Here is a 57,671-nt window from a genome sequence, read left to right as displayed (position 1 = left end):
TTAAGGCAAGGGGGAGCTTTACCGATGCTAGCAATTTATCATCTTTGAGTGATAAGGGCTTGGCGTGTGTTAATCTAAGTGTAGGCTATTATAATGAACATACTCTAAAGGAAACTATTAATATAACGGCGATGAATAGAACCTTAGCAGTTTTAAAATCTATGGTTGATGAGCTATCATCTAAGCCATTTTTGATAGAGAATTCTATGATTTATGGTGGGCTATATCAGAGTGAATTGTATTATTATGGTGATGATATATATAACTATGGTGTTGATGATATTTATAACTATGATGATGATGATACCGAAGAACTGGAGCAATGGTATATCGAAGGATATAATAAAGCTATGGAGCAAGGTTATGAAATATCCAAAGCTGAACTATCTAAAGAGAACCTAAAGGGAGCTGAACCGTGGTATATAGCTTATATCAATGGTTTTAAAGATGCTATATATGATATGAAGCATTGTATTGATTTTTAAGATAGCAAAAGGAATATAATGAGAGCAGCAGAAGTATTAAAAGTAATAAAAACTAGGCAAAAAATTAAGTTGGCTTTTAGCCCCTTTTGGGCACTTTGTGGAATAGTAGTTATGTTTATAGCATTTTTATTTGAAGCCTTTAAGATAGCTACAGATTTTTATAATGAAGTAGGTGGGGTTAAAGGCTTTTTGGGGGCGGTTACTAAATATAAGTATAAACGCATTTGTAAAGAATGTGGAGCAAGACTATATCCACTTAGTGAAGCAGAAGTTAAGGAAGTGTTAGAAAAACAAGGCAATATAGAGCTATGCTTATGCTCTAAATGTAACAAAAAATAATACTAAAGGATAAGCAAGATGGCAATTATAAAAGCTCAAGGTGGGATAATAGAAGCCCATCACGCTGACCCTATATGGGTTAGGAAACATTTTAAGCACGATATAGAGTTGCTTAGAACAGGCGAACTACCAAAGAAATCTGATGAAGAAATAGCAAAAGCTAACGAATTGCTATTAAGAATATGGGCTGTGTGGGGCATAGCCTTGCTTGCTTGTATAGCCTATGGATATAACCCTTGGTTTATAGCAGTTATTGTAATTGGGTTTATATTCTGTATAGGGGCTACTGGGGTATTATCAGGGCACAACTCAGGGCGGTCATTATGGCTAACGGCTAGGAATAATGGCTTTAGATATGATAGTGATAGTGATGTTACCTACATAGCTCAATTGCAGTTAATGGGTTTGAGCTTAATACCAAAGGAACTAAAGGAAAAGGCTGAAGCTGATTGTAGAATACTAAAGGGGCATACTATGTATAGATATCCTATAACCTATGAGAAAATACATTTAAGTAGGCGTTGCCATAATTGGCTAAATGCTAAGATATCTTTTAAACTTGTTGATAGAGTTAGAACTATAGAAGTAACTACGAAAGATAGAAAAGTAGTTATAGAGATAGCAAAGCTAAAGAAATATGAAAAATATATACAAGGTATGGGGGGCTTTACGAATAATTTTGAGATAGACGGCAGGTCTTTTAATAAGCTATTTAGCTCTAAGGCTGTGTATAATGATGTAGGGGTTGTTTTAGATAGTGGTTATAGAAGCTCTAAAGCGGTTGGGATAAAACCACAGGCTTTTAGGGTGCTAGCTGTAATAATTTACCCTAAAATTAGTGATAATGATTATGGTGATTTTACAGTATATAAAGAGATAGAAGACTGGGAAATAGTAGAGTTAGTTGATGAAAGGTTTAATCCTGATGCATATAGAGCATTAGAAGACGATAAAGCATTAGATAAAGCAATTAAAGCAAAGTTAATATAAAGGAGAACAGAATGCAAAACATATATTTAGATAGGGTCAGTGAAGCTCTAACGCTTTTAAATAGATTAGATGAGTTTAGACCACCTACTAATGGTAATGGTAATGCTGTAAAAAGCTACTCTATAAAGCTTTTTATACTGTTATTTACAATAGCAAAACACGAAGGAGAAACACAGGCTTTCTATGCTGAGTTACTAGGCTGGAATAAGGCTAATACTAGCATTCACGCTAGATATCTCTATGATAATGGTTTTATAGGTAAAGCCTATGATGATAGAGATACGAGAAACTTAGCTAGAAAGTTATTTATAACACCAAAAGGAAGGGAGTTTATAGAAAGCTTATTAAGAAAAGAGAGAAGTTAAAGATGAAAATAAATAGTGAAGAATATAGAGAAATGTTTAAAAAGTCAATAAATGATGATTTAGAGAAGTTGAAACAAGAGAGCAAAGAATATTTCAGCTGTGATGATATATTGATATTACTTAAGATGTTATCAAGATATAGTCGTGGCGAAGAAGGCTCAAATATAATAAACATAGCTAATAAGCTAGATTTATTAATGCGAGATTTAAAACTGCTTGGTGAGAAAAATGCCTTGAATTATATAGAAAAGTTTATAAAAAATAATTGGAAGTGAGGTGAAAAATGAAAATAGTTAAAGTTAATAGATATGGTATATATTTTGACAATGGCTCAGAAATTACTTTTGAATATGACTTATGTTGCTGTGAGGATAATTATGCTGAATTTGAGTATTTAAAAGATGATAAAATATGTCTTAATACCAATTTTAAAGAACCTTTAGTTTTTGAAAAAACTAGAAATTATGGCTTTAGGTTTGGGAACAAGCCAAACAAAATGTTTTATGTACCTTGCTATTCTGAGCAAAATGGGGAATATGATAATTCATTACGAATTCTATATAATGACAAAATCGTGCTTGATGAAGTAGAAGCAGAAATTATAGAATAAACTTATTAAGAAAGGAGAGAAGTTAAGCAAAATTATAAGAGGGTCTTATAATATAAGCAAAGGCGATAAGGTATGTTTAAATTAAAAGATGGTCGCTACAAAAGCGACTTTTATATAAATGGTAAAAGATACCAAAGAACTTGGAACACCACTGATATAGAAGTGGCACAAAAATGCGAAAAGGATTTAAGGGTTAGCCTACAAGCAGCCCTATTAACACCTAAGCAATTAGGCTTTAATAATCTAGAGTGGTTATTAGAACCACCTAAAGAAACCAAACCCTTCTTACTAAGTGAAGCTAGGGATTATATGGTAGAGAGTGTGTGGCAATACTTGGAGGACAATAAAAATCCACCATCAAGGATTAACACTCTAATAAAAATGGTTGGTGATTTAGACCTATCTCTTATTACCACAGAGCTACTGATGAACTTAAAAAGAACTATGTTAATCAGCGGTGTAAATGGTAAGCGGTACAAAGAGAGAACCTTTAATCACCTATTAAGCACTCTTAGGACAACCTTTGAGACACTAGAGCGAACTGGGGTTTATGAGTTTAAGAATAAACCTAATTTTAAAAAGTTAGCAGCTAGTATAAGAGAGACTAAGATAGTATGCTATAGCGATGCTGAGATAAATGAAATAGCTGAGTACTTTAAGAGTATCAGCAATAAGACAGGCAGCCTAGTAGATAGAGAGATGTATGAGTATTTTGTAATTAACTCTAATCTAGGACTAAGACCAGCTGAATACTATGAACTTAGGGTAGGTGATATAGACTTAGAAAACAAGACTATTACCATCAGTAGAGCTTTAAAAACACACTCTACTACATTAAAAGTAGGGACTACTAAGAACGCTAATAGTAGAACCTTACCCTTAGGTGGCATAACCTTAAAACTTTTAAGTGATATATGCGATAGGGTTAATTTAGCTTTATCTTTAGATAGGTCAGAAGCTATGGAGTTATACCTGAAGGAACCTGAAGGATATCTGAAGGGAGTTTATTACTCAATAGCTAGGGGTCGTTACAAAGGATTAGATAGAGAAAATTATAAGAATTGTAAGATAAATAATTTGACACACAGCATATGTGTATCAAGGTGGAAAGATATGAATAAGGCTTTAGGTTTTGATAAGCGAATAAACGCTAAAGAGTATAACCAATATGCCTTAAGGCATACTGTAGCAAGTCGTTTGGTTAGCCTAAAGAAGTTCTCAGCTTATAGGTTAATGCAGTATTTGGGACATAAAAATATACAGAGTAGTTTGAAGTATGTCCATCTAAATATCGATGATATAAGAGATGGAATTGGTGTAGGTGTGTGCTAAAGATTATTGGTTGCGAGAGAGGGACTTGAACCCCCGACCCTCGGGTTATGAGCCCGATGAGCTACCACTGCTCCATCTCGCGTCATAAGAGGTGGATGGGGTAAGAGGATTCGAACCTCTGAATGACAGGACCAAAACCTGTTGCCTTACCGCTTGGCGATACCCCAATCTAAAAATGAGTTGGAATTATACTATATCTTTTGCCTTTTGTCAAGCATTTTGGCAAAAATTACTCAAAATTATCAAATTTATAATAAATAAATTTGCTTAATATTATAAAAATTTTTGATAAATGTAATTTTCATTTATTATATTATAAAGTTAGTTTAAGCTAGATCATAGTTTTATGATCCAGTTGACTATTAGAATTTATAGTTATATCCTAAATATAAGCCGTAGTTTGTCTCTTTTACATCTTTTAATTCAAATTTCGATACTTTTTTGTAATCTGTTCTGTCTGTTTTGAAGCCAAACTCTAGCTCGTTATTTTTATCGATTGAGTAAATTCCACCTAGTTTTGCACCTATTATCCAGCCATTTGTGTTAGCTTTGCCTTCGCCTTCAGGTTTTAATGTCAATCTAGAATAGCCAGTATATGGACCAACTGCTAGTTTAAAATTATCTGTTATAGATGGAGTATAGTCAGCTCCAACGATAAATTTATGAGTTAGCCATTTTAGTTTAAAATTGTCTCCATCTTCATCGACTTTTGTTTTGCTAGTTTGAAAATCATAAACATAAGAGCCATAAACTCTATACATATCAAAATCATAACCGCCTTTTATGCCAATTCCAGTTTGAGCTTTTTTGAAAGTTTCTTTTTCACCATCATTTAATTTCATTTTTAAATTTGATTTAAAAGAGTAATCACTCTCAACACCGATAAATGCACCCTCAGCAAGTGCAAACGAGCAGGCCATAGAGGCAACAAGACAAATTTTTAAAGTAGAATTTATCATTCTATCTCCTTATTTTAAAGTATTGAAGTGTAATTATACCACCCATTAATTTAAACTTAAATTACCATCAGTTGTTTTAAATTTTTTACGAAAATATTAATTTTTGTATTTAAAAATGAAAATTGAAATAATCATAAATTGATTTATCTCTTTTAAATTTTAGTATCAATTATAGATTTAATTTTCTTAAGATTACAAAGATGAATTTATAAAAATTGTTTATAGGTAAGATTTAGAGCGAATTTGCCCTAAATCTTTAGCGGTATTAATGTAATTTAGACCAAATTTTGCGTTTCCAAGCCCAAGCAAATACGCTAAGAATAGCAAAATAGATCATAATATAAATACCAGTTGTCTCTCGCTCATCTTTTTTACTATCACCAGACTCTCTCATATACTCAATAACTTGCTTTTGTGCTTTCTCATTTAAGCCAACACGAGGCATAGATGTGCCTGGAAGCATTTTTTGAGTATCGTTGATAAAATTATTTAAATATAATTCATCTCTTGATCTAATATACATAGATAGATCTGGTGGGGTCATTCCTAGATAGTTTGATATGCTTTGTTTATTACCATTTGCAAATACATTTACATATTTCATATCATGGCATCTAGCACAAGACTCAACAAACACATCTCTATCGCTCATCTCTTTTGGTGCTATGCTTTTAAAGTATGCTACTAAATCGGCAACTTCTTGATTTAGATCGCCACCAGCACCATAGAATGCTGTCATAGGAAATGGATTTGTATCATTAAATTTATGCGTAACCTTTAATGCCATAGCTGGATCTTTGATAAGAGCAGCTAAGAATTTACCATCATAAAGATAACCAATATTGCTTAAATCTGGTGGAGCAATGCCATAAGCTTCACTAGCACTCTTATCATCCATAGCTGGTTCAAATCCTGCTGATTTTATACTATGGCACGCTGTACAGCCAGCTGCTACTACTAGATTTTGACCTGAAGTAGCATCGCCCTTAGCAAGATCAATGCTATTTATATCAGCCCAAAAAGAGCTATATTTTTCTAATTGAGCTTTAGCACTCTCTAAAGTCTTAGAAGCACCATCGATCGCAGTGGCATCACCGCTAGCTTGAGCAGCTTTTAAGGCGGTTTCAGCTTTTTCTACATTAGTCTTTGCTAGATTTATATCCTCTTTAGCAAAATCAAAATTTGCCGGTTCAACATGAGGGTGTAAAACTGAGTGCGCATAAGGCTCAACACCCCAATAAATAGCACCCGTAACAATGACTACAATTAAAAACGCTTTTAATTCTTTCATCTATTTGCCTTTCTTTCCTTGATTGTGATGATAGGAAGCACTACAAGTAGCAACACAAGGAAGCCAACTGATGAGAAGAATCCTATCCAAGCATTAAATCCTGTTGGAGGAAGTTTGCCATATACTGTTAGGATAATTAAATCAATTATAAGTAGCCAAAACCATACAAAAAAGCCTTTTCTTTTATGTGCTGGAGCCACGACATCACTTCTATCATATAAAGGCATAAAAAATAGCGAAATACCCGCAAAAGCCATAGCTAAAGCACCTATATCAGCTGCCTTTATAGGTCCAATATCAAAGAAGAAACCACGCAAAATCTCATATTGCCACAAGAAATACCACTCAGGATAGATATGAGTTGGAGTCTTAGCGGCATTAGCTGGGTCAAAGTTGATTGGATCCATAGCAAAATTAAAATGGAAGCTTACTAAATAGAAGAAGAATATCATAAATAAAGATACATAAAAGAAGTCTTTACTTAAAAATCCAGGCCAAAATGGGATAACTTTTGAATTTACAGTATCGCCTTTTAGATATTTTTCAGCTTCAAGCTCAAAATCTATCTCTTCACCTTCAAGGTTATTTACATGTGGAACTCTTAGAGTATAAAAATGCACCCCTATAACCATAATAATAACGATTGGTAGCAAGCATACATGAAGCATAAAAAATCTTGTAAGTGTAGGATCGCTAACTGCATAATCCCCTCTAATCCACTCAACCAACGCATCACCAATAAATGGAATTCCACCAAACAATTGAGTGATAACTTGTGCTGCCCAGTAGCTCATCTGCCCCCATGGTAGCATATATCCGCTAAAAGCTTCAGCTGAGAATATCAAGAAAAGCAACATACCGCTAATCCAGATCATCTCACGACCCTTTTTATACGAACCATAGTAAATTCCAACAAATGCGTGGATATAGATAATTAAGAAAATTACAGACGCTGCAACTGCGTGAATATGGCGCCATAGCCAACCATACTCGACCTCTTTCATAATAGTGTAATTCACACTATCAAATGCCAAATTCGCATCTGGTTTATAATACATTAAAAGCAATAAACCGCTAATAAAAAGCAGAGTAAATAAAACGGTTAAAACCACGCCCATTGCCCAAAGAAAGTTAATATTTTTTGGTATCCAATACTGCCCTGCTAATACATTCCATAATTTTGTAAGAGCTATACGCTGATCAAACCAATCTCTTACGCTTGTAGCTTTTGTAATGTGTGCCATAAATCCTCCCTTATGCTGTTGCGACTAATTTTTTGTACTCAGGCCCCTCTTCGCCTAGCACAAGCTTAGTCCCATCAATTTTAAATGGTGGAATATCCAGCGGACGAGGTGGCGGCCCAAACACATTCATGCCATCAGAATTAAACTCACCACCATGACAGGCGCATTTAAACATCTTATCACTAGCACTCCAGCTAGGTATGCACCCAAGGTGAGTACAAAGACCTATTGTAACTATATAGTTTTCATTTCCTACAACTACATCTCTTGAAGGATTAGCCTTCATACTCTCATCTTTTTTGATGATAAAAATAGGCTTTTTACGCCACTCTACTTGGCGAAATTCGCCAGGCTGCATAGGGCTTAGATCTACTGTGGTAAAACCAGCTGCCTTAACGCTAGGAAGTGGATCCCAAGACTTTTTCATCCCAACCAAAGCAAAAGCACCGCCCACAGCTGCGACAGCACCAAATGCCATTCCGATGAAATCGCGTCTTTCTTGCTTTTGAATAGACATTTTTTTCCTTTCTATTATTTTGATTATTGCCACTAAATTTAAGCTAACTTTTATATTATAAAAGCGAAACTAAACCCATAATTCTACCATTTTAAAGTTAAAATTTTATTTAATTAGAATTAATTTTAGTAAAGAAATTAGCTAGGCTCAAAGCTTAGCTAAATTTATGATGTTTAATAGCAATATGCAAAATATCTATGGCTGCTGGGGTGATTCCGCTGATATTTGAAGCTGCCGCAAGAGTTGGTGGAGTAAATTTAATAAGCTTTTCAACCACCTCATTACTCAACCCGCTAATTGATTTAAAATCCAAATCGCTTGGGATTTTAATATCCAAAAGCCCTTTCATCTTCTCAACTTCTATGTGTTGCTGGGCGATGTAATGGTAGTATTTTGCCTCTGTTAGAATTTGGTTTATAGACTCTTTGCTTAAATTTTCAAAGAATAAATCAAGCTTTCTAAGCTTATCTTCATCAAAGCTCTTTCTAGCTACCAATTTTTGTAGCGTTATCTTCTCATTTATTGGCTCTTCGCCCATATCTGCTAAAAACTCAAGAGTATCTTTATTTGGCGTAATCTCATTAGTAAGCAAAAGCTCCATCGCTTTTTGCAATTCATCTTTTAAAGCCACAACCTCATCATAAGCCTCTTTTGGTAATAATCCTATATCAAATCCATATTTGCTAAGTCTTAAATTTGCGTTATCTTCCCTTAAAAGTAGCCTAAATTCCGCCCTACTAGTAAACATTCTATATGGCTCTTTTGTCCCTTTTGTGACTAGATCATCTATTAAAACACCTATATAGCTCTCATCTCTGCGAAGTATCAATGGCTCTTTATTTTGTAAATTTAAAGTAGCATTAATCCCAGCCATAAGCCCTTGAGCCGCAGCCTCTTCATATCCTGTAGTTCCATTTATCTGCCCGGCTAAATATAACCCACTAATCTTTTTTGTCTCTAGTGTGTGCTTAAGCTCGGTTGGATTGACATAATCATATTCTATAGCATATCCATGACGGACAATAATCGCATTTTCAAAGCCCTTAATCGACCTTAGCATTGCTACTTGCGCATCATATGGAAGTGAGGTTGAAAAGCCGTTTATATAGTATTCAGTAGCCTCTAGAGTTTGAGGCTCTATAAATAGATGATGGCGCTCCCTATCTCCAAAGCGATTTATCTTATCTTCGATGCTTGGGCAATACCTTGGCCCTACCCCTTCTATCTGCCCTGTAAATAGTGGAGCTCTATTGAAATTTGATCTTATAATATCATGCGTGGTTTCATTGGTATAAGCTATATAGCATGGGAGCTGCTTTTTGCTCCAATTTTTACTTCTAAAGCTAAATGGCTTTGGATTGGTATCGCCATCTTGAATTTCCAAAACGCTAAAATCAATCGAATTTGCTAATACCCTTGGGCAAGTCCCAGTCTTTAATCTACCCATTTCAAGCCCAAGAGATGATAGTGAGCTTGATAGCTCTTTTGAGCTTAATTCCCCTACACGACCAGCTTCAAGCTTATTTGTGCCCACATGGATTAAGCCATTTAGGAATGTTCCTGTTGTTATGATGAGTTTATCACAGCTATACTCATTATCTAAGTGGGTTTTAACTCCTATAATTTTTGAATTTAATGTTAAAATCTCAGTAGCGATCTCTTGAGTGATCTGTAAATTTGGAGTATTTAAAAGCAAATTTCGCATATAAATTCTATATCTATCCATATCGATTTGAGCTCTACTACCACGCACGGCTGGACCTTTGCTCTCATTTAATAGTCGAAACTGAATCCCACACTCATCAGTAGTAAGACCCATTTGACCGCCTAAAGCATCTATCTCTTTAACCAAATGCCCCTTAGCTAATCCTCCAATAGCTGGATTACAACTAGCTGCGCCTATTTGCTCTGCTAAGATGGTTATAAGTAGGGTTTTAGCTCCCATTTTAGCCGCAGCTAAGGATGCCTCAATCCCAGCGTGTCCTCCACCAACTACGATAATATCATACTTCATAATTTGCCTTGTAATTTTTAGGGGCGATTTTACCTAATTTATAGTAAAAGATTTATAAATTGAATCTTGTATTTTTGGTTGAATTTAGAAAAAATAGCTATAATTTGGCTATTTAAATTTGGGGTGATTATGTTTAATGGTCTAATTCGTGAGATTGGCATTGTGCGTAGCTTTGATGGTAAAAATCTAAGCATAAAGGCTACTTATAAGCCAAATTTAGGTGATAGTATAGCTGTAAATGGCGCTTGCTTGAGTGTGACAAACATTGATAAAGATGGATTTGTAGTAGAATTAAGTAGCGAAAGTGCTAATATATTAGCCTTAGAAAATTATAAAGATAGGGTTCATATCGAGCCAGCTATGAGGATTGGCGATAGGATTGATGGGCATTTAATGCAAGGCCACATAGATGCAATTGGTGTGATAAAAAGCATTAAGAGATTACAAACTGGGGTGGATTTTATCATAGAATTGCCAAATGAAATTTTACATTTAGTTGCTAATAAAGGGGCTATCGGAGTTGAGGGTGTGAGCTTAACCATTAATGATATTAGCTCAAATTTAATGCGTCTAACCCTAATCCCTATAAGTATGAAAGATACGCTATTTGGAGAGTTTAAAGTAGGTAGGAGAGTTCATATAGAAAGTGATATTTTAGCTCGTTATATTGATAGAATTTTAAACTCAAAAAGCCAAGCTCTTACTTGGCAAAAGGCTGATTTTTATGCTAGTATCTATTGATGATGATAAAATAATTGCTGGATTTACAACTAAATTTGGCGGAGTTAGCAATGGAGTTTATGAGAGTTTGAATTTAGCTTATCATGTCGGCGATAGTAGCCAAAATGTAAGGCAAAATAGAGATATTCTAGCTAGTAAAATTGGGGCTAAAAATTTAATTTTTATGGAGCAGATACACTCTGATTTTGTGATGGAGTATAGTGGATTAAATTTGCCACCTTGTGATGCGATTTTTACCCATTTAAAGGGCGTTGGGATTTGTGCTATGGTGGCTGATTGTGCTGCGGTTTTGCTCTATGATAAAAAGCTAGGTGTAGTTGCTGCTATCCACGCTGGTAGGGCTGGAGTAGTATCAAAAATAGTTAGCAAAACTATCGATAAAATGGGCTCAAACCCTAAAAATATAAAAGCCATAGTCGGACCAAATATCAAAAAAAATTGCTATGAGATAGGGGATTTGGATCTTGGGGAATTTAATAAATTTAAAGATAATGCTAAATTTGATATAAATGGGGCTTTGAGAGCTGAGCTTAATACTCTTGGGGTGGTAGATTATGAATTTAGCGATATTTGCAACCATTGCGATGAGAGATTTTACTCATATAGAAGGGATAAAATCACAGGTAGATTTGCTGGATTTATAATGTTAAAGGGGTGAAAATGTATGAGAGATATACAGATATAGAGCTTTTAAAAATTTCGCAAAATGCTAGAAATTATGGATTAGAATTTGGAGAAAATATCGCACTTTTAGAGCTATTTTTCAAGGCTAAAAATTTCGAAATTCAAGGCGATGATTTAGAAAAAATCGCCCAAATATTTAACTCATTAGAAAATATAAAAGAGAAATTCCAACTCAGCAAATAATAAGTTAAATTTAGATAGAATGCCACCTTCATTTCACATACGCTAATCCTTGTTTAGTTGCAGCAAATGCCGCTGTTAAGGAGCGTAGAGGGAATAAACTAAATTTAATTTTTAAGGAGAAACTCATGGTAACTATGAGAGATTTACTAGAGTGCGGTGTGCATTTTGGTCACCAAACAAGACGCTGGAATCCAAAGATGAAAAAATTCATTTTTGGCGAGAGAAAAGGCATTTATATAATAGATTTACAAAAAACTATTAGATATTTTAGATACACATATAATATAGTAAGAGACGCCGCAGCTGAAGGCAAAACTATACTATTTGTCGGCACTAAAAAACAAGCTGGTATCGCAGTAAAAGAGTATGCTGAAAAATGCGGTATGCCATATGTAAATCACAGATGGCTTGGTGGTATGATGACGAATTTTGGGACAATTAGACAATCTATAAGAAAGCTTGAAGTTATAGAAGCTATGGAAGAAGATGGCTCTATAAATTTATTAACTAAAAAAGAAGCCCTAATGCTTCGCCGTAAAAAAGAGAAATTAATCGCAACTCTAGGCGGTATTAGAAATATAAAAACACTTCCTGATATGATATTTGTAATCGATACAGTAAAAGAGAAGATCGCCATTGCAGAAGCTAACAAATTGAAAATACCAGTTGTAGCACCAATCGATACAAACTGCGACCCAGATATTATCGACTACCCAATTCCAGGCAATGATGATGCGATAAGGAGCGTTCAACTATTCTGCCAAGAGATGGCTGAAGCGATAAATGAAGGTAAGGCTCTAAGAGATCAAGATGAGACCATAGAAGAGATAGAAGCTCCAACTCAAGAAGAGAAAGATGAAGTATTAGCAGAAGCTATGTTTGAAAGCGAGGAAGAGTAATGGAAATTAGCGCAGGTATGGTAAAAGAGCTCCGTGAAAGCACCGGAGCTGGTATGATGGACTGCAAAAAGGCTCTTCAAGAAGCTAATGGAGATATGGAAAAAGCAGTTGATATACTAAGAGAAAAAGGTCTTGGTAAGGCTGCTAAAAAGGCTGATCGCCTAGCTAGTGAAGGTCTTGTAAGTGTGGTTGTAAGTGATGATAATAAAACAGCAACTATCACAGAGATTAACTCTGAAACTGACTTTGTGGCTAAAAATGCAACCTTTGTCGATCTAGTTAAAAATACAACTCTTCATGTACAGACAAACTCAATCACTACAGTTGATGAGCTAAAAGAGTCTAGCATAGGCGGAGTTAAATTTGAAGAGTATTTCCAAAGCCAAATCGCAACTATCGGCGAAAATTTAGTTGTAAGAAGATTTGAAACTATCAAAGTTAGTAAAAATGGGATTGTAGCTGGATATATCCACTCAAATAGCCGTGTGGGCGTTCTTATTGGTGCGGCTTGTGATTCTGAAGAGACAGCTAGTAAAATCCACGATTTCTTAAGAAATCTTTGTATGCACGCAGCTGCTATGAAGCCTCAAGTCATCAGCTATAAAGAGTTTGACCCTGAATTTATAGAAAAAGAGTATCTAGCTCTTAAAGGTGAGCTTGAAAAAGAAAACGAAGAGCTAGTTCGCCTTAAAAAGCCACTTCACAAAATACCAGAATTTGCTAGCCGTGCTCAATTAAGCGATGAAGTAATAGCTAGAGCAACTGAGAATTTAAAAGAAGAGCTAAGAAAACAAGGCAAACCTGAAGCCATCTGGGATAAAATCCTTCCAGGTCAAATCGATAGATATATAGCAGATAATACTCAATTAGACCAACGACTTACTCTTTTAGGGCAATTCTATGTAATGGATGATAAAAAAACTATTGAGCAAGTTATCACTGAAGAGGCTAAAAAACTTGGCGGTCAAATAGAAATCGTAAGCTATGTAAGATTTGAAGTAGGTGAAGGTCTAGAGAAAAAGAGCGAAGACTTTGCAGCTGAAGTAGCCGCTCAAATGGCTTAATAATGCTAAAAGCGTTGAATTTATCTCATAAATTTGACTATCAGCTTTTTAATAATATAAACTTAGATATAAAACCAGCTACCACCACCGCTATTATGGGGGTAAGTGGTAGCGGTAAATCTACAATTTTACACATTCTATCCACCCTTTTAAAACCAGTTAGCGGTGAAGTTATATACAATGATAAATCGCTTTATAATCTAACTAGCGATGAGCTTTTAAAAATTCGCAGATATGACTTTGGCATTATCTTTCAAGCACACTATCTATTTAAGGGGTTTAATGGGTTTGAAAATATCGAGCTTGCTACAATACTAAGCGGTCAAAAAATAGAAGCAAAACTATTAAAAGCTCTAAATATAGATAAGGTAATAAATCAAAAAATAGGCGAACTTAGCGGCGGACAGCAACAAAGAGTTAGTATCGCTAGAGTTTTAGCTAAAAAACCTAAAATAATATTTGCAGATGAGCCAACTGGAAATTTAGATCAAATAACCGCTAAAGAGGTAATGAGCGTAATATTTGACTATGTAAAGAGCAATGAAGCTGCTTTGGTATTAGTAACTCACGATGAATATATGGCTAAATTATGCGATGATAGCTATCAATTAGCTAACTACACTCTAACTAAAATTTGATAATTATTAGGTTTATTTATAATTTTTAATAGAAATATAATGTATCCTTTATTAATTCTTAAATATATTTTTAAAATCTATATATTTTAAGTATAATTTAATATATAAATAGATAATATTGTAAAAACTATTTTTAAGGATATAAAATGGTAAGAATGACAATGCTTCAACATGCTTGTGTGCCAAAGGAGCTTCATCAAACATATGATCTATTAAAAATACTAGAAAAACAAGAGGAAGGGAAAAAAGATAATAAAGATGATAAAATCAAAGTTGAACTTAGTAGTAGTACGATAAATCAAACTACTATTAATAGCGATAATAAGCTAGATATTTTGGCTTAATATATAAATTTATAATTTATAGCGATTATCTATCTATAAATTATAAGATTTAAATTAGCAATATTATAAATTTTATTTATAAAGCTTTGTAAAAAAATAGAGCTAAAAGCTTGGATTACCAAACCCAATAATCCAGCCTAAGCTACCAAATAGATTAAATCACGCATAAATTTATCTTTTTACTACCCTGCATGGATTTCCATAGGCTAAGCTACCTTCTAAAATATCTTTAACTACGACACTTCCAGCACCTATGACTATATCTTGCTTTATTTTAATCCCTTGAATTACGCTACTTCCTATCCCTATCCACGATCGTTTGCCAACGCTTACAGCACCGGCTATAGCTACCCCTGGGCAGATATGAGCAAAATCATCTATTAGACAATCATGCTCTATTATAGCACCGCTATTTACGATAACTCCACTTCCAATTACGCTATTAGCATTTATTATCGCTCCTGGCATAACCACGCTTCCAACGCCGATTTTAACACTATTAGATATGATGGCTGTAGGGTGGATTAGCGTAATTAACTCAAATCCGCTTGATAAAACCAAATTTTGTACTCTCGCTCTAGCCTCAGCATTGCCAATAGCGATTATAACTGGATATTTTGGTAGATTTGGGCTAAATTTCAATCCATCATTATCATCTAAAAATATCAAATTCTCATATCCATTTGCCCTAGCAATATCAGCTACGACCTTAGCATGACCGCCATTGCCATAGATATAAAGGCTAGTTGCAGCCATTGAATTTCTCCGTAGTTGCCATACCATCTTTATTTACTCCATCTTTTTTTATCACCTTTTTGATGGTTTGTATGGCGATTTTTATATCTAAAAATAAGCTTAAATTATCAGCATAAAATGTATCAAATTTAAATTTCTCCCCCCAGCTTATAGCGTTTCGCCCATTTACTTGAGCTAGACCTGTGATACCTGGACGGACATTATGGCGGCGTTTTTGCTCCTTTGAGTATAGCGGTAGATACTCGACTAAAAGCGGTCTAGGTCCTATAAAGCTCATATCGCCTTTTAATACATTAAAAAGTTGTGGTAGCTCATCTATGCTAAGCGCTCTAATCTTTTTGCCAAATTTGCCAAGGCGAATCTCATCGCTTAGCAAATTCCCATCACTATCTCTCTCATCACTCATTGAGCGAAATTTGTAAATTTTAAATATCTTTTCATCCTTGCCAGGACGAGACTGGGTAAATATCACAGGAGAGCCAAGCTCTCTTTTGATAGCAAAACAGGCCCATATCATCACAGGCAAGGTCAAAATAATCAAAATCAAAGCACCCAAAATATCAAATACTCTTTTAAAAAAATATCTATACACCTGCTAATGCCTTATAAAATTTAATATATTTTGTTGTTATAAGAGGTTGATTATAATTAGCCAATACTATATCTCTAGCATTTTTACCCATCTTAGTAGCTAATAAGCTATCATCTAAAAGAGTTGCTATCTTATTTGCTAAATCGACTGGATCTCTTATCTTGCAAATTAAGCCACTAACGCCATCATCTATAGCCTCCACGCATCCATCGCAGTTGCTTACAACTGATGGTTTAGCCATACTCATAGCCTCTAAAATAGTGCGAGCAAACCCCTCTTTATAACTTGGCAAAACAAACATATAGCAAGATACTAGCATATTTGCTATCTCATCACTCCAGCTTATGTGGGTTACATTGGTGCTAGATAAAAAGCTCTCATCAATGCTTGATGGATTATTAGGGTCGCTTGAGCCTACAAATACAAATTGACAATCATCTCTATCTTTTAATATCCTAGCTGCTTGGTAAAACTCCATAACACCTTTATCTTTTAATGCTCTAGCTACCATTAATATAATTTTTTTATCGCTATTAAAGTTATATGGATTGAGAATTTGTGGGTTAAATTTATTTGCATCCACGCCTACGCTTTTTATGCGAATGACCTTACTCTTTGGGATTAGATGATGATTTAGCATATAGTTTGGATCTGAATCATTAACAAAAATTGTAGCATTTGAGAGTCTAAAAGTGATAAAATATAGGATTTCAATAATATATCTAACAGCTATATTTTTAAATGAATTTGATGTGTAAAAGCTACCTAGCCCTTCAACTAAATTTACTATATATTTTATACCAGCTCTTTTAGCGGCTAGTGTGCCAAATATATTTGATTTGTGAGCTGAAGTTTGGATTAAATCCAAATTTAATGATTTTAATAATTTTGTTAAATTTTTTGTATCTTTAAACACCCTAAATGGATTTAAACTAGCCTTATCAATATCATAATTTATAAGCCTAAATTCCGCTTTAATCAGCTCATTATAACTACCCTTTGGCACAATAGCGATCACCTCATGCCCTAAATCCTTTAAAGCTTGCATAATAGGCAATCTAAAGTGATATATACTCATATCTGAATGGGATAAAAATCCTATTTTCATAGTGCTACCTTTTTAATTTATATACCTTAGCAGTTGGGTCTAATATCACAGGCTCAAATGGCGTTTTTTCATAATTCTCAAGCACATAAAGCTGGATAAAAGTGCTATTAAACATCTCCTTATCAAGCAAGATAAATCGCCCATAATCAACCATATAAATCAGATAAATATCAGCTAGATTATCTATATTGTGTATGCTCTTACTAAGTTTCATATTCTCATCATATTTGGTTTCTATGTAGCTATTTACTCTAAATTTTTGACCATTTAAATCGATATAGGTGGCGTCATTTGAGATTATTATCCCATTATTTAGAGCAATTCCATCTTTTATTTGAGTGAAATTTGTAGCCACTACAAAGAACGGATCGGCCCACTCCTTGCCATTTAATAGATCCAAACGAGAAAATTTGCTAACTATAGGGAATATTCCTAGCATTCTATCTGGCAAAAAGTAGTATATATCGCGACTTTTTTGCGGTAGATTAAATTTATCAATTTTAATATCGCTTAAAAATTTAGTTAAATCACTATAGTTATAATCTTTTAAGATTTGCTCTAAATTTTTGCCACCATAATCCTTCTCATAGCCCATTTGTGTATATTCTACCTCAAGTCTAGCCATATTGGCTGAGCTACTTGGTGGCATAGTTAGAGCATAACTAACTGCGTAATTCTCCCTGCCTAAATGCTTTCCACCATCAATTAGCGTCTTTGTATCGCTATAATATCTAATCACATATCCATAATCCCACCAAGCTAAGGTATAATCCTCCCTATCAGCTACCTTGCCTAATCTATCTAAAACGCTTACTTCTGTATTAAATAGCACACTTGATGGCTTATAATAATATATGTGTACAAGCGATGGGATTAGGGCTAAAACGCTTATAATCCCAGCTATTAAATTTAATCTTTTAACTTTTAATCTCTCAAGCATATAAAAAAGCAAAAATCCAAATCCCATAGCTATAATCGGAACCGCATAAATAGTAAATCTCAACCCACCCTTAAGAGCTAAAAAGCCAAGTCCAACCATAGGAATAGCTACTAAAAAAATCTTAAATTTCCTACAAAGAAGTATATACCCTATCACCCCAGCGATAAATATAATCCAATGTCCGCTAATCCTTTGAGTAAATAGCCCTAAATCTATTCTACCTGATTCCATAATAGTCTGATTGACATTATAAAAATAAAATTCAACCGAACTACTATCTCCAAGACTTCTAAATAGATAAAATTTAGCTTGAAACCATATAGGATTTAATCCACCAAAGATCACAAAAAGCGATAAAACCAGCACAAAAAGCAAGCTCATCACCCTAAAATTTAGCAAATTTGACCTAAAATATATAAGCCCAAATAGCCCCAAAATCAAAGCCAATCTAAGCATATACCAAGCCGCACTAATAGCTAAAATCATAAATAAAATAGCCTGGTAATTACGCAAATTTTTACGCTCAAAAATCAGAGTATAAATAGCATAAAATATACTCATACCAACGCATAAAGTATAGCTAGATGGATACCACCAATTATACACTAGCATTGAAAAAGCGATGATTAAAAAAGATATTAAATCCCCTTTAAAGTGTAGCCTAATTAACCCCCAAATAGTAAAAAGCGGTAAAACGATAACAAGCATATCCGTATCATAATACCCAGCCATTGTGCGATTATAGTAGCTATTTGCGATAGAGCCAAGCAAACTAGCGACAAAAAACGCCTTAGCATAGCCAAATTCCCTACCTATTAATATCATCGGAATTACAATAAGTGAAGATAAAAATATACTTAAATACAATATAATTGTCTCTAGGCTAAATGGCAAAATTTTAGCTAATAAAAAAGTCAAGGTAGAAAGCGGTGCTCCATAGTAGCTAAGGTCATTTGGCTGATGAAAACCAGCTATCATATCCCTAGCACCCTCAGCATAAGCGTAGCCATCATTTGTACTTATCATTAATTGGTTATTCCATATAAAATCGCTATAGCTACTTGCCCATATCACCCACTCCATTCTGCATAATAAAGCAAAGAAATAGGCTATTAAAATAAATATTGTAATTTGGTATCTATTTAAAATTTGCATATATTGCCTCTAACTCATCTATAAGATTTTTTGCTACTATCTTTTTATCAAATTCTCTAGCCCTTATAATAGCGTTTTTTTCATAATATTTGACAAAATCTGGCTCATCGATCGCCCTTTGCATAGCCTCTTGCGTTGCTTTTTGATCGCCAGTAGGCACAAGATAGCCCCATTGATTATCCCCAATTAGCTCTCTAGCACCGCTTTTATGATCGCTTGAAATTACTAATTTTTCACACGCTAAGGCTTCTATTAAAGCATTTGAAAATCCTTCAAATAAGCTTACAAAGACAAAAGCATAGCATTTTGCCATATATTTATATGGATTGTTATCAAATCCTAGCAAAAATACTCTATTTTCTAAATTCAACTCCCTTATCAACGCTTCTAATTTACCCCGTAAAACTCCATCGCCTAAGATAATTAGCGATTTATCGCAGTTTTTTAATCCCGCATAAGCTTTGATTAAAAGCTCATGATTTTTCCCACTATCTAATCTTCCCACACTTAGGAAAAACTCCTCCTTAAACTCAACTAACTCACTAGCTTTTTTTTGAATATCTTCAATGTCAATTGCGTTATAAAGCACTTTCATCTTATCCTTGCTAATGCCAAAATTATCGCTTAAATCACTTAAATTCCCAAGGCTATTTGGATAGATGAAATCCGCCTTTGGATATAGCCATCTAAGTAAAAATTTGCTTATTTTAGACTTTAGAGTATTACTCGCATACAACACAGATGGGGTGGAGCACTCATTTAATACCAAGGGCTTTTTATCCCCAAAAATCCTAGCCAAAGCCGCTACATAGCAGGGGCGATTCATCCATACAAAGTGCAAGTTAGTCCCAAGCTCATCGCATAATTTTTTATATTTTAAAGCCAAAAATGGAAGTTTAGCAAATTTCAAAAATCCATTTTCAAATGGCTTTGAATTCTCCAAATAACAGATTTTAACAGAGTGAGGAATTTTATATGATATTGTATTATTCATCAAAACCAGATATACCTCATATCGCTTTATAAGCTCATTAAGTAGATTTGAGACCACTCTTTCAGCCCCACCGCCAGCCATTGAGTAGATAAATAGAGAGATTTTTTTCATTATTTTCCTTTTAACTCTTTGATTAGCTCCTCCCATTTAAGGACTATGCTTTGTGAGGAAAACCTATCTAAATTTATATTTTTTACTAAATTTTCTCTTAAATTTTCATCTTTAATCGCCCTTATGATAGAGTTGCTTAGTGCCTTTGGGCTAAAATCTTTAGCTATTAAAGCATCTATGTTATCACGCAATATCTCTAAAGCCCCAGCCGTTGGAGTGCTAATCCTAACTACTCCATAAGCTCCAGCCTCATTTAATACATTACCAAATGCCTCGCTAAGGCTAGGCAAAACCAAAATCTCTGCTCTTTGATATAGCTCTTCTATCTTGCTAATATGCCCTAAAAATTCAATATCTAGCCCCAAATTTTTAGCCTTTAGCTCAAGCTTTTTACGCTCACTACCATCTCCAGCGATTATAATCTTATACCCATTTAAAAGATTTTTATCTATTAAAGCAAGTGCTTCTAAATATAAATCATACCCCTTTACAGGCTCAAGCCTTCCCACGCTTAGGATTAGTTTCTCCTTTTTAATGCTATTTTGAGCTTTGAGATATAGCGGATTATATATAATTTTGCAATTTTTAACAAAATTATAATACTCCTTATCTACCTTGCTAAGCACTACTAAAGCATCGCAAAATCTATAGCTAATATCTCGTATTTTACGCCAAATTCGTGATTTTAGCAGATTATAACTAACATGCTCAGTAGCTATAATTTTAGGCTTTAAAAAGATAGTTGAGATAATCAAATTTATATTTGTTTGATCCATAAATGAGATGATTATATCAGGATTGCTCTTTTTTACATAGGCTCGGATTTTTAAAAATTTGCTAAATTTGCTTAGATAACTTCTATTTTCATAGATATTTAAATGCGTTAATTTACCGCTAATTTTATATAAATTTAAGTTCTCTTCAAAATAAATAGTCTCTATTTGATGATTTTTGCCAAGCTCACAGCTTAAAAGCTCCACCACCCTCTCAGCACCGCCATTTCTAAGAGCTGATATTACTAGCATTATTTTCACTTTATCGCCTTATTTATGAGATTTAGCCAATCTTGATAGATATTTTCTAAGCCAAATTTCGCCCTACTATTAAAGCCATTTTTTGCTAATTTATCTCTTAAATTCTCATCATTTATAACCAAATTTAACTTCTTAGCTAAGCTTTTAGGGCTAAAATCATCACTTATCAATCCATCTTCGCCATCGCAAATTAGCTCACAAGCCCCGATTGTAGGCGTAGCAACTCTAGCAACTTTATAAAAACAAGCCTCTATCAAAGCATTGCCAAGTCCTTCATTTCGTGAGCTAGATACTATGATTTTAGCTCGTTTATAGTGGCTTTGAATATCGCTAATTCTACCTAAAAATTTAATTTTATCACTACTAAACTCATCTTTTAATCTCTTAAACTCACCGCCATCGCCACAAATCTCAACTGCGTAATTGCCCAAATTACAATATTTAAGCGAATTTAAAAATATATCGCACCCCTTTATATTTTCCAATCTCCCTACAAATAGTATTAAATTCTCCTTTCTATCTTGACTTTTCCCATCAATATCGCCAAAAAATGGATTATATATCACAGATCTATTTTTCACATAGCTATAATATTGATAATCACTCCTACTAAGCACAGATAGCCCATCGCAAAGCGGATATAAGAGTCTTTTAGCTATTTTCCACTTCCAAGACAAAAGGCTATGATGGCTATGCTCGGTGATTATTAATCTTTGCTTTGAGCCTAAATTTGCCATCAAACAAAGCAAATTTGTGCTATCCATAAAGCTTATTATAATATCATACTTACTACTTTTAAAAATCTTTCTAAGAGCAAAAATCTTGCTAAATCGCTTTTTTAAATTTACCAAAAATCCGCCATTTAAAGCGGGTAAATTTATAATTTTAATACTTTTTTCAATCTCATAAAATGGCTTTTGATTATCAAATTTAATAATATCCACGCTATACTCATAGCTTAAGCGATTTGCTATTAGGCTAAGCACCCTCTCAGCACCGCCAAATCCAAGCGTAGTTATAACAAATCCAACTCTCAAAATCTCCCCCTAATCTTGCTTATCAAACTCGCCCTTTCCTTGCTACTAAGTATCATCACAAAAGCGATTAAATATCCAAAAATCAAAATAAAACCAAAATATAGTAAAAAATCAAACCAATTAGCGATATTTATCATATTTGAAACCGGATAGATAATAGCTACAATCAAAGCAAATACCATAAGATTTTTAAAATAAATAGGATAAAATGAGCCTAGCTTAAGACCTAAATTTGCCCCAGCATTAGCAATGTCAAATAGCGTAATCTTAAGCACAATTCCAACACTAATAGATATAGCTATCTCCTTTAACCCAAACTCAAAAAATATTAATCCAATAATTTGAATGCAAAATACACAAATAGCCATAAATAGCGTTACTAAAGCTGGTCGCTTAAGCTTATCTGTGATTAAATTTATACTAATTAGTGGTCTAGAACTAGCAAAAACAATAGATGGTAAAAGCGATATTAATACCAGCTCATAGATATACTCTATCTGGCTTAAACTCTTAAAAGGTAGCCAAAGCCTATAAAACTCATCAGCCAAAACCATAAAAACCGCAATCGGTGGCAACGCTATAAAACTTATGCTTTTAAGGGCTAAAATCACCTCATCTCTAAGCGGTTTATTATCTGAGTGTAGCTTAATAAATCGTGGATTCCAAGCCACTGCTGTTGTGATGACAAAGCTCTCAATAATCATAGTTACAGACCTTGATAGAGCCAAAATCCCCATACTAATAGCACTAATAAAGATATTAACTAAAAGCAAACTAACCCCGCTTAATAGCACCTGACTAAGCATATTTAAGCTATTAAATAGCCCACTTCTAGCTAGAACTTTGATGAATTTAATCCTAAAATATTTAGGGGCAAATTTCAGATTTAATCCAAATTTGCGGTTTAAAAATAGAGCGCTAAAAAATACAAAAATCGATGATATTAAAGCCGCCACCGCAGTATAATATATCATCGCATCAAAAAGATAAAATAACAAAAGAACGCTCATAGCATATATAGCAGTAGATATAGCATTTCTAATCGAGATTAGATACATCTGATTTTTGATAAAGGCATGAACGCTAAAAATAGCATTAAATAACCCAATACTAAAATTGACAAAATATATCGCCATAGTCATTCTAACATCGCTTAAAAGAGCATTTGAGATATTTATTATGGATTGAATTTCAATCAAAAATATAATTGATATAAAAGCTATAATAAGACTAAATCCAAAATTAGCCATCAAAACAGAGCTATAAAATTTAGAAGCTTTGATGAAGTTGCCCTTATGATATTCACAAGCGATAAATCTACTAGCTACGGAGTTGATTACAAGAGTAAGGATAAATCCGTAATTTACAAGCGAATTTGCCAAAGCTAAAAATCCATACGCCTCATCGCCTAAAACCTTTAAAATATACGGGGTTAAAAAGAAATTAATAGCCGTTTGCAAAGCAAAAACGACTATGGTAGTTAGCAAATTTAAATACATCTATTTAAGCGATATTTGCGAAATAAAATAAAATTTAACTGCCATAATTTTCCTTAAAAATTTATCTTTTGCATTTTAGCTAAATTTAGATAATTGATTGCTTATAATATTAATTTTAAAATCTTAATTTCATTTAAAGAGATGGTAAATTTAAGCCAAAATCCACATTTGATTTAAAAAGATTAATTTTTTACAATTATATATTAGATTTGGTCTTAAATTTAAGCCAAGATTAGATAATATTGTAAATTCTAAAATTTCCAAGGGATTAGATATGGATTATTTGGCACTAGCTAAAAAGTATAAAACTCCACTTTATATATATGATTTTGATCATATTACCGCTCAATATAATAAGCTAAAAAGGGAATTTAACGCTAGAAAGTCGCTCATTTGCTACGCTGTAAAGGCTAATTCAAATTTAAGTATTTTAAAGCATATTGCCACCCTTGGGGGCGGATTTGACTGCGTAAGTATCGGAGAAGTAAAAAGAGCCTTATTAGCAGGTGCTAGTAACTATAAGATAATCTATAGTGGCGTTGGCAAGAGCGATGAAGAGATCAAAGAGGCTTTAAATTTAGATATTTTAATGATAAATTTAGAGAGTTACGCAGAGATGCAAAGGGTGGAGATAATAGCTAAAGAGTTAAATAAAAAGGCTAGAATTTCAGTGCGAGTAAATCCAAATGTAGATCCAAAAACCCACCCATATATCTCCACAGGATTAAATAAAAATAAATTTGGCGTTAGCATAGATGAAGCTAGAAAAATCTACTTACACTCCCATAAAAGCGATCATTTAGACCCAGTTGGTATCCACTGCCATATAGGAAGTCAGTTAAGTGATATAAGCCCTGTTATAGAAGCGGCAAATATCGTTAGCAGCTTGCTTAGCGAGTTAAGAGTAGCTCAAATAGATATTAAATTTTTTGATATTGGTGGAGGGATAGGAATAAGATATAAAGATGAAAATGAGCCAAATTTATATGAATACGCTCAAGGGATTTTAGCCGCTTTAAAAAGACAAGATACCACAATAATCTGCGAACCAGGTAGATTTATAGTAGGAAATAGCGGCGAATTACTCACTAGCGTATTATATGAAAAAAGCAATGTAGATAAAAATTTTCTCATCGTAGATGCTGCGATGAATGATCTACTCCGCCCAAGTCTATATGATGCTTATCACGAGATAGTAGCCTTAAAAGATGGAGAAAAGAGAGTTTATGATGTGGTAGGCCCAATTTGTGAAAGCGGGGATTTTCTAGCTAAGGATATAGAACTTCCAAAGTTACAGCACGGCGATTTATTAGTTATCAAATCAGCTGGAGCATATGGATACTCAATGTCTAGCAACTACAACACAAGAGGTCGTGCCGCACAAATTGCTATAGAAAATGGCATAGATCGCTTAATAGGCAAAAGAGAGAGCTTTGAAGATATGATAAGAAGTGAGAAGGAATTTATATAATGTATTTTATAGATGTGCAAGGTACATTAATTAGCGATAGCGATAAAAGCCCTATTAATGGTGCTTGTAAGTTGATTGAGAGTTTGAATTTAAATCAAATTCCATATGTCGTTATCACAAATAATACTAAAATTAAAAGCGATGAGTTTTTAGGCTCATTAAGAGCCAAAGGCTTAGCTATCAAAGATGGTGCCTATCTAGATCCATTTTGCGTGCTAAATGAGAGTATTAGTCCGTGTAATGTCGCTTTATTTGGCGCTATGGAATTTATAGATACTATGCAAAATCTAGGCTACACTCAAGATAAAAATAGCCCAAAAGCGATTTTGATTGCTAGTTGGGATAAATTTAGCTTTGATGATTTTGCTACTATTAATGAATTTGCCTTAAAAGGCATTAGAATTATCGCAATGCATGAAACTAGCATTTATAAGAAAAATGGGAGATTATATCCTGGTGTTGGAGCCATTGCTGCTATGGTCTCTTATGCTACTGGGGCTAATTTTGATAGTATTGGTAAGCCAAGCTTGGGATTTTATACAGCTGCACTTAAGCTACTAAAAGCACAAAATAGCAAAGCAGAATTTAAAAATATCACTATAATAAGCGATGACGCAACTGGGGATTTATATGGGGCTAAAGAGCTTAATATGAAAACTAGCCTAGTATTAAGTGGTAAGATAAGCAAAGATAATATATCAAATTTAAATCGTGATAAAATCGATAATATCTATGATGATGTAAGCCAAATTTTGGAGATTGTGCGATGAGTATCGATGATTTAAGAGTTAGTATTGATAAGATAGATGATGAAATTTTAAGCTTATTAAATCAAAGAATGGAATTTGTAAAAAAAATAGGTGAATTAAAAATCAACTCAAACACACCAATCTACCGCCCAGAGCGTGAAAAAGCCATACTAACAAGGCTAAAATCTAACCCCCAAAACAACCTAAGCCACAAGGCAATTGATGCTATATATCTAGAGATTTTCTCTGTTAGTAGAAATCTTGAGCTACCTCAAAAGGTAGCCTTCCTAGGCCCAGTTGGAACCTACACTCATCAAGCAGCTCAAAGCAGATTTGGGGCAACTAGTAGCTATGTGGCTATCAGCTCCATTGAAGGGGTTTTTAGAGAGCTTAGCAATAAAGAGGCAAAATATGGAGTTGTGCCGATAGAAAATAACACCGAAGGCGCAGTAGGAGCTACCCTTGATTGCCTTAGAAAGTATGAAAATGTCAAGATTGTAGCTGAAATTTATATGGATATTCACCATAGTTTTGCTAGTTTAAGCCAAAATTTAAGCAGTATAAATAAAATCTACTCCCATCCGCAAGGCTACAATCAATGCCACAATTTTTTAGATGATCATACTCTAACTTCAGTTGAGTTTATACCGACTAAATCAACGGCTCAAGCGGCACTTTTAGCCTCGCAAGATCCAAATTCAGCCGCCATTTGCTCCAAAATAGCTGCTTATATAAACAAAATACCAATAATGTTTGAAAAAATTGAAGATAATCTAGCAAATAAAACAAGATTTTTTGTATTAAGTGATTTTAAAAACATTAAAAGTAGGTGCGATAAAACCAGCATTTTAGCACTCACGGCTCATCGCCCAGGCGGACTTGTAGAGCTTTTAAATATGTTTAAAGATGGCGGAATAAATCTAACTAAGCTTGAGAGCAGACCGATAAAGCAAAAGGATTTTAAAACCATATTTTATATCGATTTTGAAGGTCATATAGATGATGATAATGTAAATTCTGTTTTAAAAAATGCTAGTAAAAACGGCCATGAGATCACCTGGCTAGGTAGCTACTTAAATCAAGAAGGACAAGAATGAATTTCAACCCACAAATATCAAATTTACCAATATATGAAGCTGGAAAGCCAATTGAGTTAGTCATTAGAGAATTTGGTATAAATCCAAAGGATATAATCAAATTAGCAAGTAATGAAAATCCACTAGGCTGCTCGCCACTTGCCTTAGAAGCTATGGAAAAATCGATACAAAAAGCAAATTTATATCCAGATGATAGCTACTATGAGTTAAAGGACTCTTTAGCAAATTTATATAATATAAATAGCAAAAATATCGTCATAGGAAGCGGAAGCGATCAAGTAATAGAGTTTATAATGCATGCTAAATTAAACCCTAGCCTCGCTATGCTGTGCGCTGGAATTACCTTTGCAATGTATGAAATTTATGCTAAACATATAGGAGCTAAAATCTATAAAACTCAAAGCCACAAACACGATATAAATGAGCTAAAAGAGCTATATAATCAGCATAAAGATGAGATTAAAGTTATATTTTTATGCTTACCAAATAATCCACTTGGAGAGTGCTTAGATGCTAGTGATGTCTATGAGTTTATCTCTAGCGTGGATAAGGATACGCTAGTAGTAATCGATGGGGCTTATATGGAATTTGCTAAATTCAAAGATAGCAAAAAAGCCATAAATCCAAAAGATATAGTATCCTTGCCAAATGCGATCTACCTAGGCACATTCTCTAAAGCTTATGGACTTGGTGGAATGAGAGTTGGATATGGGATTGCAAATGAGATTATAATCACCGCAATTAGTAAGCTTAGAGCACCATTTAATATCACAACCCCAAGCCTAGCTGCGGCTATAGCTGCTATAAAAGATCAAGACTTCATAGCTCAAACTCTAAAAAACAATCTAAAAGAGATGAGCATATATGAGAAATTTGCCAAAGATAATGATATAGAGTTTATCCCAAGCTATACAAATTTCATAACATTTATATTTGATAATAGCAAAAATTCAACCCAAATTTGCGATAATCTCCTAAAAAAGGGGGTAATCTTGCGTAACTTGCAAAGCTATGGCTTAAACGCTATTCGCATCACAATTGGCACAAGTATGCAAAATACAAAAGTCTTAGAAGCACTTAAAAAGGAAATTTGATAGATTATGGATTTTAAAGCTCTATTTCAGCAAATCAGTCAAGTAGTCCAAAATCTAAGCCTAAAGCAAAAAATAGTAGTTGCTAGTTCTATTGTTTTAGTGATTGGATTTTTGGTATTTTTGACACTATATAGCAGCAACAAAGACCCAGAGGCACAATTTGAAGGCTATAGCGTATTATTTCGTAATATAGACCCAGCCACATCAGCTCAAATCATAAATGAGCTTGAGACGCAAGGAATTGCGTATAAATTAGCAAATGAAGGCACAATATTAGTGCCAACTAATGATGTTTATCGCCAAAGAATCGCAATAGCAAGCCTTGGCATAATGGATAATAAAAAGGGCTTTGAAATTTACGATACTCAAGACTTTGGTGCTACTGAAAATGAGCAAAGAGTCAAATTTCAAAGAGCTATTCAAGGTGAATTATCAAAAACCATAGAGAGTCTAGAGCCGATAGAAAGGGCTAGTGTATATATCGCATTCCCAAAAGATAGCGTATTTACCGAGCGTCAAGTCCCTCCTACTGCTTCAGTCGTTGTAAAAATAAAAGATGGCTCAAAGCTAAATCGCAGACAAATTGAAGGGATAAAACGAATAGTATCTGGATCTGTGCCAAATTTAAAATTAGAAGATGTCAAGATAGTTACTCAAGATGGAGTATCTTTAGGCGATGATGATATAGCATTAGAAAATGAGCTTGTAGCAGCACAGATTAAATATAGAAGTGAATTTGAAGACTCATACGAGCAAAAAATTATCGATATGATCGGCAAATTTATCGGCGGTAAAGATAAGGTTACGGCTAAAGTTAGTATTGAGTTTGACTTTTCAACTAAAGATAGTATAAATGAAATTTATGATCCAAACTCAGTTATTAGAAGTGAGCAAAATATCGAAGAAAAACGAGAAGGAAAAGAGCCAAAAGATGTAGGTGGAGTGCCTGGGGCTGTTAGCAATATTGGTCCAGTTCAAGGTATAGAAGATAATAAACCAACTGAGCTATACTCCAAAAATGTAGCCAATACTAACTATGAAATTTCAAAACAGACTATAAAAGTCAAAGACCAATACGCCACGATAAAAAGAGTAACCGCAGCTGTAGTCGTAGATGGAAAATATGAGTTTCAAACACTTGAAGATGGCTCAAAATCTGATATTCTAACCTACATTCCACTAAATGAAAATGAAATAAACTCCATCAAAAGCCTAGTCCAACAAGCCATTGGCTATAATGCAAATAGAGGAGATGAGGTTACAGTAAGTAATTTTGAATTTAGAAATACTGGCACAATCATACAATTAAGCCCATTCCAAAGAGTGGTAGATACATACTTTAAGCCAATTATGCCAATTTTAAAATATCTAATAGTTCTACTTATCTTATACCTATTTTATAAAAAAGTTATTACTCCATTTCTTAATAAAATGCTCGAAGATGCCAAAGATGATGATCTTGAGCCTATAGCAGATGAGCCAAATATTCAAGAAGAAGCAGAGGATACACTAGAGAAATTTAAAGCTGCTAGAAAAAGGGTTGAAGATGAGCTTGGCATTGGAGATAACTTCGATGAGAGTGAGCTTAAATATGAAGTTATGCTAGAAAAACTCAAATTAATCGCAAGCGAAAAGAGCGAAGAGATCGCTACTTTATTACAAACTATGCTTAAAAATGATAGCGGATATAACTCCGGTAAGGATTTTTAATGAAATTAAATGAACAACAAAAGATGATTTTTGATGATCTTAGTATGGCTGAAAAGGTAGCTATATTGCTTATTCAATTAGGCGAAGATATTACCACTTTGCTATTTTCTCATATGGAGATTGATGTCATCACTGAAATTTCAAAATACATAGCCACGGCCAAAACAATCGATAAGAGCGTAGCGGCTGCTGTTTTGGAGGAATTTTACGCAGTTAGCCAATCCAATCAATATCTACGAAGTGGCGGTATTGAGTATGCTAAAGAGATTTTATTTAGAACTTTTGGCCCAGAGATAGCGCAAAAGATTATGGATAAGCTACAAAAATCTATGGAGACTACCAAGTCATTTGGCTATCTAGGTCAGGTTAGACCTCAACAACTTGCTGATTTTATCGTAAAAGAGCACCCTCAAACCATCGCCTTAATAGTAGCTCATATGGACGCAACTAGCGCAGCTGAAACTTTGGTTTATTTCCCAGATGATATAAGAAGCGAAGTTATAATCCGTATGGCAAATTTAGGCGATATAAGCCCTTCGGTGGTTAAACGGGTATCAACCGTGCTTGAATCCAAGCTAGAGAGCCTTACAAGCTATAAAGTCGAAGTCGGCGGTCCAAGGGCTGTTGCAGAGGTGCTAAACCGCCTTGGTCAAAAAGCTAGTAAATCCACAATTGATATTATTGAGAAAAATGACCCAAGCCTTGCTACAATGATTAAAGAGCTTATGTTTACCTTTGAAGATATAAATTCACTTGATAATAACGCTATTAGAGAGATTATCAAAGTTGTTGATAAAAAGGTTTTGATGGTTGGTTTAAAGGGCAGCGGAGAGGAGCTAAAACGCAAATTCTTATCCAATATGAGCCAAAGAGCAAGCGAAGCATTTGTAGAAGAGATGCAGTTTTTAGGTGCGGTGCGTGTAAAAGAGGTTGAAGATGCACAAAGAAAGGTTGTAGAATTAGTCCAAAAATTAGCCGAAGATGGAGTATTCCAAGTAGGCGTAAGCGATGAGATGATAGAATGATACTAAGTAGCATAATAGACAAGACAAAAGGCGAACACACAGTAGAGCCATATAGATTTAAAGTCTTAGCACTTCACTCGGTTGAACCAAAAGAGATAACCAAAGAAATATCAACGCCTATAGAGTCAAATAGCGATGATGAAGTGATCGATCAAGTAAATTTAGAGCCACAAATAAATCCAGTCAATGAAGCACCAAATAGCGTAGAATCCACATTTATAGAAGAGCTTTTGAAAAAAACTGATGATTTAAGCGGTAATATTGTTAAACTCCAAATGCAAATAGAAAATCAAGAAAATGAGTTTAAAATTCGCTTAGAAAATGAGATTATAAGAGCTAAAGAAGAGGGGTTAAGAGAGGGGCTAGAACAAGCCAAAGCTCAATATGAAACCCTACTAAATGAAAATAGCAAAAACTACACTTCATCAATTCAAAAGCTTGATGAAGAGACCTCAAAGCTTGAATCTCTTTTAAGCTCAAGCCAAGGCGAGATAGCTGCTACAGCAATTGATATTGCCAAAGAGGTGGTATTAAAAGAGATCAAAGATAGCTCCGCTCAAATCGCTTCAAATATCGCCAAAAGCCTAATAGATGAACTAAGTCAAGCCACCTCTATAGAGATTAAGGTTAGCCCAAAAGATTATGAGTTTTTAAAATCAAATTTCACTCAAAAATCTCACATTAAGATTACTAGCGATGATGCGGTTTTGGCTGGTGGGGTAATAGTATTAAGCGATATAGGCAATATAGATGGTAGCGTGATGACTAGATTTAATAAAATCAAAAAAATATTGAGCGAATAACATGGATATAAAGTCTTTCACACTAAGCCAGTTAGAGACTCTAGCAGATGATATTAGAAAGAAAATATTAAGCGTTGTAAGCACTAATGGCGGGCATTTAAGCTCAAATTTGGGAGCTGTGGAGCTTAGCATTGCGATGCATCATGTTTTTAATCCCCCAAGCGATCCATTTATTTTTGATGTAAGCCACCAAAGCTACACTCACAAACTCCTAAGTGGGCGTTGGGATAAATTTGATAGTTTGCGTAAATTTGGCGGTATTAGCGGATATACAAAGCCTAGTGAGAGTGAGTATGACTACTTCATCGCCGGTCATAGCTCTACTTCTATTAGCCTTGCTGTTGGAGCTGCGAAGGCTATTAAGCTAAAAAATGAAGATCGCCTCCCAGTAGCTCTAATCGGCGATGGCGCCCTAAGTGCTGGCATGGCTTATGAGGCATTAAATGAGCTAGGAGATCTTAAATACCCATGCGTTATTATCTTAAATGATAATGAAATGAGTATCTCAAAACCAATTGGTGCGATGAGTAAATACCTATCACAGATGATGGCTGGGCCATTTTATCAAAAATTTAAAAGTAGGATTAATCAGTTTTTAGAGCTTATGCCAGACTCAGCAGCATATATGGCTAAAAGATTAGAAGAAGGAATTAGGCTTATAACCCCTGGAATGTTCTTTGAAGAGCTTGGACTTGAGTATATCGGACCAGTAAATGGGCATAATATCAAGGATTTAATCTCAGCTTTTAATGTAGCCAAAAATATGAAAAAACCAGTAATAGTGCATGTCCAAACGATAAAAGGCAAAGGCTATGAAATCGCTGAAGGCCCGCAAGAGAAATGGCACGGAGTAAGTCCTTTTAATCCACAAAATGGAATATCTTTGAAAAAATCCACCCAAAAGAGTGCTACTGAAATTTTTAGCAATCTACTCTTAGAGTTTGCTAGTAGGTATGATAATATCGTTGGTGTAACTGCTGCGATGCCTAGTGGGACGGGGCTTGGAGCGTTGATAGAGAGATTTCCAGATAGATTTTGGGATACGGCCATTGCAGAGCAACACGCAGTTACATCTATGGCAGCAATGGCAAAAGAGGGATTTAAGCCATATATCGCCATATACTCTACATTCATGCAAAGGGCTTATGACCAGGTTATCCATGATTGTGCGATTTTAAATTTGCCTGTTGTATTGTGTATGGATAGGGCTGGGATTGTCGGCGAAGATGGGGAAACTCATCAAGGGGCTTTTGATATTAGCTTTTTAAATGCCGTGCCAAATTTTAGCTTAGTTGCCCCAAGAGATGAGGCGATGTTTAGACAGATTATGGAATTCTCATATAATTTTAACTCCCCTCTTGCTATTAGGTATCCTAGGGGCAATTTTGGGCTTTGTGATGAGTTTGAGCCAGTTAAAATAGAGCTTGGAAAATCTCAAATTCTATCGCAAAATGATAGTGATATAGCATTTATCGGGTATGGCAACGCAGTAGCAAAAGCGTTTAAAACGGCTGAAATTTTAAATATCAATCCTACAATTATAGATCTTATATTCATCAAACCGCTTGATAAAGATATGCTTTTAAATCTTGCCAAAACGCATAAAAAGTGGTATATCTTTAGCGATAGTGCTAAGCGTGGTGGAGTGGGTGAGATTTTGGCTGGATTTTTACAAGAAAATGGCATTAATGGCATTAGCATTACTAGCTTTGAGTATGAAGATAAATTTATCACGCACGGAGCTACAAATTTAGTAGAAGATAGCCTTGATATCAGCGTTCAAAAGATTGCTGAAAAAATTACACTTGAAAATAGTTTAAAAGATAAAAAATATTAATTAATAAAGTTAAATTTAAATATTTTTTTGATAAAATTATCCCATTTGAATTAAGAGGAAAAAAGTATGAATTGCATAGAACTTTTAAAACAAGCCAAGCTAAAAGCTACCCCACAAAGACTTTGCGTCCTAAAGATATTAAGCAACCACACACATCCAACTATAGAAGAGCTATATGAGCAGATAAAAGTCGAATATCCATCTATATCTCTTGCGACTGTGTATAAAAATTTAAATACTCTTATAAATGAAAATTTAGTAATAGAGGTAAATAGCCCAAATCAAAAGGCAAAATACGATATTTACGAGCGTCCGCATATCCATCTAGTGTGTAGCAATTGTGGAAATATTGAAGATATTAGTGCTAATGACGCACAAATGCTCTCATACCAAACCCACCTAGAGCAAAAGATTGGCAACTTAATTAATAGATTAAATATTGTAGCAAATATCTCAAATTGCTCGAAGTGTTGTTAAATTTAAAAGTTTTAATATAGGGGTTTTAAAGCTATATTTTAGTAGTTTTAGTGTAAAATTTACCACTTTTATTTAAGGATAAATTTTGCAAAATATCAGCTACTTAGAGATAACTTCTAAACTCCCCAAGCTAGGCAGTAAAAAGCTATATTTCGGCGTGGATATTACTGCTTATGATGGCATTAGATTGCTGATTTTGCAAAGACTATTTTTGATAGATAATCTTAGAAAGCTATATTTAAAAGATAGAGATATAGGATTATTAATCAAAATTAATGAGAACCTAATAACCATAAATCTACTCATTAATAGCTTTGATTTTATCTTTGATAAGCTCATTGTGGCTAAATTTAGTAAGCTTTTAAGTGAGATTTTATCACTACTTGGCCAGATTAAGAGCAGTGAAAATCAACAAGATATTAAATTTAAAGAGCTTTTAACTCAAATCGAAGGCTATTTTGATAAAAAATTTGAATCGCTTTGCTTTGAATTTGAGATTTTTTTGTATGATACGCACTCATTTTACTGCGTTTTAGATGATTTAATACCCAGTTGTGCTGCATATGCGATTCGTAAAAAGATTGTGAATTTAAGGCAAAGCATTAGAGATAGCATAAAATCAGATTTATTCCAAGAGCTTTTAACTCTTACTCGCATATTTTTAGAGCTTTTTAATATGGGTAAATTTGAGTTGAAATTAACCAAAATTATAAATCTAAAATCCAAATATCAAAACGCTAATCAAAGAGATATTAAGGTGGCTTTAAAAAAAGAATTAGAGAAAAAAGTTAAAAAATTTGATAAAAAATTATCAAAAATGTCTAAAAAGCTAAAACCACACTACAAAAAGGAAATATAAGTGCAAAATCAAGAGAAAATTATAGATATGTTTAATGAAATTGCCCCTACATATGATAAGGCTAATAAAATTTTAAGCTTTGGGATAGATGCCTCTTGGAGAAGCACAGCGTGTGATTTAGTGCTAAAGAATTACAACTCTTCGTTAAATATTATCGATGTGGCTTGTGGGACTGGAGATATGATTAAGGCTTGGATAAATAGCGCTAAAAAAGCCAATTTAACTATTAACAAAATCACTGGCATAGACCCAAGTGTTGAAATGCTAAAAGTAGCCAAAGAGAAGATTAAAAATTGCGAATTTATAGAGTCTAAAGCTGATAAAATGAATATCCCATCAAGCACTCAAGATATACTTAGCATTAGCTATGGCATCAGAAATGTAGTAGCTAGGACACATGCTTTGCGTGAGTTTAATAGAGTGTTGAAAATTGGGGGATATTTGGTAGTTTTAGAATTTACCAAAAGACAAAAAAGTGGTCTAATAGCCAAAATTAGGGATTTTTATCTCCATAAAATTTTACCTACAATCGGCGGAATGATAAGTAAAAATAAAGAAGCATATGAGTATCTGCCAAGAAGTATTGATGGCTTTTTGGACTCTAATGAGTTTTGCTCTGAGATTAAAAATAGCGGCTTTGAGATCGTTATGGTTAAGGGATTTAGCATGAATATTAGCACAATGTTTATTGCTAAAAAGGTAAAAAATATATGACCGTAAGCGATCTAAATGAATCAGCTAAGGCTCTATTAGAATCCCACTTTAACTCTATAGAGGTTCAAGGCGAGATTAGCCGCCTTACTAAGCATAGTAGCGGTCATTGGTATTTTACCTTAAAAGATGAAAAATCAGCCATTAGCGTTGTGATTTATAAATTCTCTAATCAAAATATTAAATTTGATATCAAAGATGGAATGGAGGTTACTCTAATTGGTAAATTATCAATTTATAGCCCAAATGGGAGCTATCAATTTATCGCTAATCGCATAATGCCAATTGGAGTTGGAGAGTTAGAGCTTGCTTTTAATCAGCTAAAAGAGCGTCTATCGCCACTTTTTGACCCAGCACATAAAAAGCAACTACCAAAATATCCAAATAGAGTTGGGATTATCACAAGTGCGAGCTCTGCGGCATTTGCTGATATGCAAAGGGTAATTAGCAATAGATATATATTGCCTAAATTTTATCTATTTAATTCCCTAGTTCAAGGAAATAAAGCCGCAGATAATATCATTAAAATGCTAAATATCGCTGATAATATGAATCTTGATGCGATTGTAATTGCTAGGGGCGGCGGATCAAGAGAGGATCTTTGGTGCTTTAATGATGAGAAGTTGGCTTATGCAATTTATGAGGCCAAAACTCCTATTATTTCAGCTATTGGGCATGAGATTGATTGTAGCATTAGCGATTTTGTAGCTGATCATAGATCACTTACTCCTACTGCTGCGATGGTCGATCTACTTCCTGATAGTAATGAGCTTTATCAAAAATTTGATATTATCCAAAATAGCTTAATATCTTTAATATCAGCCAAATTTAGTAGATATGAGGGCTTTTTAAATCTATCCAAAGCACAGATAAAATCCAAAGCCATAGAGCAAAAACTCAATCTAGCTACTTTGACTTTAGATAAATTTAAGTCAAATTTGGATAATTTTTTATATAAAAAGTTAAATTTAGCTCAGTCGAAAATTGAGAAATTTGAGTTGATTTTAAAAAAACAAGAGCACTTTTATAAAGTAACAAAAAATATGGCACAAATAGTAAAAGATTCAAAAATAGTTTCACTATCTAAGCTTAAAAGCAAAGATGAAATCACTATTATTTCACAAGATTTATACAAAGAAGCAATCATAAAATAAGGGGATAAAATGAGTAGAGTTTTAAATTTCAGTGCTGGACCAAGTGCGATTCCACTACCTGTATTAGAACGAGCTAAGGCTGAATTTACCGATTATCACGGCTTTGGATATAGCATTATGGAAGTAAGCCATAGAGGCAAGGTTTTTGAAGAGTTGCACAATAATGCAATTGCTAAGGTAAAAGAATTTTACAATATTGGCGATGATTATGCGGTGCTATTTTTACAAGGTGGGGCAACTTTACAATTTGCTCAAATTCCTATGAATTTATACACTGGTGGCGTGGCTGAGTATGCAAATACAGGCGTTTGGACGCAAAAAGCAATAAAAGAGGCAAAAATCCAAAATATCAATTATAAGGTCGTAGCAAGTAGCGAAGATAGCAGATTTGACCACATTCCAAATTTTAATTTTAGCGATGATGCTGATTATGGCTATATCTGCTCAAATAATACAATTTATGGCACTCAATACGCCACACTACCAAGCCCTAAATGCCCTTTGGTGGTCGATAGTAGCTCTGATCTTTTAAGTCGCAATATTGATTTTAAAGCACATAATATTGGGCTATTTTATGGTGGAGCGCAAAAGAATGCTGGCCCAGCTGGAATTACAATAGTAATTATCAAAAAAGAGTTAGCTAATCGTGTCAAAGATAGCGTCCCAACACCACTTCGCTATACTACACAAATCGAGGCAAATTCGCTATCAAATACCCCGCCGACATTTGGGATTTATATGTTTGATTTGGTTTTGGATTGGATAAAAGATCAAGGTGGATTGGATACTATAAATAGCATAAATCAGAAAAAAGCCGCCATATTGTATGATTTGATCGATAGCTCTGATTTTTACACCGCATTTGCTAAACCAGGCTCAAGAAGTATAATGAATGTTAGCTTTGCTACGCCTAGCGCTGAGCTAGATATGAAATTTGTCAAATTAGCTGAAGAAAATGCGATGATAGGCCTAAAAGGTCATAGAATCTTAGGTGGTCTAAGGGCTTCTATATATAATGCCCTAACCATACAAAGCGTCCAAACCCTATGTGAGTTTATGAAAGAATTCCAAAGAACACACGGATAAACTATCCTAAGCAAGCGCTTTTTGTAACTCTAAAATCCTAGCACTTATAGTTGTGATTTTGGTTATCAAATCAGTAGCTTGCTCTGTTAAACTCATTAGCATATTTTTAGCATACTCATTTGGAATACTAGATAGAGCTTTTATTTTTCCTTCAACCTTAGATAATTGCTTTTTTAATCTCTCTAGTTGCTCCTCTAAAAGCTCTATAGTCTCTTGAATCATAGCAGTTGGACCTTTACTTTCTTGAGTATCCATATTACCATCTTTTTTATTAATTGAAATCTTTTTTGTATTGCTAAAATCTTGCGAAGTTATACCTATTGGATTGATTTGCATCTATTACTCCTATATTAATTTACTAATATCGGAATAAATATTTAAATTTAAAGAAGTTTTAAAGCTCCAAATGGAGCTTTAGATAAATTATAGTTTATCACCATCAGTTGATAGATAGCTAGCTACACCTTCGGTTGTAGGTTTCATACCTTTATCGCCTTTATTCCAGCCAGCTGGGCAAACTTCGCCGTGCTCATTTGTAAATAGCATTGTATCTACCATTCTTACCATTTCATCGATATTTCTACCAAGTGGAAGGTCATTTATAACAGCGTGGCGAACTGTACCATCTTTATCTAATAAGAAGCTACCTCTTAGAGCAACTGCTTCATCAAATAATACATCAAATCCTCTTGCCCACTCTTTTTTAAGGTCAGCTACTAGAGGGAATTGCACTCTACCGATACCGCCTTGTTTTACATCAGTCTCTCTCCAAGCAAAGTGGCAATATTCATTATCAGTGCTAACGCCGATTACTTCAATGCCTCTTTCTTTGAATTCTCTATATCTGTGATCAAAAGCTATAATTTCGCTTGGGCAAACAAATGTAAAATCTTTTGGATAGAAAAATACAACCGCACCTTTTGGTCCAATGTTTTTATATAGGTCGAAATTCTCTTCAATTTGACCATTGCCTAGAACTGCTGTACCACTTAATTGTGGTGCTTTATTAGTAACTATCATACTAAATCTCCTTAATAATTTTTATGAATTGCGAAATTGTATCTTTGTAAATTTAACTATAATTAAATGCGGATAAAATAATATACAATGATTAAGAAAAATATAAATTTAAAGAAAAATTTGATATAATCGCCCAATTTTTTATCAAAGGAAAAAAATGCTAGGTGATTTTTTTTCAAAAATGCGTAAAAAGCAATCCCACCCAAGCGAGGCACCAAGCCACTGGGTAAAGTGTAATAGCTGTAGCTCTTTGATGTATTTTAAAGAGGTTGAAGCTTGCTATAATGTATGCCCAAAATGTGGGTATCATATGAGACTTAGCGCTCAAAAAAGAGTAGAATTAATAAGCGATGTTGGAAGTTTTATTGAATTTGATGCAGATTTAAAGCCTATTGATCCACTAAATTTCGTAGATAAAAAATCTTATAAAAAGAGAATTGAAGAGAGCCAAAGCAAAAACGGCAAAACAAGCTCAGTCATATCAGGAGAAGCTACCATTGATGGACAAAAAATTCAACTTGTGGTGTTTGACTTTAGCTTTATGGGTGGGAGCTTAAGCTCTGTTGAAGGGGAGAAGATTACTCGTGCAGTTCGCAGAGCCATAGAAAAAAGAAATCCGCTAATCATAGTAAGTGCTAGTGGTGGAGCTAGAATGCAAGAGAGCACATTTAGTCTTATGCAAATGAGTAAAACTAGTGCGGCCTTAAAGCTCTTAAGCGATAATAGACTGCCATATATTTCAGTGCTTACAGATCCTACGATGGGTGGAGTTTCGGCCTCTTTTGCTTGGCTTGGAGATTTGATAATTGCTGAGCCAAAGGCGCTCATTGGCTTTGCTGGTCAAAGGGTAATAGAGCAAACCATTAAAGCTAGTTTGCCAGAGGGCTTTCAAAGAGCGGAATTCCTACTTGAGCATGGACTCATCGATGCTATCATCTCTAGAGATGAGCTTAAAAAATATCTTAGCGATATGATAAGATTTTTTATGAAAAATGATAGCTTTTATAATCCGATTAATGAGGCTATTTAGTGCAAATTTTAGTCCATTGCCTGCAAAAACTTGATGATGATAATTCATTAAAAGATTATGTAAAAATGAGTAGCAAATGGGCTAATATTAAAGAGATTAATAAATTTAATTCTCAAATTGCCAAAGCTCAAACTCAAGGTCAAATTGCGTCATATAAAGCCTATGAAGATGCTTATACTCCGCATTTAAATGGCTATTGCGTTGGGTTAGATGAGCGTGGGGATATGCTTGATAGTTTTGAGTTTGCCAAACTCTTAAAAGACAAAACTCAAATTTCATTTTTTATCGGTGGGGCTTATGGTCTGGGCGATAATTTAAGGGATAAAATGGATAAGCTTGTAAGTCTCTCTAGGCTAACTTTAGCCCATAAGATTGCTAAGCTTGTTTTATATGAGCAGATTTTTCGTGCTCTGTGTATAAATTTCAACCACCCTTATCATAAATAAAGGAGTTATATGAAACAAAGCGAGTTAAATTATTTTAAAGAGCTGCTTTTAGCAAGAAAAGAGCAAATTCAAAAAAACATCAATGACGCAGCAAATGAGATTGATGGGCTTAGACAAAGCGGTGCTACTGATGAGTTTGATTTTGCTAGTATTAGTGCTGATGAGGAGCTAGAGCACTCTATATCAATCAAGCAACAACAAGAGTTAAACGAGATAGAGCAATCTTTAAACAAAATAGAATCTGGCGTTTATGGAATTTGCGATATGTGTGAAGATGATATTGATATTGAGCGTCTAAAGGTCAAACCACACGCTAGATATTGTATCACATGTCGTGAAATTGCTGAAAAAACGATAATAAAATAGGAGCTATAATATGAAAACTAGGCGATTTTTTCTATATTCGATTATCTATATTGGACTGATTTGGCTAGCTGTTTTTTCATTTGTTAATCAAAATTACGCCGTAAATTTGTTTGGATACAATCTTGATATTCCTATTGCAACTTGGGTGATTTTGCCTTTAGTGCTATTTGCTATTTTAGCTCTTTTCCATATGAGTTATTATGGATTTAAGATCTATTTAGATGGTAGAGCAATGAGAAATGACGCACAAATTTATAACACTTTAGCAAAAGAGATTTATCTTGGTTTAGAGTCAAATAAGGATTTTAAAACAGATATTTTCAACGCCTCTAGCGAAGTTACAAAATCGCTATCTCCATGGCTAAATTTAGGTAAGCCAAATTTACAAAATGATGATTTAAGACTTGCTTATGAGCTTTATTGCGATGTTAAAAGTGGCAAGGTTTGTGAATTAAAGAAATTTAAGCTTTTAAAGACAAATCCGCTTTATATCCAAAATGAGAAAAATAAGATCAAAGCTGATTATAAATACGCTATTAGTGTGCTTTCTAGTAAAGAGACAAATGATGAGCTCATATCAGCAGCTTCTAATGCTTTGATTGAAAATGGCACATTTTTAGAGCTATCTAAATTTAATCCAACCTACACAAATAGCGATATTTTTATATTAATAAATAGATATGTTAAGGATAATTTTGAGATTAGTACAAATGATATTTTTGCTACTATTAGCAAGGTTAAATTTACCTCAGATGAGTATATTCAAATTGCTAAAATTTTAAAAAGCAAAATTGAGCCTGATCTTTTAATATCAATGTTTGATCGCTTAAGAAATGAAGAGCCATCTGCGCTTGAAGCGTATTTATATCTACTTTATGACTTTGGAATGATAGATCAATTAAGAGAGATTATAGCAAGTGAAAATAGCAAATTTGAACGCATAGAAACCTTAATATTTTTAAGAGATCACGGCAAAATCACTAGAGCGGATCTATTTTATTAATGATAGATTTTAGCTCTAAACCGCTATTTTTAGCTCCATTAGCTGGATTTTCTGATCTGCCACTTCGCACTCTAGCTAAGAGATTTGGGTGTGATTGTACTGTTAGTGAGATGATTAGCTCTAATGCCCTTGTATATGAGCATGATAAGACCCTATCAATGATCGAAAAATCCCCACTAGAATCCCCATATATTATCCAAATTGCTGGAAGCCAAAAGGATATAATCGCGAAGGCTGTGGATATTTTAAATGAATTTGATGGGATAGATGGGATAGATTTAAACTGCGGATGTCCTGTGCCAAAAGTAGTCAAGCAAAATGCCGGCTCAGCTCTTTTAAATGACTCAAAACTGCTTTGCACCCTTGTAGAAACGATCAAAAATAGATCAAATAAACGCTACACTTCAGTTAAAATTCGCCTAGGATTTAATACCAAAATGGCTCATGAGATAGCACAAGATCTAGCTAATGCTGGGGCTGATTTCATCTGCGTTCATGGTCGCACAAGGGCTGGTGGATATAGTGCTTTGGTTGATTATGAGGCCATAGCAATGGTTAAATCATCTACTAATATCCCAGTTATTGCTAATGGCGATATTAATATAAATAATTATAAAGAGGTTTTAAAGATAACTAATTGCGATGGCTTGATGATCGGTCGTGCTAGTATCGGCTCACCTTGGATATTTCAAGAGATAAAAAATAATCAAAGCATAAGCCCATATGAGAAAAAAGAGATAGTAAAAGAGCATTTTGAATTAATGGTAAAAACTTACGGCAAACACGCTATTAGCATATTTCGTAAGCATTTACACGAATACTCCAAAGGGATTAGTGGCGCTAGTGAGTTTAGATCTAGTGTAAATCAAATTCAATCAATAGATATGATGAAAGAGCAAATTGAGCAGTTTTTTGATCCATGCAAGGCTATATCTTAAAGGTTCAAAAAGTCAAAGATGAGGATTGTCTAGTTACGATTTTATCATCACACAAACAGATAAAATGCTATAGATTTTATGGGGCTAGACACTCTATTATCACTCAAGGCTTCAAGCTTGATTTTGAGCTAATTGAGAGTAAGGCATTCTTACCGCACCTTCGCTCGACTATGCATTTGGGATTTAGCTGGTTAATCGATAGAGAAAAGCTCTTGATTTGGCAAAATTTTATGAGGCTTTTAGCCGATCATCTGCGTGATGTGGAAGATAGCGATGAGTTTTATTTTGAATTAGTTGAGAGTTGTGCGAAGAAATTTCATCGCCAAAACCCTATTAGAGTGATACTTGAGGCATATGCTAAGATTTTGAAATTCGAAGGTCGGTTGCATCTAGATAACTACTGCTTTATCTGCGATAATCCTTTAAGCGATGAGATTAGCCTTGGTAGGGCATTTTTAGCCGCTCACCCAATATGCATTAATAAATACATATTAAACAAAGATGATATTATGAAATTCCTATCTACAGGATCTACGGCCCACTTAGATGATAACACTATAAAATCGTTATATTTAATCTTGCTTGAAGGATTTTAAAATATAGATAAATTGAGTAAATATCTCCTTTTTAGCTAATATTTATTAAATTTAAGCTAAAATAATACCCAGACTTTCTAAGGAAAACAATGGAAGATAATATTTTTAACTCAAATCAAGATGTTACGGCTATAGATGTAGAAGACTCCATAAAGGCTAGTTACCTAGACTACTCTATGAGCGTTATCATAGGTCGTGCATTACCAGATGCTAGAGATGGATTAAAGCCAGTCCATAGAAGAATTTTATATGCTATGAATGATTTAGGCGTAGGAAGTCGCAGCCCATATAAAAAGTCAGCCCGTATAGTAGGTGATGTAATCGGTAAATACCACCCACACGGCGATACAGCTGTGTATGACGCACTTGTTAGAATGGCTCAGAGCTTCTCTATGAGAGTTCCAGCAGTAGATGGACAAGGAAACTTCGGCTCAGTAGATGGTGATAATGCTGCTGCGATGCGTTATACTGAGGCTAGAATGACAATCTTAGCTGAAGAGCTACTAAAAGATCTAGATAAAGATACGGTTGATTTTATCCCAAACTACGATGATAGCATGGTAGAGCCAGATGTATTGCCAGCTAGAGTGCCAAATTTACTACTAAATGGCTCAAGCGGTATAGCAGTGGGTATGGCGACAAATATTCCGCCACATAGTCTAGATGAGCTAGTAGATGGTCTTTTGGTTTTATTAGATGATAAAAGTGCTACATTAGAAGATGTAATGGCGCATATCAAAGGGCCAGACTTTCCAACTGGCGGCATAATCTTTGGTAAAAAAGGGATAATGGAGGCTTACCGCACCGGTAGGGGTAGGATAAAATTAAGAGCTAAAACACATATAGAAAAAAAGCCAAATAAAGATGTAATAGTCGTAGATGAATTGCCATATCAAGTAAATAAAAGCAAACTCCACTCTGATATAGCTGATTTAGTCAAAGATAAGCAAATAGAAGGCATCAGCGAAGTCCGTGATGAGAGTGATAGAGATGGAATTCGCCTTGTTATCGAGCTTAAGCGTGATGCGATGAGCGATATTGTATTAAATAATCTATTTAAATCTACCCAAATGGAGGTTACATTTGGGGTGATTATGCTAGCGATTAATAATAAAGAACCAAAGATATTTTCGCTAATTGAGCTATTAAAATTATTCTTAAATCATAGAAAAACGGTAATTATCAGAAGAACTATCTTTGATTTGCAAAAAGCAAGAGCTAGGGCTCACATCTTAGAAGGGCTGAAAATAGCTTTAGATAATATAGATGATGTAATCGCTTTAATCAAAACAAGTGCCGATACAAATAGTGCTAGAGATGGCTTGATGAGCAAATTTGGCTTAAGTGAGTTACAAAGCAATGCAATCTTGGATATGAGATTAAGCAAGCTTACAGGCTTAGAGCGTGAAAAGCTAGAAGCTGAATTAAAAGAAATTTTAGAGCTTATAGAGAGATTAGATGCGATCTTAAAAAGCGAAGAACTAATAGAAAATATCATTAGAGATGAACTTTTAGAGATTAAGTCTAAATTTAAATGCCCTAGAATTACTGAGATAGTCGATGATTACGATGATATCGATATTGAAGATCTTATACCAAATGAAAATATGGTAGTTACAATCACACATAGAGGCTATATCAAACGCGTCCCAAGCAAAAATTATGAAAAGCAAAAGCGTGGTGGCAAGGGCAAAGTAGCAGTAACTACATATGATGATGACTTTATAGAGAGTTTCTTTACTTGTATGAGTCATGATACGCTGATGTTTGTAACTGACCGCGGTCAATTATACTGGCTAAAAGTCTATAAAATCCCAGAAGGAAGTCGCACCGCCAAAGGAAAAGCAGTAGTCAATCTAATCAATCTCCAACCAGATGAGAAGATAAAAGCTATTATCCCGACTACGGATTTTTCACAAACCAAATCTTTAGCATTTTTCACCAAAAATGGATTAGTAAAAAGGACAAATTTAAGCGAATACCAAAATATACGAAGTATTGGTGTAAAGGCTATAAATTTAGATGAAAATGATGAGTTAGTAACTGCTGTGATCGCTACAAGCCAAGATTATGAAAGCTCAAATTTAAATAACAATCCAGATATTGTAGTAGAAAATGAGGTTGAAGAGAGCGGATATTACGCCTTAGAAGAGGTAGTTGATAGCGATATAGAAGCCATATCTGAGCTTAAAGAGAGCGAGATAGAGCATATCTTAGATAGTATTGATGAGCTGCCTGAGTCAAATGATGAAAAAATGCTATTTGTAGTTACTAAAAAAGGTATGTGTATCAAATTCCCATTAAGCAAGGTAAGGCAAATTGGTCGCGTAGCTCGTGGTGTAACTGCCATTAGATTTAAAGAAAAAGGCGATGAAGTCGTAGGTGCTGTAGTGATAGAAAATGATACTCAAGAGATACTAAGCGTAAGTCAAAAAGGTATAGGCAAACGCACTACCGCAGATGAATATAGACTCCAAAGCCGTGGCGGTAAAGGCGTAATCTGTATGAAGCTAACATCAAAAACCAAAGATCTAGTCGGCGTAGTAATGGTAGATGAGAGTATGGATTTGATGGCTCTAACAAGTAGTGGCAAGATGATTAGAGTAGATATGCAAAGCATTAGGAAAGCAGGTCGCAATACAAGTGGCGTAATCGTTGTAAATGTAGATGGCGATGATGTAGTAAGCATAGCAAGATGCCCAAAAGAAGATAGCGATGATGAGGATTTTGACATCATTGATGATGATTTTATAGCCGAACAGATGGCTAAAATCACAGAAGTGGAATGAGATTTGCTTTAATTAATTTAGAATTCAATTTAAAAGGTTGTAAGGTATGAAAAGAGTTTTATCAGTATTAATTGTAGGATTGGTGCTTAGTGGTTGTGCAAATACTATCTCTAGCTTAAATCAGCAGCCAACAGAGGTAGTAGTGCAAAAAGTAGATAAAGATGATATTAGAGATATTATCAAAAACGACAAGATGCTTCCTACTATGGATTTAGATAGTGAAGCTGTATTTACGGCTGTAGGAGAAGGAATTCCGCCTATGGATACAGTTAGCCCAGCTCAAGCTAGAGCTCTAGCTAAGCGTTCAGCTATAACAGATGGTTATAGACAGCTTGCTGGCAAACTATATGGCGTTAAAATCAACGCTAAAGAGACCGTAAAAGACGCAATGCTACAAAGCTCTGTGATCGAAGCTAGAGTATTAGGACTAATTAAAAATGCTTCAGTAATCAACCAAGATTTTAAAGATGGTCTATACAGGGTTGAAATGGAGCTAAAAATAGATCAAGAAAAGTGGCAAGAGCTCTTTGCTTATTAATAATTACTCTAAATACTCTATTTGGAAGTGATGAGTTTATCTTTTGGGCTAAGCTCATCGTCTCCAATGGGGTTATTAGTAGTGATAATATCGCTATCTCAAGCTCTATGGTAAAGGGCTATGATAGTAAGCAAATTATCTGCACCATTAAATCTGATAAACCATCAAATTTAAGCTCATTAGAGTATTTAAATTTACATAAAGATGAGCTATTTGAGTGCTTTATCAAAGAGCAAGTTAAAATCTTAGAAAATTCAATAACTAATTTAAATTCTGCTAATTACACCACAGAATTAACCATCATTCCACTTCGCTTTATAGTGGAATTTAAGCCAGGTAGTGCTACAATAAGCAAAATCATAAGGTAAATCATGAATGTTGTAATTGTAGAAGATGATATAAATATGCGAAAATCTCTTGAAATAGCTCTTGGAGATTATGAAGAATTTAGCGTAAAATCATACAAAAGTGCCACAGAAGCCCTTAAAAAGTTAAGTAGTGATACTGATATAATCGTAACTGATATAAATATGCCTGGCATGGATGGGCTAGAGTTTATCAAAGAGTTAAATGGAAAATATGATGTTATAATTATGACTGGAAATGCTACCTTAAATAGAGCTATTGAGAGCGTTAGACTTGGAGTAAAGGACTTTTTAACCAAGCCATTTGATATTGACACTTTAGCTACAGCTATTAAAAGAACAACTTTAATCACTCAAAAAACCAAAAAGCCAAATATCACAACACAGATTAAAAATAGCAATTTCTTATCAGCGTCTGCAAATTTAGATAAAACCTTAAATATCGCCAAAAAGGCAGCTCAAACAGATGTAAGCGTAATGATAATGGGAGAGAGTGGAGTTGGTAAGGAGCTATTTAGCAGATATATCCATGAAAATTCAAAACGAAAAGATAATCCACTAATGGCTATAAATATGGCAGCCATTCCTGAAAATCTACTCGAAAGTGAGCTATATGGGTATGAAAAGGGTGCCTTCACTGATGCTACAACGACTAAAAAGGGGCTTTTTGAACTTGCTAGTGGCGGAACGCTATTTTTAGATGAAATAGGCGAAATGCCACTAAATTTACAACCAAAGCTACTACGAGCTATTCAAGAGCGTGAAATAGTCCGCGTAGGAGCTAGTAAGCCTATCAAAATAGATGTAAGGATAATTAGTGCTACAAATGCAAATTTAGAGCAAAAGGTAGCTAATGGAGAGTTTAGAGAAGATCTATTTTATAGATTAAATACCATTCCGCTTAAAATTCCACCGCTTAGAGAGCGTAAAGATGAGATCGAAGGGATAGCCGCTGCGACTTTAAAAAGAGTTTGTGCTGAGTATGAACTAGGCCAAAAAGAGTTTAGCAAAGAGGCCATTAAAGAGCTTTTAGATTACAATTATCCTGGAAACATAAGAGAGCTTATTAGCATTGTCGAGCGTGCTGCGATATTAAGCGAAGAAAAAAGCATTAGCAAAGAAGATCTATTCATCTATGCTAAAAAATAACCTTGCTATCTAAATTTGCCTTATATTAAGTTAAATTTAGATAAAATTGCGAGTTAAATTTAAATCTAAGGCGTAGTATGAGAAAGTATAGTATAGCAGTAGTCGGAGCTACTGGGGCTGTAGGCGAAGAGATTTTTCGTGTTTTAGAAGAGATGAATTTTCCAGTTGGCGATATATTGCCACTTGCAAGTGCTAGAAGCGTTGGGAAAGAGATTGAATTTAAAAGCAAGAGCTATCCTATTGTCGAGCTTACTGATACTGTATTTGAAGAGCATGAGATAGATATAGCATTCTTTAGTGCTGGTGGAAGTATATCTGCTCATTTTGCACCGCTGGCTGCGGCTAGCGGGGCTGTAGTTATCGATAATACTAGCCACTTTAGAATGGATCCAGAAGTGCCTTTAGTGGTGCCAGAGTGTAATCCAGAGGATATTTCTCAGTGGCATAATAAAGGTATAATAGCCAACCCAAATTGCTCCACAATCCAAATGGTTCAAATCCTAAAACCTCTTGATGATGCCTTTGGTATCCAAAGGGTGGATGTAAGCACATATCAAGCTACAAGCGGAGCTGGTAAAAAGGGTATGGAGGAGCTAGTTTTACAGATGCAAAAGTTTTTTGAATTCAAGCTTGATGAGTGTGAGCCAAGTGCTTTTAAGCATCAAATCGCTCTAAATGTAATCCCACATATTGATATATTTTTAGAAAATGACTACACAAAAGAAGAGATGAAAATGGTTAATGAAACCCAAAAAATCCTTCACAAAAATATACAAGTTAGTGCTACTTGCGTTCGTGTGCCAGTCCTTAGAAGTCATAGCGAGAGTATCACTATCAGATTTCAAACAGCAATTGACGCACAAAAAGCAACTCAAATTCTAAAAAACGCTCCAAGCGTAGTAGTCCAAGATAGCCCAAAAGATAATCTATACCCAATGCCAATCCACGCTAGTGATACAAATGATACTTATGTGGGTAGGATTAGACGTGATAATTACGATGAGAGCATACTTCACCTATGGTGCGTAGCTGATCAAATCAGAGTTGGCGCTGCTACAAATGCGGTTAGAATAGCACAAAAATGGATAGAGCTACAAGAGCAAAATGGATAGTGTAAAAAACAAGATAGAAAGGCTATTTGAAGGGCTTTTATGGAAGTCTAGAATGGTTACCTTGCTTCCTGTGATATTTGGATTACTAGGAGCTTTTGTAATGTTTATTGTAGCTAGTTATGATATTATAAAAGTATTTATCTATGCTTGGAATTACCTAGTATTAGGCGATCATAGTATAGATTTACATAGTGATGGCGTGGGGCTTATCATCGGTGCGATAGATCTATATTTGATGGCGCTTGTATTTTTTATATTTAGCTTTGGAATTTATGAGCTTTTCATTAGTCAAATCGATACAATTAAAAACTCCAGACAGGCTAGAGTGCTTGAAGTTCATAGTTTAGACCAGCTCAAAGATAAGATTGGTAAGGTTATTGTGATGGTTTTAGTGGTAAATTTCTTTCAGCGTGTATTACATGCTAAATTTACCACACCGCTTGAAATGGTATATTTAGCATTATCGATTTTAGCTCTTTGCTTGGGTCTATATTTCTTACATAAAAGCTCAAAACATTAGGATAAAGGATATTTATGATTTTTATAGATGCGTGTTTTGGTAAGCCAACACCTTATACTCCAGTTTGGATGATGCGTCAAGCTGGTAGATACCTTCCTGAATATATGAAAGTAAGGTCTGAAGCGGGGGATTTTTTATCACTTTGTAAAGATTATAAAAAAGCTAGTGAGGTTACACTTCAGCCTGTGGATATTTTAGGCGTAGATGCGGCGATTCTTTTTAGCGATATTTTGGTTGTTCCTATGGAGATGGGTATGGAGCTTAAATTTGTAAAAGGCGAAGGGCCGCTATTTCCTAAACCAATTGCCACGATGGAGGATTTAGATAGATTAAGTAGCGATAAAGCTATTAAAAATTTAAGCTATGTATATGATACCATTAAACTAACTAGAGAAAAATTACCACAAGATAAAGCTCTAATAGGCTTTTGCGGTGCTCCATGGACTATAGCTACATATATGATCGAAGGCGGTAGCACCAAAACCTATAATATCTGCAAAAAAATGGTATATGATAATCCGCAATTTTTACACGCTATTTTGCGTAAAGTAACTAACGCACTCAAACTATATCTATCAGAGCAGATTAAAGCTGGGGTCAATGCCGTTCAGATATTTGATAGCTGGGCTGGAGCATTAGAAAAAAGTGCTTATATGGAATTTGGATTTAGCTATATTAATGAGATTGTAGATTACTTAAAAAGCAATTTTCCTGATATAGCTGTAATTGTCTTTCCTAAAGGGATTGGCGGATTTTTAGAAGATATTAGCGGTAATTTTGATGTGCTGGGTGTGGATTGGAGTACTCCGCTTAAAAGCGTCAAAAACTCACTAGGTAAAAAATATGTCCTACAAGGCAATATGGAACCAGCAAGACTATATAGCAAAGATGCGATAGATGATGGCGTAGATGAAATTTTATCAATTATGGGTGGCAAAAGGCATATTTTTAACCTAGGCCATGGTATTTTGCCTGATATTCCAGTTGAAAATGCCAAATACTTTATCAAATCTGTCCAAGAAAAATCCGCAAAATATGCAAAATAATGAAGTATAAATTCATATTTGGCCCAGTGAGTAGCCGCAGATTTGGTAGCTCACTTGGGATTGACTTAAGCCCAGAGCAAAAAAGTTGTAATTTTGACTGCTTATACTGCGAATTAGCTAAAGCCAAGGTTATCCGCACCATAGCAAATGAGCCAAGCACTAGCGAGATAATAAATGAGCTAAAAGACGCTCTTAGCGAATTTAAAGATATTGATGTTATCACTATTACGGCTAATGGAGAGCCTAGTCTATATAGCGATTTATCAAATTTAATTGCTCAAATAAATCTACTTAAAACTACGCAAAAATCATTAATTCTTAGCAATGGAAGTGCCGTTTTAAACCCTAAAATATCAAACACCCTTTTAGAGCTTGACATTGTTAAATTCAGCCTTGATAGTGCTAATCCAAAGACATTTCGCAAAATAGATAGGAGCATCGATAAGATCGATACAGATAATCTAATAGAGCTAATGAGCGAATTTAGGATGAAATTTAAAGGTGAGCTGATTATGGAAGTTTTGGTTGTGGCTGGTTATAATGATAGCGATGATGAGTTTATAGCATTAAATAAAGCCTTTAAAAAGATCTCACCCCATAGAATAGATATAAGCACCATAGATCGCCCACCAGCTCATAACGCTAGTGGCGTAAGTAGCCAAAAGCTGCACCATCTATCTACTTTCATAGACGCAGCACCGGTAAATATCGCTTCTAAAATGCCCTTAAAATCTAAATTTGATTATAGTCAAGATGAGCTAGAAAAGCTTCTTAAATTACGCCCTCAAAGCCTATATGATATAGACAATAATTTCACGCAAAATGCAAAAATAAATTTACAAAACCTAATAAATCAAGGCAAAGTGATAGAATGCGATTTAGCGGGAATGAAATTTTATAGAATTTAATAAATATCTTATATTTAAGCTAAATTTAATTGACAAATATTAAATTATTAGATATAATTCCAGCTCATTTATACAATATTCCGGATTAGCTCAGCGGTAGAGTAGTCGGCTGTTAACCGATTGGTCGCTGGTTCGAATCCAGCATCCGGAGCCACTTTATATTTATCCCCCCCCCTATTTTATAATCTTAACTAATCAAATGATTTTACTTACTATTTTGATTAAAATTAGCAATTATACTTTATAATCTTATAATTTTTAATATTTTAATTTTTATTTAAAATAAATTGTCTCGCCACGCTTAGTCACTTTAGTATAAATTAAACTTACATATAATTTGCCTAACTTCTTGTTAATTTGATAATAACTAAATTAAAGCGACAAGGCAGTTTGCTTATATATCAATTGGTTAAAAATAAAATAATAGCAAATTTATAGATATAAACATAAATTCTCATCAAATTTAGCTAATAGATATTTTTATTTAGCATAATATACTATAAGATAAAGTGCGATAATCACACAATACTAGCTATCATTTAATAAAATCGTAAATCACCACTCCGCCTTTTTAAACCGTATATCTCCTTGTGTCAGAGCCTAAAATATCGCTAAAAAGTTATAATAACTAAGGGTAAGATAGTGAAAGCTAAATTATAAATTAAGTATTAACCTAAATTTATAGTACTTAAAAGTATATTAATTGGATAAAAGTAATTTTAAATATTTGTATCTAAGAGATAATATTAAAGGTAGGGCGTAAGCCCCACCTTGTAAATCTAGGATTAGTCAAGAACCTTATGGTTATAAGGTTTGTTATTTTTATCTAATTCTAGAAGTTTAGCATCTGGGTTATCATTTATATTGCTGTGTTCATAATAGCGATCGCCAGCTTTATGGTTTTTACCTGTGCTTTGACGAGCGTCATTTAGATCCACTTTATAGCGAATTTCACCTGGATTTAATTTTTGAATATCCTCAAAACCTAAATTGCTAGTTTTAAAATCACTAAATCCATATTCAAGAGCTATTTCGCTTAGTTTGGTTTGACCCATTCTAGCCATTTCTAAAGCTTGAAGTAGCATTCTACTAGCTTCTCTTGGGCTATGGAAGCCAGTTGAGTTTTCAGCACCCACAAAGTCGCCTCTCATTTGACCTTTTCTATGTAATTCTAAAACTTCTTTTAACACTGCAGAGATTTTTTTGTCATCTGCTTTGCCATCTGTTTGAAACTCAGGAAGTGCGCCTAGTCTATCACGCATATTTTTAATATCGTTTATTAGGCTTACTGTAGCATACTCTACTGATCTTAGATCAAATGCGATTGATCTTTGTATATCTTTGATTTGTGCTTTTAGTTCCTCTTCGCTTTGAGTATGGCAGCTTTTACAAGCAGCGTTAATATCTTTAAGCGGAGATGTTACATTGTGATTTGTCATTTTGCTTGAGCCTTTTCTCACATATGGCATATGACAATCAGCACAGCTTACACCATTTGCAGCATGGACTGAGCTTGAGTATAGCTCTGTTTCAGGGTGCTGAATTTTTAGCATTGGTGCTTTTGTAATTTTGTGCGGCCAATCTTGTGGGAATATAGAGCGAGTTACATCTTCATCGTAATACTCATCAAACATCTCAATTCTAAATGGCTTATCTTTACCCCATTGTTTCCATGGGAATACTAGCTCGATACCATCAACTTCAATTTCAGTTGCTTTATTGCCATCTCTCCAGCTATCAAATTCATCATAAGTTTTTTGAGTGCCATTCCACCATTTTTTACTAGTATCACTAGCTATTGACTCGCCTATAGTTTTGACTTTTTCACCAGTTGGGCGGAAGTAGTATTCAACATGGCATTGAGCACAAACTAAGCTTCTCATTTCGCTTCTTGTAGCTTTAACCCCAGTTACAGAATCTGGCTCATAGCCTCTCCATTTTGTCAAAGCGTTGATTAACGCAGTGCGAGTTACACGAAGTTCCATTGTATTTGGCACATGGCAATCAGCACAAGCAACACCCATTCTTTTACCGCCATGAGGGCCGCTATGCTCTGGGCTATTTTCTGTGATACCTTCTAATGCTGGGACATTTTTTATCATTGTCCAATATTTTGCACTATTAAATGATACCCATTTTTCACGAGGAGTATCGCCTAAAGCAGCGTTATTTTCTAGCCATTTTGTCCAACCGCTATGACAATTCATACAAGCAGCTGGCTGACCGCCAAAACCAGCAAAACCATGTGAATTTAAGAAATCTTTATTATTTCTTGCTGTATCCATTTGATCTACTTGAATCCAGAAGTGGCCACGCTCTTCATTTGCATCTATAGAGAATGGATAACCAGCCCATAAAACCGTAAGTTGTGGGTATCTAATCAATTTAGAATATGAGTGATTTCCACCAAATTCAGTCTCAAACGGAGCTTCAGTTTCAACTGTTTGATACATATCTATATATTCAGGGAAATTTTTACCCCAAACATTAAAGCGTGGATCATCATCGCTCATATTCACCACATCTTTAGAGACTACACCAGCCATATCAGGCTGAGCTTTTTTGTTTGAAATGTCTTTGTTAAATAAAACAAAGCCGATCAAAACAATGATGGCTAATACCGCCAAAAGAGCCTTTTTCATACTCCTATCCTTTCTATAAAAGTTAAATTTACTCTATTACTAAAATCAATCTTAGAACCCACGAGTGTGGCCTACGCTAGCGTGACATTTAACGCAGCTTAGCTGTTCATTAGCGTGATTTATAGTTGTTGTTGGATTTACCACTACTGATACCATTTGAGAGTGGCAGCGAACGCAGTTTGCTTGTACCATATTTTTACTCATTTTAGTTGCAGTGAAATTTTGAGGTAAATCATCTAGTTTAAAGGTAAATGCATAAGCGTGTGATATACCACTTTGAGCTTTAGCTATCCATTTATCCACAAATTCATTAGGTAAATGGCAGTCATTACAGCTTGCTAATGGCTTGCCGTTTATCTCTCTTGAGTGGGCACTTTTACGCCAGCTAGCATATACATCATTCATAACATGGCAGTTATTACAGGCTGCACTATCATCGCTAAAATAAGACATACCCTTAGCATTGTAAAAAGTATATCCAGCAGCCACAATAATGATCGCTACAACAACTAAAAACCACATAAATGTAGAGTTATTACTATTACCTTGCACTTTATCCTCCTTCCCAAAAAGATAAAAATGTTAAATGAAATTGTAATGAATTTTAATTTTTTTGTCAATAAAATTAAACTTAAACTTCGATTTTATCATATTTTAAAAGCAATCTTTCAAGCATATTTTTACGCAGATTTAGTTTAAATTTGATTAATATAATTTTTATCTTATTTTATACTACGGCCTTATTTTGCCACTTTTTGCTCTTCCATCTTAATGCGTTTGTCATACCACGCAAGGCCTCATCAGCACAAAATCCAATCCAAACACCCACAATTCCAAGTCCAAAATAAAAACATAAAACATATCCAACAGGCAAAGAAATCCCAAACATAAATATCACCCCACTAAAAAAGCAAAATCTAGCATCGCCACTAGCACGAAGTGAATTTACCATTATAATATTAAATGTTCTAGCGACTTCAAGAAATATAGAAAGAGCAAATAGAGGTATCATAATCTCTTTTAAAATATCATTTAAATTTAAGATACTCATAGTTTGATTTTGTGCTAAATAGCTGCTAAGAGCTACTAAAAATGAGGCTAAAAGGCTGATATATAACGCTCTCCAAGTGTGTTTATATGCGATTTGGAGTTTTTTAGCACCTACTAATTTGCCAATTATTATCTCATTTGCGACGCTGATTGCTTGACCAATTAACATTATAAATAAGGAAATTTGAAAATATATGGTTTGGACGCTTAAATTCTCTTTGCCAAGACTAGCTACAAAGCCAAAAGCTATTGTATATTGCACGATCCAAAGCAGATTTTCGCCAGCTGACCAGCCGCCAATTTTCATAATTTTGGCTATTACTTCTCGTTCAATTGTGACAAATTCGATTAATTTTAGCTTAAATTTAACTATATAAATGAGTATAAATATCAAAATTAATATAGCCAAAACTCGCCCTATTATAGTAGATAGCCCTACGCCAAAAAGCTCACTTTGAGTAAAATTTAATACATAAAAGTTCCCAATTAATGTAACTCCATCCATAAAAACAGTCACAAACATAACACTATAAGCTCTATTATAAACACGAATTATAGAAGCTAGCACGATCCCAACTGCATCAAAAAATAGGCAAATTCCAAGCATATATAGATAAATTGTGCTTTGTCTCATTAGCTCTTGTGGGACATTCATAAGCTCTAAAATCCACTCCCCATGCCACAATATCCCAGCCCCACATACTAAACCTAAAATGAAATTTAAAAATAAACTTTGATGTATCGCCTTAGAGGCTAAATAGCTGTTTTTAGCACCGATAGCTTGAGATATTACAACCGAACAACCAATACTTAAAAATGTAAAAATCGTGATAAAAATATCTAAAATTTGATTTCCAGCACCCATAGCCCCAACTAAGAAATTTGAGTATGCTGCGACCATTAAGGTGTTGATAATAAGCGATAAATACCGCAAAAATAATTCAAAAAATATAGGAACGCTAAGAGCTTTGAGTGAGAGTTGTTTAGAGAACATTTGATCGCCTAATTATAAATTTGATTGCTAAATTCTAGCATAATAAGAATAAAAATTAAATTTATAATTTAATAAAAATATAAATTCTTTTTTTAAGATATTATTAAATTTCTTTGATGAAATATCTAAATTTTTATATTAAATTAAGTTTAACTAAGCTAGAATTTGATTTTGATATTAATTCTTAAGGTATAAAAATGAGTAAAAATTTAGGCTATTCTTGCTTGGCTTTAACTATGATTGCAAATTTAAATTTACAAGCAGAAAATTTAGCTAATCCTAAAGAAATAACACCTTTAAAGCAATTCTCTCCACCACCATTAATCAATCCAAATATCACTCTTGGCTACTATCTAGAGAATCGATTTGATAGAACTTTTCGCACTTCATATTACCGAGTTACAGATATAATTGATAAATCCTTAGATCTATTTCATATAAGTGGCGGGTATTTTGATCATAAAAAATTATAGCACCATATTATTAAGAGCTAGAGAGTCTAATCTCTATACTACATTAAATGCTCACACAACCAATGCCACCCCATATAGAAGTGCTAATGGAGATAAGATTAATTTTGGCTATAATCGAGATGGAGTAAATTTAATATTAGGCTATGTGTTTGATCCATTTAATGAGATTAAATTTAGCTTTTTAGAAGATAATATAAAAAATGATAAACAACCTCAACATACGATGGATCTACTATATACAAGGCGTTATGTTTCTAAGATTAATTATAGATTTGGGTTTAATGATCTATCTGATACTTTAAATTTTGATCTTTCTTATATTAAATTAGATCGAGAAGCTGATAACTTCTCAAATCGTCAAAATAACGCAAATCAAGTAAAGATGAGAGTAGATAGGGATATTTTTAATACTAGTGTAAAATATGATAAAGATATTTTAAGCTTTCATAATCTAATTGGAATTGGCTACACGCATGATAATCACATAGCAAAACGATACGCCAAAGCAAATAATCAGAGTGAATTTAAATTTAACGGCTATAGATTTCCAGATATAGAAGTAGATGAGTTTAATCTATTTGATACAATAAAATATAGTATTTCGCCAGCTCACGCTATATCAATTGGATTAGAATATGATTATAATAAAGCAAAAATCAAAGCCTTAAATGATGTAGTCCAAAGTAAT

General features: G+C 34.2%; 61 protein-coding genes and 3 tRNA genes (2 of these 64 running past the window's edge). 44 read left to right on the top strand and 20 right to left on the bottom strand.

Features of this window, described 5'->3' with window-relative positions:
• From CSUIS19072_RS03305 to CSUIS19072_RS03275, 7 genes are all read left to right on the top strand, one after another.
• Positions 1-485, top strand: the 3' end of a protein-coding gene (locus tag CSUIS19072_RS03305) for a hypothetical protein (RefSeq protein WP_086293447.1). It extends 520 nt beyond the left edge of the window; the window shows 485 of its 1,005 coding nt (coding positions 521-1,005); its start codon lies off the left edge, out of view; it ends in the stop codon at positions 483-485.
• A gap of 18 nt (positions 486-503) precedes the next feature.
• Complete coding sequence (locus CSUIS19072_RS03300) at positions 504-824, top strand: hypothetical protein (RefSeq protein WP_086293446.1); 321 nt, start codon at positions 504-506, stop codon at positions 822-824.
• An 18-nt stretch (positions 825-842) separates the two neighbouring features.
• Positions 843-1,814: a hypothetical protein gene (locus CSUIS19072_RS03295; protein ID WP_086293445.1), complete on the top strand. Its 972-nt coding sequence runs from the start codon at positions 843-845 to the stop codon at positions 1,812-1,814.
• An 11-nt stretch (positions 1,815-1,825) separates the two neighbouring features.
• Positions 1,826-2,179: a hypothetical protein gene (locus tag CSUIS19072_RS03290; RefSeq protein ID WP_086293443.1), complete on the top strand. Its 354-nt coding sequence runs from the start codon at positions 1,826-1,828 to the stop codon at positions 2,177-2,179.
• 2 nt (positions 2,180-2,181) lie between these two features.
• Positions 2,182-2,454 (top strand): hypothetical protein, encoded by a 273-nt coding sequence (locus tag CSUIS19072_RS03285; protein ID WP_086243477.1) that lies wholly within the window; start codon positions 2,182-2,184, stop codon positions 2,452-2,454.
• Between the two features lie 8 nt (positions 2,455-2,462).
• Positions 2,463-2,789, top strand: a complete 327-nt coding sequence (locus CSUIS19072_RS03280; RefSeq protein WP_086293441.1) for a hypothetical protein — start codon at positions 2,463-2,465, stop codon at positions 2,787-2,789.
• A 72-nt stretch (positions 2,790-2,861) separates the two neighbouring features.
• On the top strand, positions 2,862-4,121 hold the full coding sequence (locus CSUIS19072_RS03275) for a tyrosine-type recombinase/integrase (protein WP_086293439.1): 1,260 nt from the start codon (positions 2,862-2,864) through the stop codon (positions 4,119-4,121).
• A gap of 7 nt (positions 4,122-4,128) precedes the next feature.
• Here CSUIS19072_RS03275 and CSUIS19072_RS03270 read toward each other — a convergent pair.
• From CSUIS19072_RS03270 to mnmG, 7 genes are all read right to left on the bottom strand, one after another.
• Positions 4,129-4,203: transfer RNA gene (locus tag CSUIS19072_RS03270), tRNA-Met, on the bottom strand.
• A gap of 10 nt (positions 4,204-4,213) precedes the next feature.
• Positions 4,214-4,288, bottom strand: a tRNA-Gln gene (locus CSUIS19072_RS03265).
• Between the two features lie 195 nt (positions 4,289-4,483).
• Positions 4,484-5,080: an outer membrane beta-barrel protein gene (locus CSUIS19072_RS03260; protein WP_086237016.1), complete on the bottom strand. Its 597-nt coding sequence runs from the start codon at positions 5,078-5,080 to the stop codon at positions 4,484-4,486.
• Positions 5,081-5,345: 265 nt separating this feature from the next.
• Complete coding sequence (locus CSUIS19072_RS03255) at positions 5,346-6,371, bottom strand: c-type cytochrome (RefSeq protein WP_086242356.1); 1,026 nt, start codon at positions 6,369-6,371, stop codon at positions 5,346-5,348.
• Entirely contained in the window at positions 6,368-7,615 is a 1,248-nt protein-coding gene (locus CSUIS19072_RS03250) for a cytochrome b (protein ID WP_086237018.1), read from the bottom strand. The genes CSUIS19072_RS03255 and CSUIS19072_RS03250 overlap by 4 nt, the downstream gene beginning before the upstream one ends.
• Positions 7,616-7,625: 10 nt before the next feature.
• On the bottom strand, positions 7,626-8,132 hold the full coding sequence (gene petA, locus CSUIS19072_RS03245; protein ID WP_086237019.1) for a ubiquinol-cytochrome c reductase iron-sulfur subunit: 507 nt from the start codon (positions 8,130-8,132) through the stop codon (positions 7,626-7,628).
• 154 nt (positions 8,133-8,286) lie between these two features.
• On the bottom strand, positions 8,287-10,146 hold the full coding sequence (mnmG, locus tag CSUIS19072_RS03240; RefSeq protein ID WP_086237020.1) for a tRNA uridine-5-carboxymethylaminomethyl(34) synthesis enzyme MnmG: 1,860 nt from the start codon (positions 10,144-10,146) through the stop codon (positions 8,287-8,289).
• 129 nt (positions 10,147-10,275) lie between these two features.
• On the opposite strand from mnmG, the gene ribE reads away from it, so the two are divergent.
• The 7 genes from ribE (at position 10,276) to CSUIS19072_RS03205 (ending at position 14,699) form a co-directional block, all read left to right on the top strand.
• A complete protein-coding gene (ribE, locus tag CSUIS19072_RS03235; RefSeq protein ID WP_086237273.1) occupies positions 10,276-10,887 on the top strand; it encodes a riboflavin synthase in 612 nt (203 codons plus the stop codon).
• Positions 10,871-11,545, top strand: a complete 675-nt coding sequence (gene pgeF, locus CSUIS19072_RS03230; protein ID WP_086237021.1) for a peptidoglycan editing factor PgeF — start codon at positions 10,871-10,873, stop codon at positions 11,543-11,545. Before ribE ends, pgeF begins: the two co-directional genes overlap by 17 nt.
• A 2-nt stretch (positions 11,546-11,547) precedes the next feature.
• Positions 11,548-11,754, top strand: coding sequence for a hypothetical protein (locus CSUIS19072_RS03225; protein ID WP_086237022.1), 207 nt, complete (start codon positions 11,548-11,550; stop codon positions 11,752-11,754).
• Positions 11,755-11,879: 125 nt separating this feature from the next.
• Complete coding sequence (gene rpsB / locus CSUIS19072_RS03220; protein WP_086237023.1) at positions 11,880-12,653, top strand: 30S ribosomal protein S2; 774 nt, start codon at positions 11,880-11,882, stop codon at positions 12,651-12,653.
• Complete coding sequence (gene tsf, locus CSUIS19072_RS03215; RefSeq protein ID WP_086237024.1) at positions 12,653-13,717, top strand: translation elongation factor Ts; 1,065 nt, start codon at positions 12,653-12,655, stop codon at positions 13,715-13,717. The genes rpsB and tsf overlap by 1 nt, the downstream gene beginning before the upstream one ends.
• 2 nt (positions 13,718-13,719) lie before the next feature.
• Positions 13,720-14,355, top strand: a complete 636-nt coding sequence (locus CSUIS19072_RS03210; RefSeq protein ID WP_086293437.1) for an ABC transporter ATP-binding protein — start codon at positions 13,720-13,722, stop codon at positions 14,353-14,355.
• Positions 14,356-14,501: 146 nt separating this feature from the next.
• Complete coding sequence (locus tag CSUIS19072_RS03205) at positions 14,502-14,699, top strand: hypothetical protein (protein WP_086293435.1); 198 nt, start codon at positions 14,502-14,504, stop codon at positions 14,697-14,699.
• A 171-nt stretch (positions 14,700-14,870) separates the two neighbouring features.
• Here CSUIS19072_RS03205 and pglD read toward each other — a convergent pair whose 3' ends face one another.
• From pglD to CSUIS19072_RS03165, 8 genes are read right to left on the bottom strand one after another with little or no spacing between them, the layout of a single operon-like run.
• A complete protein-coding gene (gene pglD / locus CSUIS19072_RS03200) occupies positions 14,871-15,455 on the bottom strand; it encodes a UDP-N-acetylbacillosamine N-acetyltransferase (RefSeq protein WP_086237027.1) in 585 nt (194 codons plus the stop codon).
• Positions 15,442-16,047 carry an undecaprenyl phosphate N,N'-diacetylbacillosamine 1-phosphate transferase gene (gene pglC / locus CSUIS19072_RS03195; RefSeq protein ID WP_086237028.1) on the bottom strand — a complete coding sequence of 202 codons (606 nt, stop codon included), beginning with the start codon at positions 16,045-16,047 and terminating at the stop codon, positions 15,442-15,444. Before pglC ends, pglD begins: the two co-directional genes overlap by 14 nt.
• Positions 16,040-17,155 carry a N,N'-diacetylbacillosaminyl-diphospho-undecaprenol alpha-1,3-N-acetylgalactosaminyltransferase gene (pglA, locus tag CSUIS19072_RS03190; RefSeq protein ID WP_086237029.1) on the bottom strand — a complete coding sequence of 372 codons (1,116 nt, stop codon included), beginning with the start codon at positions 17,153-17,155 and terminating at the stop codon, positions 16,040-16,042. Before pglA ends, pglC begins: the two co-directional genes overlap by 8 nt.
• 4 nt (positions 17,156-17,159) lie before the next feature.
• Complete coding sequence (locus CSUIS19072_RS03185) at positions 17,160-19,250, bottom strand: STT3 domain-containing protein (RefSeq protein WP_086293433.1); 2,091 nt, start codon at positions 19,248-19,250, stop codon at positions 17,160-17,162.
• The gene (pglJ, locus tag CSUIS19072_RS03180; RefSeq protein ID WP_086237031.1) at positions 19,234-20,355 is read right to left on the bottom strand and encodes an N-acetylgalactosamine-N,N'-diacetylbacillosaminyl-diphospho-undecaprenol 4-alpha-N-acetylgalactosaminyltransferase; all 1,122 of its coding nucleotides are present in this window, start codon (positions 20,353-20,355) and stop codon (positions 19,234-19,236) included. The genes CSUIS19072_RS03185 and pglJ overlap by 17 nt, the downstream gene beginning before the upstream one ends.
• On the bottom strand, positions 20,355-21,380 hold the full coding sequence (locus CSUIS19072_RS03175; RefSeq protein ID WP_236845283.1) for a glycosyltransferase: 1,026 nt from the start codon (positions 21,378-21,380) through the stop codon (positions 20,355-20,357). Before CSUIS19072_RS03175 ends, pglJ begins: the two co-directional genes overlap by 1 nt.
• Positions 21,381-21,385: 5 nt before the next feature.
• The gene (locus tag CSUIS19072_RS03170) at positions 21,386-22,426 is read right to left on the bottom strand and encodes a glycosyltransferase (protein ID WP_086237033.1); all 1,041 of its coding nucleotides are present in this window, start codon (positions 22,424-22,426) and stop codon (positions 21,386-21,388) included.
• Entirely contained in the window at positions 22,423-23,925 is a 1,503-nt protein-coding gene (locus CSUIS19072_RS03165) for a polysaccharide biosynthesis protein (protein ID WP_086293431.1), read from the bottom strand. Before CSUIS19072_RS03165 ends, CSUIS19072_RS03170 begins: the two co-directional genes overlap by 4 nt.
• 274 nt (positions 23,926-24,199) lie before the next feature.
• On the opposite strand from CSUIS19072_RS03165, the gene lysA reads away from it, so the two are divergent.
• From lysA to serC, 13 genes are all read left to right on the top strand, one after another.
• Complete coding sequence (gene lysA / locus CSUIS19072_RS03160; protein ID WP_086237035.1) at positions 24,200-25,396, top strand: diaminopimelate decarboxylase; 1,197 nt, start codon at positions 24,200-24,202, stop codon at positions 25,394-25,396.
• The gene (locus tag CSUIS19072_RS03155; RefSeq protein ID WP_086293429.1) at positions 25,396-26,166 is read left to right on the top strand and encodes an HAD-IIA family hydrolase; all 771 of its coding nucleotides are present in this window, start codon (positions 25,396-25,398) and stop codon (positions 26,164-26,166) included. Before lysA ends, CSUIS19072_RS03155 begins: the two co-directional genes overlap by 1 nt.
• Positions 26,163-27,242: a prephenate dehydratase gene (pheA, locus tag CSUIS19072_RS03150; protein ID WP_086242347.1), complete on the top strand. Its 1,080-nt coding sequence runs from the start codon at positions 26,163-26,165 to the stop codon at positions 27,240-27,242. Before CSUIS19072_RS03155 ends, pheA begins: the two co-directional genes overlap by 4 nt.
• Positions 27,239-28,336: a histidinol-phosphate transaminase gene (gene hisC / locus CSUIS19072_RS03145; protein WP_086293427.1), complete on the top strand. Its 1,098-nt coding sequence runs from the start codon at positions 27,239-27,241 to the stop codon at positions 28,334-28,336. The genes pheA and hisC overlap by 4 nt, the downstream gene beginning before the upstream one ends.
• A gap of 6 nt (positions 28,337-28,342) precedes the next feature.
• Positions 28,343-30,046, top strand: coding sequence for a flagellar basal-body MS-ring/collar protein FliF (fliF, locus tag CSUIS19072_RS03140; protein ID WP_086237039.1), 1,704 nt, complete (start codon positions 28,343-28,345; stop codon positions 30,044-30,046).
• Positions 30,046-31,071 carry a flagellar motor switch protein FliG gene (fliG, locus tag CSUIS19072_RS03135; RefSeq protein ID WP_086237040.1) on the top strand — a complete coding sequence of 342 codons (1,026 nt, stop codon included), beginning with the start codon at positions 30,046-30,048 and terminating at the stop codon, positions 31,069-31,071. The genes fliF and fliG overlap by 1 nt, the downstream gene beginning before the upstream one ends.
• A complete protein-coding gene (gene fliH, locus CSUIS19072_RS03130) occupies positions 31,068-31,874 on the top strand; it encodes a flagellar assembly protein FliH (protein WP_086293425.1) in 807 nt (268 codons plus the stop codon). The genes fliG and fliH overlap by 4 nt, the downstream gene beginning before the upstream one ends.
• A gap of 1 nt (position 31,875) precedes the next feature.
• Positions 31,876-33,711 (top strand): 1-deoxy-D-xylulose-5-phosphate synthase, encoded by a 1,836-nt coding sequence (gene dxs, locus CSUIS19072_RS03125; RefSeq protein WP_086237042.1) that lies wholly within the window; start codon positions 31,876-31,878, stop codon positions 33,709-33,711.
• 66 nt (positions 33,712-33,777) lie between these two features.
• The gene (locus CSUIS19072_RS03120; protein WP_086237043.1) at positions 33,778-34,188 is read left to right on the top strand and encodes a Fur family transcriptional regulator; all 411 of its coding nucleotides are present in this window, start codon (positions 33,778-33,780) and stop codon (positions 34,186-34,188) included.
• Between the two features lie 85 nt (positions 34,189-34,273).
• Positions 34,274-35,047, top strand: coding sequence for a hypothetical protein (locus tag CSUIS19072_RS03115; protein ID WP_086237044.1), 774 nt, complete (start codon positions 34,274-34,276; stop codon positions 35,045-35,047).
• Positions 35,048-35,761: a bifunctional demethylmenaquinone methyltransferase/2-methoxy-6-polyprenyl-1,4-benzoquinol methylase UbiE gene (gene ubiE / locus CSUIS19072_RS03110; RefSeq protein ID WP_086237045.1), complete on the top strand. Its 714-nt coding sequence runs from the start codon at positions 35,048-35,050 to the stop codon at positions 35,759-35,761.
• Positions 35,758-36,912 (top strand): exodeoxyribonuclease VII large subunit, encoded by a 1,155-nt coding sequence (gene xseA, locus CSUIS19072_RS03105; protein WP_086237046.1) that lies wholly within the window; start codon positions 35,758-35,760, stop codon positions 36,910-36,912. Before ubiE ends, xseA begins: the two co-directional genes overlap by 4 nt.
• A gap of 9 nt (positions 36,913-36,921) precedes the next feature.
• Positions 36,922-37,998, top strand: coding sequence for a 3-phosphoserine/phosphohydroxythreonine transaminase (gene serC, locus CSUIS19072_RS03100; RefSeq protein WP_086293423.1), 1,077 nt, complete (start codon positions 36,922-36,924; stop codon positions 37,996-37,998).
• 6 nt (positions 37,999-38,004) lie between these two features.
• On the opposite strand, the gene CSUIS19072_RS03095 is transcribed toward serC, so the two are convergent.
• Both CSUIS19072_RS03095 and CSUIS19072_RS03090 read right to left on the bottom strand, forming a co-directional pair.
• Positions 38,005-38,334 carry a hypothetical protein gene (locus CSUIS19072_RS03095; protein ID WP_086237048.1) on the bottom strand — a complete coding sequence of 110 codons (330 nt, stop codon included), beginning with the start codon at positions 38,332-38,334 and terminating at the stop codon, positions 38,005-38,007.
• A gap of 87 nt (positions 38,335-38,421) precedes the next feature.
• Positions 38,422-39,018 carry a peroxiredoxin gene (locus CSUIS19072_RS03090; RefSeq protein WP_086237049.1) on the bottom strand — a complete coding sequence of 199 codons (597 nt, stop codon included), beginning with the start codon at positions 39,016-39,018 and terminating at the stop codon, positions 38,422-38,424.
• A 157-nt stretch (positions 39,019-39,175) separates the two neighbouring features.
• On the opposite strand from CSUIS19072_RS03090, the gene accD reads away from it, so the two are divergent.
• From accD to CSUIS19072_RS03015, 15 genes are all read left to right on the top strand, one after another.
• Positions 39,176-40,048 (top strand): acetyl-CoA carboxylase, carboxyltransferase subunit beta, encoded by an 873-nt coding sequence (accD, locus tag CSUIS19072_RS03085; RefSeq protein ID WP_086293421.1) that lies wholly within the window; start codon positions 39,176-39,178, stop codon positions 40,046-40,048.
• Positions 40,048-40,494, top strand: coding sequence for a 23S rRNA (pseudouridine(1915)-N(3))-methyltransferase RlmH (locus tag CSUIS19072_RS03080; protein ID WP_086293420.1), 447 nt, complete (start codon positions 40,048-40,050; stop codon positions 40,492-40,494). Before accD ends, CSUIS19072_RS03080 begins: the two co-directional genes overlap by 1 nt.
• A gap of 9 nt (positions 40,495-40,503) precedes the next feature.
• Positions 40,504-40,860: an RNA polymerase-binding protein DksA gene (dksA, locus tag CSUIS19072_RS03075; protein WP_086237052.1), complete on the top strand. Its 357-nt coding sequence runs from the start codon at positions 40,504-40,506 to the stop codon at positions 40,858-40,860.
• A 10-nt stretch (positions 40,861-40,870) separates the two neighbouring features.
• Positions 40,871-41,863 carry a hypothetical protein gene (locus tag CSUIS19072_RS03070; protein ID WP_086237053.1) on the top strand — a complete coding sequence of 331 codons (993 nt, stop codon included), beginning with the start codon at positions 40,871-40,873 and terminating at the stop codon, positions 41,861-41,863.
• Positions 41,863-42,801: a tRNA dihydrouridine synthase gene (locus CSUIS19072_RS03065; RefSeq protein ID WP_086242345.1), complete on the top strand. Its 939-nt coding sequence runs from the start codon at positions 41,863-41,865 to the stop codon at positions 42,799-42,801. The genes CSUIS19072_RS03070 and CSUIS19072_RS03065 overlap by 1 nt, the downstream gene beginning before the upstream one ends.
• Positions 42,783-43,397, top strand: coding sequence for a recombination protein RecO (recO, locus tag CSUIS19072_RS03060; RefSeq protein WP_086237055.1), 615 nt, complete (start codon positions 42,783-42,785; stop codon positions 43,395-43,397). Before CSUIS19072_RS03065 ends, recO begins: the two co-directional genes overlap by 19 nt.
• A gap of 89 nt (positions 43,398-43,486) precedes the next feature.
• On the top strand, positions 43,487-46,186 hold the full coding sequence (gene gyrA / locus CSUIS19072_RS03055) for a DNA gyrase subunit A (RefSeq protein WP_086237056.1): 2,700 nt from the start codon (positions 43,487-43,489) through the stop codon (positions 46,184-46,186).
• Positions 46,187-46,232: 46 nt separating this feature from the next.
• Positions 46,233-46,724 (top strand): LPP20 family lipoprotein, encoded by a 492-nt coding sequence (locus CSUIS19072_RS03050; RefSeq protein WP_086237057.1) that lies wholly within the window; start codon positions 46,233-46,235, stop codon positions 46,722-46,724.
• Entirely contained in the window at positions 46,700-47,092 is a 393-nt protein-coding gene (locus CSUIS19072_RS03045) for a hypothetical protein (RefSeq protein WP_086237058.1), read from the top strand. The genes CSUIS19072_RS03050 and CSUIS19072_RS03045 overlap by 25 nt, the downstream gene beginning before the upstream one ends.
• Positions 47,093-47,095: 3 nt before the next feature.
• Positions 47,096-48,238: a sigma-54-dependent transcriptional regulator gene (locus CSUIS19072_RS03040; protein WP_086237059.1), complete on the top strand. Its 1,143-nt coding sequence runs from the start codon at positions 47,096-47,098 to the stop codon at positions 48,236-48,238.
• Between the two features lie 77 nt (positions 48,239-48,315).
• Complete coding sequence (locus CSUIS19072_RS03035; RefSeq protein WP_086242343.1) at positions 48,316-49,350, top strand: aspartate-semialdehyde dehydrogenase; 1,035 nt, start codon at positions 48,316-48,318, stop codon at positions 49,348-49,350.
• Entirely contained in the window at positions 49,343-49,870 is a 528-nt protein-coding gene (locus CSUIS19072_RS03030) for a YqhA family protein (RefSeq protein ID WP_086242342.1), read from the top strand. The genes CSUIS19072_RS03035 and CSUIS19072_RS03030 overlap by 8 nt, the downstream gene beginning before the upstream one ends.
• A 14-nt stretch (positions 49,871-49,884) precedes the next feature.
• On the top strand, positions 49,885-50,916 hold the full coding sequence (gene hemE, locus CSUIS19072_RS03025) for a uroporphyrinogen decarboxylase (protein ID WP_086237062.1): 1,032 nt from the start codon (positions 49,885-49,887) through the stop codon (positions 50,914-50,916).
• Positions 50,916-51,824 (top strand): radical SAM protein, encoded by a 909-nt coding sequence (locus CSUIS19072_RS03020; protein WP_086293417.1) that lies wholly within the window; start codon positions 50,916-50,918, stop codon positions 51,822-51,824. Before hemE ends, CSUIS19072_RS03020 begins: the two co-directional genes overlap by 1 nt.
• A 79-nt stretch (positions 51,825-51,903) precedes the next feature.
• A tRNA-Asn gene (locus tag CSUIS19072_RS03015) sits at positions 51,904-51,978 on the top strand.
• Positions 51,979-52,609: 631 nt separating this feature from the next.
• Here CSUIS19072_RS03015 and CSUIS19072_RS03010 read toward each other — a convergent pair.
• From CSUIS19072_RS03010 to CSUIS19072_RS03000, 3 genes are all read right to left on the bottom strand, one after another.
• Positions 52,610-54,466, bottom strand: a complete 1,857-nt coding sequence (locus CSUIS19072_RS03010; RefSeq protein WP_086293415.1) for an ammonia-forming cytochrome c nitrite reductase subunit c552 — start codon at positions 54,464-54,466, stop codon at positions 52,610-52,612.
• Positions 54,467-54,517: 51 nt separating this feature from the next.
• On the bottom strand, positions 54,518-54,988 hold the full coding sequence (gene nrfH, locus CSUIS19072_RS03005) for a cytochrome c nitrite reductase small subunit (RefSeq protein ID WP_086237274.1): 471 nt from the start codon (positions 54,986-54,988) through the stop codon (positions 54,518-54,520).
• 205 nt (positions 54,989-55,193) lie between these two features.
• Positions 55,194-56,510, bottom strand: a complete 1,317-nt coding sequence (locus CSUIS19072_RS03000; RefSeq protein WP_086293413.1) for an MATE family efflux transporter — start codon at positions 56,508-56,510, stop codon at positions 55,194-55,196.
• A 197-nt stretch (positions 56,511-56,707) separates the two neighbouring features.
• Between CSUIS19072_RS03000 and CSUIS19072_RS02995 the strand changes: the two genes are divergently transcribed.
• Positions 56,708-56,983 (top strand): hypothetical protein, encoded by a 276-nt coding sequence (locus CSUIS19072_RS02995; RefSeq protein ID WP_086293411.1) that lies wholly within the window; start codon positions 56,708-56,710, stop codon positions 56,981-56,983.
• On the top strand, positions 56,964-57,671 hold the 5' end (the start) of the coding sequence (locus CSUIS19072_RS02990) for a TonB-dependent receptor domain-containing protein (RefSeq protein WP_086293408.1). It continues 900 nt past the right edge of the window; the window shows 708 of its 1,608 coding nt (coding positions 1-708); it begins with the start codon at positions 56,964-56,966; the stop codon falls past the right edge of the window. Before CSUIS19072_RS02995 ends, CSUIS19072_RS02990 begins: the two co-directional genes overlap by 20 nt.

This window comes from Campylobacter sp. RM19072, assembly GCF_024723485.1.
In the GTDB taxonomy this organism is placed as follows: Bacteria; Campylobacterota; Campylobacteria; order Campylobacterales; family Campylobacteraceae; genus Campylobacter; species Campylobacter porcelli.
This window is presented reverse-complemented; position numbering and strand designations above follow the sequence as displayed.

What these genes read in the sequence shown, in the direction of transcription:
- CSUIS19072_RS03300 (WP_086293446.1), top strand. Translation starts at nt 504, where the DNA reads ATGAGAGCAGCAGAAGTATTAAAAGTAATAAAAACTAGGCAAAAAATT.
- CSUIS19072_RS03295 (WP_086293445.1), top strand. Translation starts at nt 843, where the DNA reads ATGGCAATTATAAAAGCTCAAGGTGGGATAATAGAAGCCCATCACGCT.
- CSUIS19072_RS03290 (WP_086293443.1), top strand. Translation starts at nt 1,826, where the DNA reads ATGCAAAACATATATTTAGATAGGGTCAGTGAAGCTCTAACGCTTTTA.
- CSUIS19072_RS03285 (WP_086243477.1), top strand. Translation starts at nt 2,182, where the DNA reads ATGAAAATAAATAGTGAAGAATATAGAGAAATGTTTAAAAAGTCAATA.
- CSUIS19072_RS03280 (WP_086293441.1), top strand. Translation starts at nt 2,463, where the DNA reads ATGAAAATAGTTAAAGTTAATAGATATGGTATATATTTTGACAATGGC.
- CSUIS19072_RS03275 (WP_086293439.1), top strand. Translation starts at nt 2,862, where the DNA reads ATGTTTAAATTAAAAGATGGTCGCTACAAAAGCGACTTTTATATAAAT.
- CSUIS19072_RS03260 (WP_086237016.1), bottom strand. Translation starts at nt 5,080, where the DNA reads ATGATAAATTCTACTTTAAAAATTTGTCTTGTTGCCTCTATGGCCTGC.
- CSUIS19072_RS03255 (WP_086242356.1), bottom strand. Translation starts at nt 6,371, where the DNA reads ATGAAAGAATTAAAAGCGTTTTTAATTGTAGTCATTGTTACGGGTGCT.
- CSUIS19072_RS03250 (WP_086237018.1), bottom strand. Translation starts at nt 7,615, where the DNA reads ATGGCACACATTACAAAAGCTACAAGCGTAAGAGATTGGTTTGATCAG.
- petA (WP_086237019.1), bottom strand. Translation starts at nt 8,132, where the DNA reads ATGTCTATTCAAAAGCAAGAAAGACGCGATTTCATCGGAATGGCATTT.
- mnmG (WP_086237020.1), bottom strand. Translation starts at nt 10,146, where the DNA reads ATGAAGTATGATATTATCGTAGTTGGTGGAGGACACGCTGGGATTGAG.
- ribE (WP_086237273.1), top strand. Translation starts at nt 10,276, where the DNA reads ATGTTTAATGGTCTAATTCGTGAGATTGGCATTGTGCGTAGCTTTGAT.
- pgeF (WP_086237021.1), top strand. Translation starts at nt 10,871, where the DNA reads ATGCTAGTATCTATTGATGATGATAAAATAATTGCTGGATTTACAACT.
- CSUIS19072_RS03225 (WP_086237022.1), top strand. Translation starts at nt 11,548, where the DNA reads ATGTATGAGAGATATACAGATATAGAGCTTTTAAAAATTTCGCAAAAT.
- rpsB (WP_086237023.1), top strand. Translation starts at nt 11,880, where the DNA reads ATGGTAACTATGAGAGATTTACTAGAGTGCGGTGTGCATTTTGGTCAC.
- tsf (WP_086237024.1), top strand. Translation starts at nt 12,653, where the DNA reads ATGGAAATTAGCGCAGGTATGGTAAAAGAGCTCCGTGAAAGCACCGGA.
- CSUIS19072_RS03210 (WP_086293437.1), top strand. Translation starts at nt 13,720, where the DNA reads ATGCTAAAAGCGTTGAATTTATCTCATAAATTTGACTATCAGCTTTTT.
- CSUIS19072_RS03205 (WP_086293435.1), top strand. Translation starts at nt 14,502, where the DNA reads ATGGTAAGAATGACAATGCTTCAACATGCTTGTGTGCCAAAGGAGCTT.
- pglD (WP_086237027.1), bottom strand. Translation starts at nt 15,455, where the DNA reads ATGGCTGCAACTAGCCTTTATATCTATGGCAATGGCGGTCATGCTAAG.
- pglA (WP_086237029.1), bottom strand. Translation starts at nt 17,155, where the DNA reads ATGAAAATAGGATTTTTATCCCATTCAGATATGAGTATATATCACTTT.
- CSUIS19072_RS03185 (WP_086293433.1), bottom strand. Translation starts at nt 19,250, where the DNA reads ATGCAAATTTTAAATAGATACCAAATTACAATATTTATTTTAATAGCC.
- pglJ (WP_086237031.1), bottom strand. Translation starts at nt 20,355, where the DNA reads ATGAAAAAAATCTCTCTATTTATCTACTCAATGGCTGGCGGTGGGGCT.
- CSUIS19072_RS03175 (WP_236845283.1), bottom strand. Translation starts at nt 21,380, where the DNA reads ATGCTAGTAATATCAGCTCTTAGAAATGGCGGTGCTGAGAGGGTGGTG.
- CSUIS19072_RS03165 (WP_086293431.1), bottom strand. Translation starts at nt 23,925, where the DNA reads ATGTATTTAAATTTGCTAACTACCATAGTCGTTTTTGCTTTGCAAACG.
- lysA (WP_086237035.1), top strand. Translation starts at nt 24,200, where the DNA reads ATGGATTATTTGGCACTAGCTAAAAAGTATAAAACTCCACTTTATATA.
- CSUIS19072_RS03155 (WP_086293429.1), top strand. Translation starts at nt 25,396, where the DNA reads ATGTATTTTATAGATGTGCAAGGTACATTAATTAGCGATAGCGATAAA.
- pheA (WP_086242347.1), top strand. Translation starts at nt 26,163, where the DNA reads ATGAGTATCGATGATTTAAGAGTTAGTATTGATAAGATAGATGATGAA.
- hisC (WP_086293427.1), top strand. Translation starts at nt 27,239, where the DNA reads ATGAATTTCAACCCACAAATATCAAATTTACCAATATATGAAGCTGGA.
- fliF (WP_086237039.1), top strand. Translation starts at nt 28,343, where the DNA reads ATGGATTTTAAAGCTCTATTTCAGCAAATCAGTCAAGTAGTCCAAAAT.
- fliG (WP_086237040.1), top strand. Translation starts at nt 30,046, where the DNA reads ATGAAATTAAATGAACAACAAAAGATGATTTTTGATGATCTTAGTATG.
- fliH (WP_086293425.1), top strand. Translation starts at nt 31,068, where the DNA reads ATGATACTAAGTAGCATAATAGACAAGACAAAAGGCGAACACACAGTA.
- dxs (WP_086237042.1), top strand. Translation starts at nt 31,876, where the DNA reads ATGGATATAAAGTCTTTCACACTAAGCCAGTTAGAGACTCTAGCAGAT.
- CSUIS19072_RS03120 (WP_086237043.1), top strand. Translation starts at nt 33,778, where the DNA reads ATGAATTGCATAGAACTTTTAAAACAAGCCAAGCTAAAAGCTACCCCA.
- xseA (WP_086237046.1), top strand. Translation starts at nt 35,758, where the DNA reads ATGACCGTAAGCGATCTAAATGAATCAGCTAAGGCTCTATTAGAATCC.
- serC (WP_086293423.1), top strand. Translation starts at nt 36,922, where the DNA reads ATGAGTAGAGTTTTAAATTTCAGTGCTGGACCAAGTGCGATTCCACTA.
- CSUIS19072_RS03095 (WP_086237048.1), bottom strand. Translation starts at nt 38,334, where the DNA reads ATGCAAATCAATCCAATAGGTATAACTTCGCAAGATTTTAGCAATACA.
- CSUIS19072_RS03090 (WP_086237049.1), bottom strand. Translation starts at nt 39,018, where the DNA reads ATGATAGTTACTAATAAAGCACCACAATTAAGTGGTACAGCAGTTCTA.
- accD (WP_086293421.1), top strand. Translation starts at nt 39,176, where the DNA reads ATGCTAGGTGATTTTTTTTCAAAAATGCGTAAAAAGCAATCCCACCCA.
- dksA (WP_086237052.1), top strand. Translation starts at nt 40,504, where the DNA reads ATGAAACAAAGCGAGTTAAATTATTTTAAAGAGCTGCTTTTAGCAAGA.
- CSUIS19072_RS03070 (WP_086237053.1), top strand. Translation starts at nt 40,871, where the DNA reads ATGAAAACTAGGCGATTTTTTCTATATTCGATTATCTATATTGGACTG.
- CSUIS19072_RS03065 (WP_086242345.1), top strand. Translation starts at nt 41,863, where the DNA reads ATGATAGATTTTAGCTCTAAACCGCTATTTTTAGCTCCATTAGCTGGA.
- recO (WP_086237055.1), top strand. Translation starts at nt 42,783, where the DNA reads ATGCAAGGCTATATCTTAAAGGTTCAAAAAGTCAAAGATGAGGATTGT.
- gyrA (WP_086237056.1), top strand. Translation starts at nt 43,487, where the DNA reads ATGGAAGATAATATTTTTAACTCAAATCAAGATGTTACGGCTATAGAT.
- CSUIS19072_RS03050 (WP_086237057.1), top strand. Translation starts at nt 46,233, where the DNA reads ATGAAAAGAGTTTTATCAGTATTAATTGTAGGATTGGTGCTTAGTGGT.
- CSUIS19072_RS03040 (WP_086237059.1), top strand. Translation starts at nt 47,096, where the DNA reads ATGAATGTTGTAATTGTAGAAGATGATATAAATATGCGAAAATCTCTT.
- CSUIS19072_RS03035 (WP_086242343.1), top strand. Translation starts at nt 48,316, where the DNA reads ATGAGAAAGTATAGTATAGCAGTAGTCGGAGCTACTGGGGCTGTAGGC.
- CSUIS19072_RS03030 (WP_086242342.1), top strand. Translation starts at nt 49,343, where the DNA reads ATGGATAGTGTAAAAAACAAGATAGAAAGGCTATTTGAAGGGCTTTTA.
- hemE (WP_086237062.1), top strand. Translation starts at nt 49,885, where the DNA reads ATGATTTTTATAGATGCGTGTTTTGGTAAGCCAACACCTTATACTCCA.
- CSUIS19072_RS03020 (WP_086293417.1), top strand. Translation starts at nt 50,916, where the DNA reads ATGAAGTATAAATTCATATTTGGCCCAGTGAGTAGCCGCAGATTTGGT.
- CSUIS19072_RS03010 (WP_086293415.1), bottom strand. Translation starts at nt 54,466, where the DNA reads ATGAAAAAGGCTCTTTTGGCGGTATTAGCCATCATTGTTTTGATCGGC.
- nrfH (WP_086237274.1), bottom strand. Translation starts at nt 54,988, where the DNA reads ATGTGGTTTTTAGTTGTTGTAGCGATCATTATTGTGGCTGCTGGATAT.
- CSUIS19072_RS03000 (WP_086293413.1), bottom strand. Translation starts at nt 56,510, where the DNA reads ATGTTCTCTAAACAACTCTCACTCAAAGCTCTTAGCGTTCCTATATTT.
- CSUIS19072_RS02995 (WP_086293411.1), top strand. Translation starts at nt 56,708, where the DNA reads ATGAGTAAAAATTTAGGCTATTCTTGCTTGGCTTTAACTATGATTGCA.